Source organism: Brachybacterium sp. AOP29-B2-41, assembly GCF_052378395.1.
Classification (GTDB): domain Bacteria; phylum Actinomycetota; class Actinomycetes; order Actinomycetales; family Dermabacteraceae; genus Brachybacterium.
Genome location: NZ_JBQSXR010000009.1, coordinates 114,662 through 172,332 on the forward strand (window position 1 = coordinate 114,662; position 57,671 = coordinate 172,332).

Below are 57,671 nucleotides of genomic sequence, written 5' to 3' on the forward strand. Positions count from 1 at the left end.
GATCCGGACGCCGCCGTCGTCTACGTGACTCACGAGAACATGGACGTCTCGCTGGCCGGGCCCAGCCGTGGCGAGCCGACCGTCGTCTCCTCCCGGCCCGGGAATGCTGGTCATCGGGAACCCTTGGTGATCCGCGTCCTCGGGACCGTCGGCTCGTTCGAGACCGTCGACCGGAACATCAGCCGTTCCGGCAGCGTGGTGCCGCCGGTCTGCGACGCCAACAACCGCATGCTGAAACTCGCCTCGGGCAGCGGCAACATCACCTTCGAGGGCGTCGGCCCGGATGCCGTCATCAACGGCTGGGGCATCAACACCGGCGGAGCCTCGAACATCGTCATCCGCAATCTGCGGTTCGACAACAACTACGGCAAAGCGTTGGAGATCAATGGCGGCGGCTTCGAGCTGCGCGCCTCCAACCTGTGGATCGACCACAACACCTTCGGAGTCGGTCAGAACCGATACCTGTTCCTCGGACACGACCCAGACAACGCCAAGGGCGACGGATCGACCGACATCGGCAACAGCGCCCGCAACTACACGGTCTCCTCCAACCATTACGCCGGCAGCAGCAAGGCGATGCTGATCGGCGGCAACGCAGCCGAGATGGATCCTCACTACGGAACCCTCGAGCACAACTGGTTCCATGGCTCCGAGGAACGGACGCCACGGGTCCGAGGCGGCCGCATCCACGTGTTCAACAACCTCTATCAGGACATTCAAGGGCACCCGCATCACAACTCCCTGCTGGAGCGGAACACCGGCTACGGAGTGGGAGCCGGGCACAACGCGAACATCTGGGCCGAGGGCAACATCTTCGACAACGTGAACTTCCCCTTCCTGCGCAGCCGCCAGGGACATTCACGCGGATTCCAGCCGATCGACTACCGGCCGGGACCAGGAGAGTCCGAAGCCGCCAACGCCGGTCTCAACCAGTTCTTCGGAGACCAACCGGGATTCACGCTCACCCGTGAGGTCGTGACCGACGGGGACTTCCCGGAGACGATCGCGGGGTTCCGTCGGGCGTCCGACGTGATGACTGACGGGTCCGAGACGATCACTGCGGAATCTCTGGAGGAGCTGCGGCAGGCGCTGCTCGCGCTGCAGCCCAACACCATCATCGACAGGGGCAACACCTACTTCGACCCTGCACTCGACATCGGAGTGGTGGTGGCCGATGGATCGACCGAGACGAACCCGTCGATGACCCCGACAGGTGGAGACGTCCTCCCCGCTCAGCTGGACTGGACGTTCCGCCCCACGCCCCAGAACACGGTCGAGGCCACGGACTCCACCCCGGCAGTGGATGCGCTTCGTGGGTCGATCGAGGCGACGGCGGGACGTCAGCCAGCCGACGCGCCGAGTGACAGGCCCGTCGCCCCGGAGATCACGGGCCTCGCCGCCAACAGCGAGGTGCTGGGTGCAAACGGGATGATCGCTGTCCATGCGGGCACCTTCACCCTTGAATGGCAGGATGAGGATGCTCTCACCAGCGAGTACGACGTGCAGGTCAACCGTGGCGACGGTGAGTGGAACGCCCTCGCCACCATTCCCCGTGGCCCCCTCGGTCCCCAGCTCATCACGCAGGCGATCGACCAGTTCGCTCACGTGAAGGAGGGCGACGCGCAGTGGGTGAGGCTCAGCAACGGCCCACTCTTCGGGTTTCGGGTGCGGGCAGTGAACTCGGTGGGGGCCAGTCCATGGTCCGCGGTGCGGGAATTCGACACCGTAGCCTCCGCCGCGGCGAACGCCGTCATCACCCGCCTGGCAGGGAAGGAGAACGAGCTGACCATCTCGGTGACCGAGACCTACCTCGACGGCACCTCCGCGGAGCGGACGCAGTCCTTCACGATCGCGAACAATGCTGCCGCGACCTACCGGCTCGGGAGCAACCTGGTCTTCGTGGATGCCAAGGGGAACACCACGGTGCGCACCCTCGAGCTGTCCCGTGGCTGAGAAGGCAGGAGGGATTCAGCGACACCGACGAGACAGGCCGGGTGCGCACGAAAGCCACCACTCGGGGTTCGGGCACCGCGCACCGAGTGCGGGGGCCGAGTCTCACAGCCGCGCGAGGATCGCCTCCGCGAACGTCTCGGTCACCGCGGAGACCAGCGGCAGGTTGAACAGCGGCTCGAACAGCTCCGCCTCGAGCAGCACCAGGCCGTAGCGTGCGGAGACCACGACGTCGATGCGCCCGTACAGCGGGGTGGGCAGGCCCGTGACCTGGGCGACAGCAGCGAGCACCTGCTCTGCGAAGTCCCGCTCCTGCGGCGTCGCCTCGACGACGGCGGGGCGCTCCCGGTAGGTGCCCCCGAGCAGCCCGCCGCCCCGAGCCAGCAGCGCGCCCTTGGCGATCGCATGCGTGAAGCGCCCGTCCACCACGTAGAGCGCCTTTTCCCTGCCCTCGGACAGCTCGACCACCTCCGGCTGCAGCATCACGACGCCGCCGCCGACGAGGATCTCGCGGCCCAGGGCCAGAGCTGCCGGGTCCTCGGGCACGAACAGGCCCGTCTGCAGGGCGCCGGCACCGACCGTGGGTTTGAGGATGACATGCGGGGCCTCGTCGGCCGAGACTGCCCCGTCGGCCGCGGGGCAGGCGGCGGCGAGCGCCTGTACGAGGGACTCCTCCGTGTCGTGATGGCTGGTGGGCACCCCGGGGATGCCCGCCGCGGCAAGCTGCTCGAGATAGCGCTTGTCCATATTCCACCGCACCAGCTCCGGCTCGTTGAGCACGCGGGTGAGCCCCGCAGCACGGTCCAGCCAGGCCTCGAACTCCGCCGGGCGCAGCGAGTAGTCCCAGGGGCTGCGCAGGACCACCAGGTCGTAGCTCGCCCAGTCGACCGCACCGTCGTGCCACACCAGCTGCTCGGCGTGCACTCCCCGACGTCGCAGCGCCGCCACCAGCGGCACGGAATCCAGTTCAGGGTCCGCGGCGAGGAAGGTGTCGGGGTGGGTGATCACAATGCCGATACGGGTCATGGGCGCGACCCTAGTGAAGAGCGGCGCAACGGCCGCGGGATGTCCGGGCGAGGCCCGTGCCGTGCCCTCAGGCGACCGGCAGCACCACCCGCGCCTGGACCGGCAGGTGGTCGCTCGGGAACATCCCGTCCGGGCGGGTGTCGTTGATCCTCGCGTCCAGCACCTGCACGCCCTGGCTGAGCAGGATCCAGTCGATGCGGAAGGGAGACTCTTCGACCTCGCCGAAGAAGGGGAAGGTGCTCCAGCCCGGGCTCAGCTGCTGCTCGGCGGCGAGCCAGGAGTCCTGCAGGCCGAGGTCTCCCATCAGCACCTCGTAGGCGGGGGAGGACTCCGCGACGGAGTTGAAGTCGCCGGTGGTGATCGTGGGTAGGTCGAGCAGGTGGAACTGCCGCAGATGATCGGCGATCAGCTGGGCGCCCTTGACCTTCGCCTGGGTGATCACATGATCCAGATGGGTGTTCACGTGCGCCAGCTCCCGCCCGGTGGCGAGGTCTCGGAACCGGGCCCAGACCGCCGCGCGAGGGCCGGCGTTCCCCCAGGTGCGCGAGCCGATCTCGCGAGGCCGGTCCGAGAGCCAGAACTGGTTCCAGGCCAGCAGCTCGAGCCGCTCGGTGTCGTAGAAGATCGGGTTGATCAGTCCGTCGCTGCCACCGCGCGTTCCCACCCCCACGCTGCGATAGCTGGAACCCAGGCCCGCTTCGAGGGGCCCGTAGGTCCAGGCCTGCATCTCCTGCAGCCCCAGCAGGTGGGGCCGCTCGGCGGCCATCAGCGCCTCGATCGCGGGAGCGCGCCGCGGCCAGTGCCCGGGATCCTCGGGGGTCGAGGTATCCGTCTGGAAGAGGGCGTTGAAGCTCATCACGTGCAGGGCGGCTGCGGACTCGCTGCGGGCGGGAATGCTGCTGGCAGTGGCAGTGGCAGTGGCAGTGGCAGTGGCAGTGGCAGTGGCGGCGACGGGAGCGGACTGGTCAGGCGGGGTCATGCGAACTCCTGGAACGGGATGCGGGATGCGGGATGTGAGGCTCGGGAATGCACCGGAAAACCGGTCGGGGACGGGGCGCGGTGCTGGGGCGGCGCGCGTTCACCAGTAGCGCTCGAGCGCTTCCTCGACCGAGCCGAGGGCTTCGAGCGACCGCTCGTGGTGGCGCACCACCACGCCGCTGGCGAGGCAGTCGGTGAGGAACAGCTCGGAGATACGGCTGGTCAGCGCGCCGGTGCGTAGCGGGGTGCGGTCCTGGACGGCGAGCAGCACATGATCGGCCTGCTCGATCGCAGGGGAGGAGGACAGCCGCGTGATCAGCACCGTGTGGCAGCCACGTCGTTTCGCCTCGGTGAGCTGAGGAACGGTCTCGCTCGCGGTCCCGGTCTCGGAGACCACCACCAGCACGTCCCCGGGCCGGGCGGCGGCCAGACCGATCACCGCGGAAGGCGGATCCAGGAAGCTGCTCGCGGGGATTGCGAGGCTGCGCAGCTTGTGCTCGAGGGAGACAGCGATCATGTGCGCGGACCCGGCACCCATCGCGTAGACGTGGGAGGCCTCTCCGAGCGCCCGCACCACGCTCTCGAAGGTCTCCATGTCCAGCAGGCGTGCGGTCTCCTCCATCGAGCGGGCACCGAGCACCGCATGGCTGGTGACCAGCTCGGGCAGGGGAGTATCGGCGGTGATATCGCCCGAGATCCGCGGGATGTGCGAAGCACCGGTGCGTTCGGCGGCCAGCACCAGCTCGGTGCGGAGCCGGGTGAACTTCTCGATCCCCAGGGTCCGGCACAGCCGGGTGACCGAGGCGGCCGACGCCCCTGCCCGTTCCGCGTATTCCGTGATCGTCATCCTCCCCACCTCCGCCGGTGACTCCAGCGCGAGCCGGGCCAGCAGCTGCAGCTGCGGGGACAGGGTGGGCAGCGCGGTACGCAGCAGGGCGAGGACGGGAAGCTGCTCCTGGCCGGGATCGGCCTGCGGGAGTGCGCCGACCGGCTGGCTTGGTGCTGGTGCTGCGTCGGCCGCAGGGCGCGGCGACCCTGCCGCGTCATGGTCGAGGGGAGGCATCGGAGGGGGACCTTCCTGGTCGTTCGGGGCCCGGCCGGATCAACCCGACCGGGCCTGAGTCACCGGTGCCGGGCATCATGGCACGGTCGGTGCGGACAGCTCACGGGAACAGCGCACTCGGGTGGCTTCTGTGAGGAGCTCACTTCAGGGCGCCGGCGCTCAGCCCCTCCTGCACCTGGCGCTGGAAGATGATGTAGAGGATCAGCACCGGCAGCATCGAGATGATCAGGCCCGCGAACAGCTGGGCCATCGACGTCGGCGAGGTCTCGTAGTTCTCGCCGAGGGCGAGCGCCACCAGTCCCTGGCTGAGCACGAAGTTCGACCGGGATTCGTCCTGCTGCGGGTTCAGCACCTGCGGGAGCAGGAACTGGTTCCACTGGCCCAGGAAGTTGAACACCCCGATCGAGACCAGGCCGGGCCGGGCGAGCGGGAGCATGATCCGGAAGAACACTCCGAAGTGTCCGGCACCGTCGAGGAAGGCGGCCTCCGAGAGCTCCGTGGGGAGGCTGCGGAAGAAGCCGGTGAGGAAGAAGATCGAGAACGGCAGGGAGAACGCCGCGTACACCAGCACCAGGCCCAAGTTCGTCTGGAACAGGCCGAGTGACTGGACGATCCGCACCAGCGGCACGATCGCCAGGAACACCGGGAACGTCATCCCCGCGAGGTACAGCCAGTACAGGACCCGGCTGCCGGGGAAGGGGTAGCGGGCCATGACGTAGGCCGTCATCACCGCGAGCAGCATCGTCAGCAGCACTCCGCCGCACACCACGATCATGGTGTTGCCGAAGAAGGCGCCGATGTTCGACTCCTGCCAGGCTGCGAGGTAGACCTCCAGCCGCAGCTCCCCGGGCAGGCCGAATGGACTGTTGTAGATCTCCTCGTTCGTCTTCAGGGAGGAGATCACGATCCAGGCCAGCGGGATCAGCACGGCCAGGGCCCACAGCAGCAGGATCAGGTGCGGGGTGCCGGACAGCAGCCGGCCGCGCCGGGGCCGGCCCGGCCGCACCGTGGGGGCTGACGGTGCGTCGCCCGGCGGTCGGATGCCAGGCGGGGCAGAGGGCCCCGTGGTGGTGGACGGTGAGGTCGAGGACAGCGGGGTGGTCATCAGTACTCCAGCTCCTCGCGCTTGGTGAGCCGATAGGTGAGCAGGGCCAGCGCCACCGATCCGAGCATCATCACGGTGCCCATCGCGGAGGCGTAGCCGAACTGCGAGTTGAAGGAGAACGCCGTGCGGTACAGGTAGGTCGACATCACGTCGGCCCCGAAGTCCGCGGCCGTTCCGGTCATGGACATCACCGCGACCAGCGCATAGGAGTCCAGGGTGCCGATGCCCAGGTAGATCAGCGCGGTCTGGGCGTGGGACCAGATCAGCGGCAGGGTCACGTGGAAGAAGCTCCGCACCCGCCCCGCCCCGTCCAGCGCCGCCGCCTCGTACAGCTCCTGCGGCACCCCGCTCATCGCGGACAGGAAGAGCACCATGTAGAAGCCGACGGAGGACCACACCGCCGCCAGCGCGATGGCCAGCAGGATCGTGCGGGGGTTGCCCAGCGGTCCGTTCGGGACCACGGCCAGCACATCTGTGCCCACCGCCCGCAGCATCCCGTCCAGCAGCCCGCCCCGGGAGGAGTAGAGGTAGCTGAACATGATGCCGATGATCACCACCGGCACCACCTGCGGGAAGAAGAACAGCACCCGGTAGAGATCCGCACCCCGGGTGGCGCGGAGGTTGCCCGCACCGCCCCGGGTGATCAGCGCCGCGAACAGCATCGCGAGCCCCAGGGTGACCACGGGGATCACCACCAGCAGGGCGGCGTTGTGGGAGACCGCCCGCCACCAGCTGCTGTCCCGCGCCATCCGCAGGTAGTTGTCCAGGCCGACGTACTCCAGCGAGGGCGTGAACCCGGTCCAGTTCGTGAAGGAGATCTGGACCCCCTGCGCGAAGCTCGAGAGCACGAACACCGAGTACAGGGCGAGGCCCGGCGTGATGAAGGTGATGATCAGCCACCACCGTCCGCGCTGGTGCATCAGCGGGTCTGCTTGGCGATCGCGTCGTCCTTCGCCACCTCGTCGGCCTTGGCCTGGCAGCGGGTCAGGAAGCCGTCCACGTCGAGGTCACCGATCATCAGCGCCATCAGCGCCGCGCGGGTCTCCTCCGCCATCGAGGGGTACCAGGCGGAGTACTTCACGCGCTGCCAGGGCTCGACCTGGTTGGAGCGGTCGATCATCGCGGTGATGGTGCCGAAGGCCTCGCTGAGCTCCTGGCCCTCATGGGCGCCGGCGACCATGGTCACGCTGTTGCTGAGCTCGGCGTACTTCCGGGAGACCTCCTTGGACAGCAGGGCCCGCAGGAACTCGAAGGCGGCGGGCTGGTTCGCGGCGGCCGCCGGCACGAACCAGCCGGCGCCGGCGTTGTTCGGTGTCAGATCCGCCATCGCGGGATCGGGGGAGGGGAGTGCGGCGGCGGCCATGCGGAAGCCCTCGGGGATCGCGGACTTCATCTCGTTCTCGAGCCAGGCGCCGACGGGGATGAACGCGGCCTCGTGGTTCAGCCAGGCCGTCTGCGACTGGATGTGGGTCATCTGGGCGACGCCGGGGAGGATCAGCTCATCGGTGCGCAGCTGGAGCAGCGCCTCGGCGGCCTTGCGGATCGCGTCCTGCTGCCAGGCGCCCTCCTCGAGGTTGTCCACGTTTTTCCACACCTCCTGGCCACCGATCTTGGAGACCAGCGGCTGGAGCACGCCCTCGTCGAAGTAGCTGGGGTGCATGCCGGTGAAGGCCCAGGGGTAGATGCCGTCGGCCTTGATGTCGGTGGACAGGCTCATCAGCTCGTCCCAGGTGCGGGGCATCTCCCAGCCCTTCTCCTCGAACAGGGCCGTGTCGTGCCAGATGCCCCACGCGTACTGCACCGTGTTCAGCCCGACCAGCTGACCGTTGATCATGCCCTCCTCGCGGACACCCGGGTTCAGGGACTCCTCGACGGTGATCGCCGGGTCATCCCAACTGGGGGCGGCCAGCAGATCCTCGAGGCTCGCCAGCTGCTCGTTCGCGCTGAGGGAGGTGACGTCCAGGGCTCCGGCGCCGGAGTTCTGGAAGAGGTCCGGCGGAGTCTGGTTCACGAACTGCGGCTGCAGGGTGCTGAGGTCCTCGGTGCCCACGATGTCGGCGGTGAGCTCGGGGTGCGCCGCGAGCAGCAGCTCCTTGGTGAGATCCAGGTGGGGGAGCCCGTTGCCGCCGTCGAACACGAAGGCCTGGAACTCGCCGCCGGCGACGCCGAAGGGGTTCTCGGGGCTGGTCTCGGCGGTGGAGGCCGCGGGGTCCTCATCGGCGGGGGCGCCGGAGGTCGCGCAGGCGGAGAGGCCGACGGCGCCTAGTGCGCCGGCGAGGCCGAGGAACGCACGACGGGAGGAGCGGAGGTGGGGACGGGATGCAGAGTTCGAGCCGGGGAGCGCAGACATGGCAGGCCTTTCGACGTCCAGGAGAAGGTGACGCCGTCAGCCTGCGCGGCCGAGGTGGCCGGGCGATGTCTGAGGAATGAAAATATCCGCTCAGTTGTGGGTTTTTGTTGTTAACAATTTTCGGCAATGGGGCTGGAGCAGAAGGGCGTGATGATCACGAGCCCCTCCTCCGCCGCGCCGTCGAAGCAGTCTGGGCCCCGTCGGTGTGTCGACGGGGCCCCGACTGGAAGTGCGGTCCTGCGGTCGCCGCAGAGCTCAGGCGCCCGCGCCCACGCCGCTCAGCCGATAGGCCTCCTTGAGGATCTCCAGCGAGGCCATCGCCTCCTGCGGACCGATCCAGAAGGGCTCGGGGTCCTCGAGGTGCTCGTAGAAGTCCCGGATCAGCAGCTCGTGGGAGACGCCCCAGTAGGAGCGGCCGCCGGAGGTGACCGAGCGCTCGCCGATCGTGTCCACTCGCCCGTCGGCCCAGCGGATGGTGAGCCCGCCATCGGTGCCGCCGCGCAGCGTCACGTAGGCGTTCTCGCAGTCCAGCTCGACCTCGACGGGGCGGTGCTGGGGGGCGGTGAGGGTCGCGTAGAAGGACGTGGTCACGCCGCCCGGGTGATGCAGCAGCAGCTCCGCGGTGTCCTCGACCTCGATCACGTCCCCGTACTTGCGGGTCGCGACGTGCCCGTCGGTGCGCTCCACGCCGCCCAGCAGCCACTGCACCAGGTCCAGGGTGTGGATCGCCTGGTTGATCAGCAGGCCACCACCGGAGTTCGCCCAGGTGCCGCGCCAGGGCTTGGCACGGTAGTAGTCCGCGCTGCGGGTCCACACCACCGAGGCCCAGGCCCCGCGCACCGCGCCGAGCTCACCGGAGGCGAGCAGCTCGCGCAGGCGCTCGCTGGCGAGGTTGTAGCGGTTCTGGAAGCAGATGCCCACCTTCGGAGCATCGGGACCCGCGCTCTTCAGGGCGTCCACCAGGCGCTGTCCTTCTTCGAGGGTGTGCGCGAGGGGCTTCTCCTGCAGCACATGCACCCCGGCGGCCAGCGCGGTGAGGGTGGGGTTGATGTGCTCGTCGTGCGGGGTGGTCACGTGCACCGCGTCGGGCTTCAGGGCATCGATCAGCTCCTGGGTGCTGGTGAAGCCGGGGACCCCGGTGGCCTCGGTGGCGCGGGCGAGCGCCTGCGGGTCAGTGTCGGCGACACCCACCAGCTCGAGTCCCTCGATGTCCCGGATCGCCTCGAAGTGCACGACCGAGACGTCGCCGCACCCGATCAGTCCGATGCGCCTGGCGCTCATGTCTCCTCATTTCTGGCCGCACCGATGCGACCGACGTCGATGTCCGCACTTTACGTGGGGCGTCTGCGGGAGAGCGAGTAGATGCCATCGGATGCATTCGACGCTTCTGGGGAGAGTGCAGACGGGGAGGAGGCGGGCGAGCGGACGGGAAGGATGCAGGCGAGCGGGCGAGGGGAACGCAGAGTGCATCGACATGCAGATCGACTGAAAAGCTACCCGGAATCAGTTTGTCCGACAAAAAGTTTACGCGCTGTGACCTGCATAGTTTATCGATATGTTACCCGTCCGGTAGCCAAGCGGCATGCACTGTGCGAGTATCTATACGGCTCCACGTGCGATGTGAGCCGCGGACCGTCCCGGGAGGGACGAAGAGCTGCGGCCGCCGTCCCGTCCCCGGAGCAGGCGCCAGGCGCCGCCCGGGTCGACGACGAACGGCTCGTGCGAGGGGGCCGATTGCCGGTCGGCCCCGCAGGGCTCCGCCCTGATGTCAGCGCGCTCTGAGCAGCGTGCGCGGATGACCGGTTGCAGGAGACCAGTTGTCCGCAATGAAAGGAAGCCCAGTGCCGCCCGCGCCCTCAGGTGAGATCGTCCAGCTAGGAATCATCGGAGTATTGCTCCTCCTGATCCTGTTCTACGGCGCCACGATGTGGATGTCCGTCTCGATCTCCCGCAAGAAGGAGAACGCCGACGACTACATGACCGCCGGCAACAGGATCGGCTTCGGCATCTCCGCCGCCTCGATGACCGCCACCTGGATCTGGGCATCGTCGATGTACGCCTCGGTCACCGCCGGCTACACCTACGGCGTCTCCGGCCCCATCCACTACGGGCTCTGGGGGGCGCTGATGATCCTGTTCATCTACCCCTTCGGCAAGCGGATCCGCAAGGTCGCCCCGCGTGCCCACACGCTCGCCGAGGTGATGTACGCCCGCCACGGCCGCTCCTCGCAGCTGATGCTCGCCGGCTCCAACGTGCTGGGCTCCGTCATCTCCCTGACCTCGAACTTCATCGCCGGTGGCGCGATCATCGCGATGCTCTCCCCGCTCAGCTTCGGGGCGGGCATCCTGATCATCGCCGCCGGGGTGCTGATGTACACCCTGTGGTCCGGCTTCCGTGCTTCCGTGCTCACCGACTTCGCTCAGGTGATGGCGATGCTCGGCGCCGCCGTGATCATCATCCCGGCGGTGTTCTTCCTGGCCGGCGGCCCGTCGATGTTCGCCGAGGGGGTCGCGGCCGGCCACGTCACCCCGCAGCAGGAGAGCTTCTTCTCCTCCGACGCCTTCATGAACCAGGGCGCCCCGTACATCGCCGCCGTGCTCGCGTACGCGATCGGCAACCAGACCATCGCCCAGCGCCTGTTCGCGGTGCGCGAGGACCTCATCAAGCCCACCTTCATCACCGCCACGATCGGCTACGGCGCGACCGTGATCGGGATCGGCATGCTGGGCGTGATGGCCCTGTACCTGGGCGTCGAGCCCATGGGCGGCGACGTCAACAACCTGATGCCGCAGATGGTGGGCACCTACCTGCCCGTGGCACTGGTCGCGCTCGCGTTCATCATGATCATCGGCTCCCTGTCCTCGACCGCGGACTCCGACCTCGCCGCGCTCAGCTCGATCGTGATGACGGATATCTACGGCCAGTCCGTCGGCCGCAAGAACGTGAACCCCAAGCTGATGATCCTCATCGGCCGGATCACGATGATCGTCGCCACGGGCCTGGCCCTCTACTTCGCCACGGCGAGGTTCAACATCCTGGACCTGCTGGTGTTCGTCGGCGCCCTGTGGGGCTGCCTGGTGTTCCCGGTCATCGCCTCCTTCTACTGGAAGAAGGTCACCAACAAGGCGTTCACCCTCTCCGTGATCGCCGCCCTGGTGGTGTTCCTGCCGGTGCGCTTCGCGCTGATCCCGATCACCGGGGTCTGGGCGCTGGTGGTCGAGCTGCTCGCCATCATCGGCGTGGGCGTGGTGCTCGGCATCATGAGCTTCGGCTTCTTCGGGAAGCGCGTGGCCGTGATCGTCGGCGTCGTCTCCATCCTCGCAGTGCTGCCCTTCGGCTTCGGCTACCTGCGCGACTTCGAGACCCTCTCCGGCTCGCTGGTGGCCTACTCGGTCTCCTTCCTGGTCTGCTACCTGCTGAGCTTCCGGTCGACGCAGAACTTCGACTTCTCCTCGATCCGCAAGGTCACCGGCGATTTCGACGACGAGACCCTCACCGCCGATGAGGACATCGACCTCCCGGGCGCCACCGCTGCTGTGGGGCGTTCGACCGACAGCTGATCAGCCCGTCCACGGCAACTGCGCCACCCCTTCGTGGCGGCTGCGCCATCCATTCGCGGCAACCGGACCGGCCGCCGCTCCGTCCCCCGCGTGACCGTGCTCCGGCCGGTCCGCACCCTCTGAGAGGAGAACAGTCATGACCGCTCTGCTCACCATCTACGTGCTGATGTGGCCCGTGCTCGTGCTCGGCATCCTGATCACGATCGTCCGCGGCTTCGCCAAGGACGCCAAGGAAGCCCGCGACGAAGGCCGCATGATCGTCTGATCCGGGACTGTCTGACCCGGTCCCGGGCCATGCACCACGACGGCGCCCGTCGCCCCCGCACTGTCGGGGACGGCGGGCGCCGTCCTGCACGGACCAGCGCAGATCAACCCTTTGGCCGATCACAGGACTCGGCACGCTTTCTAGTGTTGATGACATGAACCGACTGCTCAGCACCTCATTCGTCTACATGATCCTCGGCGTCGCCTCCGGCCTCTTCTACCGCGAGTACACCAAGGCCACCGACGCTCTCGGGGTCGACACCCAGCTCAGCACCCTCCACACCCACTTCCTAGCGCTGGGGATGCTGGTCTTCCTGATCGTGCTGGCTCTGGACGCGGTCTTCTCCCTCACCGGCCGCCGCTCCTTCACGGTATTCTACTGGACCTACAACATCGGCCTGCTGCTCACCGTGGTGATGCAGGCCGTGCGCGGCATCCTCACCCTCGACGGCCAGGACCCCGCGACCACCACCGCCGCGATCCCCGGCATCGCGGGCCTCGGGCACATCATCCTCACCGTGGGACTGTTCGCCCTGTTCGTCTCCCTGCGCGCAGCCCTCAAGGACCGCACCGTGGCAGCGGAGCGGGAGTCCGTCACCGCCTGAGGGCGAGGGGCCCCGAGTCTCCTCGCGCGCACTCCGCTCCGGGTAGAGTCCGAGGAGCACGTCAGGCACCGCTCGGCCTGTCGAGACGGCAGGTTCGGGCCATGACATCGCCCTGAACTCGACGACGAGGAGACCTCATGATCACCCCCGCCTCCAATGCTCCCGACCGCAACCTCGCCCTTGAACTCGTCCGGGTGACCGAGGCGGCCGCCATCGCCGGAGCGCGCTGGGTCGGTGCGGGGGACAAGAACCGGGCCGACGGCGCAGCGGTCGACGCGATGCGCTCCTTCATGGACACCGTGCAGATGAACGGCACCGTCGTCATCGGCGAGGGGGAGAAGGACGAGGCCCCCATGCTCTTCAACGGTGAGTCCGTGGGCGACGGCACCGGCCCGGATGTCGACGTCGCGGTGGATCCGATCGACGGCACCCGACTGACCGCGCTGGGCTATAACAACGCGCTCGCGGTGTTCGCGGTCGCCGAGAAGGGGAGCATGTACGACCCCTCGGCCGTGTTCTACATGGAGAAGATGGTGGTGGGCCCGGAGGCCGCGGAGTTCGTGGACCTCCGGCTCCCGATCGAGCAGAACATCAAGCTGGTCGCCAAGGCGCTCGGCAAGCCGGTCAACCAGGTCACCGTGTGCGTCCTCGAGCGGCCGCGGCACGAACCGCTGGTCGAGCAGATCAGGGCGGCCGGGGCGCGCGTCAAGTTCATCATGGACGGCGACGTGGCAGGGGCCATCGCGGCGGCCCGCGGCGCCGGCGTCGACATGCTGCTGGGCACCGGAGGCACCCCGGAGGGCATCATCGCCGCCTGCGCGGTCAAGGCCACCGGCGGCATGATCCAGGGCCGGCTGGCCCCGATCGACGATGACGAGAAGCAGAAGGCGATCGACGCCGGGCACGATCTCGACCGCGTGCTGACCACAGATGACCTGGTCGCGACGGATAACTGCTACTTCGCGGCCACCGGCATCACCGATGGCGACCTGCTGCGCGGCGTGCGATACCGAGGAGACCGCATCGTCACCGAGTCGATCGTCATGCGCTCCACCTCCGGCACCGTGCGCATCGTGGAGGCCGAGCACCGCGCGGAGAAGTGGGACCGCTGGCTCACCGACTGAGCTCCGCGGTGGACTGAACTCGGTGCCGGAGCTCGGAGGCCGACCGTGCGGTGGCTACCTGTGAGTCGCCTTGCAGTTGAAGTCAATCTGACCATAACTATGCTTAATCTGGACACATGGCTCCCACCGCATCCGAGATCCACGTCGCCGTCGACCTCACCGTCCTGACCCTCCGGGACGGCGTGCTGAACGTGCTGCTGATCCAGCGCGAGGACGAGCCCCACCGAGGTGCCTGGGCGCTTCCCGGCGGATTCATCCAGCACGGCGAGGATCTCGATGCGGCCGCTTACCGGGTGCTGTCCGATGAGGCCTCGCTCGGCAGCGGCGCCGTCCATCTCGAGCAGGTGCGGACCTTCGGCACCCCCGGGCGTGACCCCCGCGGCCACGTCGTCTCGGTGTCCTTCATGGCGCTCGGCGCGGATCTCCCGGATCCCCGTCGCGGCGATGACGTGGCCGATGCCCGCTGGTGGGCGCTCGAGGACCTCGGCGAGGTCACGCTGGCCTTCGACCACGCCGCCGTGCTCGAATCCTCGATCGAACGGGCGCGCAGCAAGCTGGAGTACACCACCCTGGCCGTCACCTTCCTGCCCGAGGAGTTCACGGTCTCGCAGCTGCGCGGGGTCTACGAGAGCGTCTGGGGGACCACCCTGGATGCCGGCAACTTCCACCGCAAGGCCACCCGCACCGACGGCTTCCTCGTGGAGCTGGACCGGCATGCCGCACCCACCGGGGGGCGCCCGGCGCGCCTCTACTGCGCGGGTCAGGGCAGCTACCTGGTGCCGCCGCTGCTGCGCAACGGCGACTGAGGCCGCAGCTGCGGCGTCGTCCCCGTGATCGGGGTGTAATTGCGGCCTTCTGAGCGTCCGGCCTGCTGACCCTGGCCCGCTGACCCGCTGACCCGCTGACCCGCTGACCCGCTGACCGTGACCCGCTGACCCTCTGACCGTGGCCCTTTGGCTCTGGCCCTCTGACGCTCCAGCCCGAGCGGCGCGCTCCGAGCGCGCCCGCCTGGGCGGGCATCATGGCAGGATCAGCGGGTGACTGATGACGCCACCACCCCCCAGCCAGACCTCGCCGAGGACACCCTCGCCGCCGCCTACGGCGCCCAGCGCGAGCAGGTCCATGCCCTCGCCCGCGCGATCCACGCGGATCCGGAGACCGCCTTCGAGGAGCGCCGCGCCCACGACCGCTGCGCCGGACTCCTCGAGGAGGCCGGTTTCACCGTCGAGCGGGGCATCGCCGAGTTGCCCACGGCCTTCCGTGCCACCCTCGGCTCCGGCTCCCTGGTGGCCGCGCTGTGCGTCGAGTACGACGCGCTGCCGGGGATCGGCCACGGCTGCGGGCACAATCTTATCGCCGGCGCCTCGCTCGGTGCCGCGCTGGCACTCGCGGAGCTCGTCCCCACGCTGGACGTGACGCTGCAGGTGATCGGCACCCCCGCGGAGGAGCACGGAGGAGGCAAGCAGCTGCTCATCGAGCGCGGCATCTTCGACGGTGTGCACCTGTCACTGATGAGCCACCCCACTCCGCACACGGACACCTATGACGTGCTGGGCTCGACCAGCCAGGCCGTCGGCCGCTGGCGCGCCACCTACACCGGTCGCGGCGCTCACGCCGCCGCCAATCCCACCGACGGCATCAACGCCAATGACGCCGCGGTGGTCGCGCAGGTCGCGGCCGGTCTGCTGCGCCAGCGGATCAAGGACGGCCAGCGCCTGGCCCTGGTTCCGCAGCAGTCCGGGGTCACGAACATCGTCCCCGAGACCGCCGTGGTCGACTTCGAATGCCGGGCGCTGACGATGCCCGAGTTCGAAGCGCTGCGCGACCAGCTGTTCGCCTGCCTCGAGGCGGGTGCGGTCGCGACCGGCGCCAGCCTCGAGATCGAGCAGACCGAGCCCGTCTACGAGCCGCTGCGCCAGGATGAGGTGCTGGGGGCCGCCTGGAATGCGGCGATGGAGCGACTCGGCCGGCCGCTGAACGGCTCGCTCGGTGTCATGGCCGCCTCGACCGACATGGGCAACGTGACGCAGCGGGTGCCCGGCCTCCACCCCTTCGTCGGCATCAGCGGTGCCGGGGGAGCGCTGCACACCCGTGAATTCGCGGGTCATGCCGCCTCCGTGGAGGGCTACCGGCTGATGGACGACGCCGCAGTGGCGATGGCCTGGGTGATCCGCGACGTCGCCACCACCGCGGGCTCCCGCGCCGCGCTCCTCGAGCGGGCGGAGCAGCTCGCCGCGGCTCATGCGGCGCGTCCGGACGTGACCGGGACGCCCGCCTGAGGGAGCGGGAACCGGCCGTTCCCCGGGTCTGCGGGCTCGACTCGGACCCTTGATGCGAAGGTGTGACCAGCAGGAACGTTCGTTCCAGTCGGTGGTGTGAGCCTCCACAGCGAGGGAACTAGGTCCCGGAACAAGTATCGTCGGGCCGCCTATCGTGGAGCCCACGCCTCCCCTCGAGCATCTCGAGGGTCGAGGTCGGGAGGGCCCCGAGTCGGCAGGGGAGAGCAGACTTGGGGACAGGGCGGTGAGCTGAGCTCACCGCCCTGAACCCTTTCCGGAGGGCCTCCACGAGCGTCCGCGCGAACGTCCGCGCGAGCGCCCGCACCGGCGCCTGCCGCCCGCCTCTGCATCTCGCGCCACAGCCCGGCGTGCCGCTCAGGTCATCGCCCATGAGCCACTCCACAGTCCGCTCTGGTTGAATTTTCTACCAACTCGGGGGATGATGGATCCATCGACCCCTCGATCGAAAGGATCGCCATGATCTCCTCCCCCCTCACCGCCACCGGCACGGAGAGCGACGCAGTGGATGAGCGGCACCTTTCCGGTGATCTCGCGATGGACGCCGTCACCTTGCGCGTCGGTGACATCGAGCTGATGAGCTCCTACTACGAGAACGCCCTCGCGCTGAGCCCGATCGAGGAGCGAGCGCGGGTGGACGGCGAGGTCCACCGCATCCTCGGCCGCGGGGACGTCCCCTTCGTGCGGCTGGTGGCCACCCCCGGTCTGCCCGCCGTGGACCCCGGCCAGGCCGGACTGTTCCATACCGCCTTTCTCTTCGAGGACCAGACTGCGCTCGCCGGCACCGTGCTGCGTGCCGCCCAGGATCCCCACTCCCGCTTCGCAGGCACCGGCGACCACCTCGTCTCCGAGGCCTTCTACTTCGCCGACCCCGAGGGGAACGGCATCGAGCTGTACTGGGACCGCCCCCGCGACCAGTGGCAGTGGAACAACGGCGAAGTCGCCATGGACTCCCTGTTCATCGACCCGCAGAAGTATCTCGGTGAGCACCTCACCGAGGACGTCCAGGCCGATCCGGGGATCCGCCCGGGAATCGTCGGCCACGTGCACCTGCAGGTCGGTGACGTGGACGCCGCACGCCGGTTCTACATCGACACCCTCGGCTTCGAGGTCACCGCGGGCAACCATCCCGGCGCCCTGTTCGCCGCGGCCGGCGGATACCACCACCACGTCGCGATGAACACCTGGAACAGCCGCGGTGCCGGTCCGCGCGCCGCAGGCCTGGGGCTGGCCGACGTCGCCATCACCCTCCCGGCCCGGGTGGACCTCGACGCGCTGACCGCACGCCTCACCAGGGCGGGCATCGGATTCGCCGACGACGGCCGCTCCATCTCGGTCCAGGACCCCTGGGGGACTCCGGTCACCCTCAGCCTGCCCGGCACCAGCACCGAGGAGCTGCTCGCCCGCTGATCAGCGAGGACAGAGGAACGCCCGGACGCGCCCCAGTGGCGCATCCGGGCGTCCCTTCTTCTGTGCGGCTTCGTGCGGCTGGGTGCGGGTGAGCGTCGAGCTCACGCTGGCCTGGTCGCGCTAGTCGCAGGTGCCGTCCACCTCGCAGCTCGTCCCGCCCTGGATCGTCCCGCCCAGCAGGGAGGTGAGTGAGGTCAGCGCGACGGGGGCATCGGTCGTCTCCGCCGCAGGTGCCGCGAGTGCAGCCTCCGCCGTCGCCGCGGCGCCGTCCCTTGTCGCGTCGGCCCCGTCGGCCGTGCTGCCGGTGCCGTGCTGCATGATGCTCATGCCTGGGCCCGCTCGGCCCGGGCCTCGTCGGCGATCTGCCGCAGCGCCTGACGGAAGGACTCCGTGGGGAGTGCCCCGGGGGCGGTGTACTTGTCGTTGAACAGGAAGAACGGCACACCGCGCGCGCCCATCGACGCGGCCTCGCGCACCTCTGCCTCGACCTTGTCATCGTGCGTCTCGCCGGCATGCGCGGCGCGGGCGGCCTGCTCGTCCAGGCCCGCCTCGACGGCGCGGGCGATCACGGTCTCGGCCTCGAAGGGGTTCATGGTGCCGGTGAAGTAGCCGCGCTGGAGCTGCATGAAGAAGTCCGTCGCCGCGTCGATGCCGTGCGCCTCGCCGATGGCCTGCATGACGCGGTGCACGCCGCGGGTGTTCGCCATCGGCCGCCCGGTGACGTACTCGCGGCCCATCTCCTGGGCCATCTCCTGGATCTGCGCCTCCATCTCGCGCACCTTCGCCTCGTCCATGCCCTTGGCCTCGACCAGGTGGGCGATGTTGTCCTTCACGCTGTCGGTGGGCGAGGTCGGATCCAGCTCGAAGGAGTGGGCGCGCACGTGGACCTGGTCGCTGAGGCCCTCCGCCTCGATCGCATCGTGCAGGCGGGACTCGCCGATGTAGCACCACGGGCACACCACGTCGGTCCATACGTCGATCGTGATCAGCGGCTCGGTGGGCTCGCTCGGTGCGGTCCGGCTCTCAGGGCTCTGGGTCATCGGGATCCTCCGTCAGCGGTTCGGGGGTGGTGACACGGCCACCACTTTCCTTGAAAATTCTGCTGCGCGGGCCCTCGAAAGGGCGGGGCGAGACGGGGTGGGGTGGGCGCTTCCGCTCCTGGCGCAGACTGAGGAAGTCCTCATCATCGTCTCACCTGGGGTTCACCGAGCCCGTCCAGCATGGGCACTGCCACGGACGATGACAGACTGGAGCGCCTCCCGCCCCGGTCCGTGCCTCCGGGCATCGCTACCCGACGTTCTCAGGACCGCCATGACCACCGTGAACCACCGCGCCCCGCACCACAGCCCCGCAGTCGCTGTGACCTGCCGGGCTGCCCAGCGATGCCAGGAGGAGCAGAGCGCATGAACACGAACGCCACCCCCGACGTCCCCCTCCGGAACGCCAGGGACACCGAGCAGACGGCCGCAGAGCCCGCATGGATCGAGATCGGCTCCCCGAAACGTCGCACCGCACCGCCGACCTGGTCGGATGAGCTGGCGCGGGATGCCTGGGATGCGCCGGGCGCGGCGGATGAGACCGTGCACGCGGCCGCACCAGGAAGGTTCGAACTCCTGAAGCCGGCTGCTCCGGCCGACGATCCCGCCGGTGCCGACGTCGATGCCGACACCAGCGCGGCAGAGGCGACTCCGCACAGCCCCACCTCTCCGTCCCTGCGCGGGGTCCGGCTGCGACGAGCGCCCCGTGCCACGGCACGTCCGTTCCGACGTCCCGCAGCCCGCGACTCCGCGGGGGAGAGGTCGCCGCACCTCGCGGTCGAGGAGGTATCGCGCCCCGCAGCGGAGGACGCTATTCCCGCTGACCTCTGGGTCCAGGACCCAGCGGGTGAGCCGACGCCGTCCACCCACGAGATCCCGGTTCTCCCACCCGGCCCCGACCCCGAGCCGCGTGGGGAGCCGGTGGCAGTCAGTCCCGAGGACCCCGAATCTGCGGAGCGCTGGCAGGTCATCCGCGATGCTGCTGCACCGGAGCCGGAGCCGGAGCCGGAGCCGGAGCCGGAGCCGGAGCCGGAGCCGGAGCCGGAGCCGGAGTTCGAGTTCGTGCCCGAGCCCGAGTCCGATACTGAACCAATGCCCGAGCCCGAGCCCGAGCCAGCGCCAGTGCGTGTGTCGGAGCCGATTGCGGAGCCCGAGCCCGTGGCCGGGCCTGAGTCCCTGCCGGAGCCAGAGCCGGTGCGTGAACCTGCCGGGCAGTCGCCGAGCCTCGTCGAGACTCAGGCTCCGCCGCGGCCCGCGCTGACGCTGGATCCCGCGTCCACCGCGGATCCCGCGTCCACCGCGGATCCCGCGTCCACCACGGACCCCGCGCCCACCGCAGACCAGGCCCGGCGAGCCGGCACCCTCGGCGCCGCCCTCGACCTCGTGCTCCCCGATCTGCAGGCCCACCGCTCGACGCTGATCGTCGGCCTGGGCGCCCTGGTGCTGAGCATCTGGACTCTCGTCGCCCTGCCCTTCCCGCTCAAATACTCGATCGATGCCGCGCTCGCTGCGGCCGGCGCCGGCTCCACTGCCCCCACCGGCATCGGGGGCGACCCCGTCACCGCTCTGCTGCTCGCCGCCGGAGCGCTGGCTGCCCTGGTGGCCCTGCAGGCAGGATTCCGTGCCCTCGCGGTCGGCGCCCTGCACCGGATCGGCGGGCACGTCGCCACCGCACTGCGCGGTCGCCTGCTCGGTCATGTCCATCTGCTCGGCCCTGGGCGCGACGGCGAAGGCCTCGGCCGCACCGGCTCCCTGCTGATCGAGGACGTGGCACGACTGCGCGACCTGGTCGCGCACACCGGTCCGCGCCTGGCGGCAGGCCTGCTGGCACTGGCATCGCTGACCGTGATGATGCTGGTCGTGGAACCGATCGCCGCGGCGATCGTGCTGGTCACCGCGGGGCTCTACGCACTGGTGGCGCGGATTGCCCAGTCCGCGCAGCGACGGAAGGAGACGGCTGCCGAAGCCGATGGGGCACGCCTCGCCGAGACGGCCCACGAGCTGCTCGCCTCCACCCGCACCATCCAGTCCTATGGGCTCGAACAGCGGGCTCAGCGCAGCCTCGCCGAGCTCGGCGGTCGCTCCGCCCGCTCGCACGCTGTCGCCCGTCGCAGCAGCGCCGTCGGCGACTTCCTCGGCGAGCTGATCGCCGGGCTGGGCGTCGGCGCAGCGCTGCTCCTGGGCGGCTGGCGCATGAACGCCGGCACCATGACCCCCGGCGAGCTGACGATGGTGATCGCCGCTGTGCTGATCGCGGTGGTCCTGGCCCGCGAGATCGTCCACCACTCGACCGGGCTGCGAGCCATCGCTGCCGCCGGGGACCGGATCTGGGCGCTGCTCGAGCATCGTGCGGTGATCTCCGAGCCCGCTCGCCCCCAGGCCCTCGGCGCGCTGCGCGGAGAGGTGGTGTACTCGGCGCTCAGCACCGCTGGGCCGCGGGGCCCGCTGTTCGAGAACATCTCGCTGATCATCCCGGCCGGTCAGCGCGTGGCCCTGGTGGGGCGCGACGGCACCGAGGCCTCCGCGCTCCTGTCCTATCTGCTGCGGTTGGACCAGCCCGACAGCGGGCGGGTGCTGCTGGATCGCTACGACACCCGCACCCTCGCCCTGGCGGATCTGCGCAGCGCACTGTCCGTGGTGCAGCGCGGATCGGCGCTGTTCAGCGAGACCGTGCGGGAGAACATCCGGGTGGGCAGGCCTGACGCCACCGACGACGAGGTCGTCGAGGCGGCTCGCCGCAGTGGCGCCGATGAGTTCATCACCCTGCTGCCCGAGGGGTACGACACCCTCCTCGCCCGCCGGGGGGAGGCGCTGACTGATGGGCAGCGTCGTCGGATCGCGATCACCCGGGCGCTGCTGCGTGACGCCACGGTGGTGCTGCTCGACGGCGCCGATGCCGAGCTGGACCCGGCCGACCACGAATCGGTGCATCGCGCCCTGGACTCCCTCACCGCCGGACGCACCGCTCTGGTCAGCAGCGACCAGCCGCAGTCGGTTCTCGATGCCGACCGGGTGCTGTGCTTCGAGAGCGGCGTGCTCGCCGAGGACGGCGCCCCCGGGCAGCTCGCCGAGGACCCGGACTCCTGGCTGGCGGCGTGGATGCGCGCCACGGGCGACACTTCCCGCTGACTCCAGCTCCTTCCCTGCCTTCCATCGCCACGTCACCTCGACGTCACCTGCGCCTGCCACGGTGCACACAGGGCCTGGCCCGCTCGGGGTCAGCGAGGAGGGAGCGACGCTGATGGTGATCTCCGTGATCGGAGTGGGGTACCTCGGAGCGGTGCATGCGGCCGCCATGGCCGAGCTGGGCCACGAGGTGATCGGCCTGGACATCGACGCCGACCGCATCGCCGCCCTCCAGGCAGGGCGAGCGCCCTTCCACGAACCGGGCTTCGAGGAGATCCTGCGCCGGGGGCTGCGCAGTGGCAGGCTGCGCTTCACCACGGACTACGCGGAGCTCGAGCCCGCCGAGGTGCACTTCCTGGGCCTGGGCACCCCACAGCGCAAGGACGGCTTCGGCGCGGACCTCTCTCATCTTGAATCCGCCATCGACTCCCTGCGCGAGGTGCTCGCGGCTCGTGGAGGCGCACCGACGCTGGTGGTGGGCAAGTCCACCGTCCCCGCCGGCACCGCCCGTCGGCTCTCCGATCAGGTCGAGCAGGTCGAGGGCGTGCAGCTGCTGTGGAACCCCGAGTTCCTGCGCGAGGGCTTCGCGGTGCAGGACACCCTGGAGCCGGACCGGCTCGTCTACGGGCTGCGCGAGCCCGAGGGGCCGCAGGCCGAGGCGGTGATCGCGATGCTCGACGCGGTCTACGCCGCGCTGCTCGCGGCCGGGGTGCCCCGCCTGGTGATGGGGTATGAGACCGCCGAACTGGTCAAGGCCTCCGCCAACGCCTTCCTGGCCACCAAGATCTCCTTCATCAACGCGATCGCCGAGATGTGCGAGGCCGTAGGCGGGGATGTCGCCGACGTGGCTCGGGCGATCGGGATGGATGACCGTATCGGGGCGAAGTTCCTGCGCGCCGGGGTGGGGTTCGGCGGCGGCTGCCTGCCCAAGGACATCCGTGCCTTCATCGCCAGCGCCGAGGAGCACGGTGTGGGGGAGTCCCTCGGCTTCCTGCGCGAGGTGGACCTGATCAATGAGCGTCGCCGGGCCCGGACCGTCGAGCTCGCCGGCGAGATGCTCGGCGGGGTCGAGGGCCGACGGATCACCGTGCTCGGCGCAGCCTTCAAGCCCGACAGCGATGATGTGCGCGACTCCCCGGCCCTCGATGTCGCCGACCGGCTGATGCAGGCGGGAGCGCGCGTCACGGTCACCGATCCGCAGGCCCTCGCCAACGCCGCCCAGCGGGTGCCGGGCCTGACCGTGGAGGCGGAGCTGGCCGCCGCACTGCGTGGCGCGGAGCTGACGCTGCTGCTCACCGAATGGCGCGAATACCGCGACCTCGACCCGGTCTGGGCCGCTGACCTGGTGGCGGTGCCGCGCATGCTCGACGGCCGCACTGTGCTCGAGCCTCGGCGCTGGGCGGAGGCCGGCTGGGAGTTCCGCTCCCTCGGCCGCGCTGACTCGAGCGCACTCCAGCAGCCTGCTGCCTCGATACCGGCGGTCCCCGCTCTGCTCTGACCCGGCCTCACCCTGGCCTCTCCTCGGCCTCACCCCGGGCGACGGTACCGTGAGCCGCCGAGCACGGGCATTACCGGCTTCGACCTCATGGAAGCGCCGTCACCCCTGGTCACAGGCCGGTGAACGGGATGAGAGCCTCCTCATCGACGACTCATCGACTCCTCATGGCCGCTCGGCAACCTTCTGATCGTCACCGAACGAGCAGGAGAGTCCGATGGACACCACGATCGCGCTGTACTCCCACGATTCCGTGGGACTGGGCCATGCCCGCCGCAACCGCGCCCTCGCCTATGCGCTCGCCGAGCAGCTGCCGGCGCTGACCGGCGGCGGCGTCAGCGGTCTGCTGATCGCCGGCCATCCGGACGCCGGCCGCGACCCGCTGCCCGAGGGCTGGGACTGGCTGGTGCTGCCCGGGATGACCCGCACCCGCAGCGGGTACGGCCCGCGCCGCCTCGGCATGGAACCGGATGCCCTGCGGGACCTGCGCAGCGCCACCATCGACGCGGCGCTGACCGCTCTGAAGCCGGACCTGTTCATCGCCGACCGCCACCCCTTCGGCATCGACGGCGAACTCGAGCCCGTGCTCGCGAACCTCCGTGCCTGCGGCACCGCCACCGTGCTGGGCCTGCGGGAGGTGCTCGACTCTCCGCGGGTCGCCAGCGCCGAATGGGAGGCCCTCGGCGGCGCCGAACACGTGGCCTCCTACCTCGATGCGGTCTGGGTCTACGGCGACCACCACGTCTACGACCCGCGCCTGACCGGCGAGCTGCCGCCTGCACTCGCGCGACTGGCCACCCCCACCGGCTATCTCTCCCACGGCCGACCCGCCGCCCGCCCGGCGACCCCCGGCCGCACCTCGCCGAAGCCGCCCCCTCCGTACGTCCTCACCGTCCTCGGCGGCGGCTCCGACGGCGCGGAGCTCGCCCGCCTCGCCGCGAGTGCGCAGCTTCCGAAAGGGCATCAGCACCTGCTGATCACCGGGCCGCAGATGCCCGAGCAGGAGATCGCCGAGATCCGTGCGCTGGCCACAGCCACGAGCGAGGCCACCACCGTGATCCGCAGCGCCGCGGACGTCCCCGAGCTGATCGCCGAGGCCGTCTCGGTGGTGTGCATGGGCGGCTACAACACGATGGCCGAGGTCATGGCGACCGACACCCCCGCCCTCGTCGTGCCCCGCCACCGCCGCCGCCAGGAACAGCCGCGCCGCGCCCAGGCCCTCGCCGCCGTCGGCGCCGTCGAGACCTGCGACCCCGAGACCCTGACCAGCGAGGACATCTCCGCCTGGTGGCGCCGCTCGGTCACCGGCCGCACCGACCGCGGCCACATCGACCTCGGCGGGCTCGCCATCGTCGCCCACCTCGCCGCCCAGCTTCTGCCAACCCCGCTTCTGGCCGCCCAGCTCCTGCCCGCTTCCGTCCCCGCCCACCCGGAGGTGTCCCGCCATGTCGGTTGAGAATCCCCACCGCATCGCCTACGTCCTGAAGATGTACCCCCGCTTCTCGGAGACGTTCATCGTCTCGGAGATCCTGGCCCGCGAGGCCGCCGGCGAGGAGATCGTGATCTTCTCCCTGCGACCCCCGATCGACGCCCGCTTCCACCCCGAGCTCGCCCGGGTCCAGGCCCCCGTCATCCAGGTGGGCCGCTCCTCCAGCCCGCGCCGCCTCTGGGAGGTGTGGGGTGCGGCGATGGCCGATCCGGAGCTCGCACCGGGCATGGCCGCGCAGCTCGGAGAGCTGGTGCGCGCCGGGGTCGACGACGCCGAGCAGGCGCTCGCCGTCGCGATGCTCGCCCGCGAGCACGGCGTGAGCCACCTCCACGCCCACTTCGCCTCGATGGCGACCACAGTCGCGCGCCTGGCCGGCCTGCTCACGGACCTGCCCTTCTCCTTCACCGCCCACGCCAAGGACATCTTCCACCGCGACGTGGAGGACGAGGACCTCGCCCGCAAGCTGCGCGACGCGGACCACGCCGTCACCATCAGCGAGTACAACCGCCGCCACCTGCACGCCCGCTTCGGCGCCCGGGACACCGCCCGCCTGGAGCTGGTGCGCAACGGCCTCGAGCTCGAGCGCTTCCCCTACCGCGGCCGCACAGGCCTCGCCGAGGTGCCGCTCCTGCTCGGGGTGGGGCGCCTGGTCGAGAAGAAGGGCTTCGACCAGCTGATCGACGTCGTCCGCGCCCTGCGCGAGGAAGGCCGCGAGGTGCGCGCCGAGATCGTCGGCGACGGCCCGCTGCGCGACGAGCTCGCTGCGAAGATCGCCGAGCTCGGACTCCAGCAGCAGGTCCGGCTGCTGGGACCGCGCACCCAGGAGGAGGTGCGCCATCTGCTGGACGTGGCCGACCTGTTCGTGGCCCCCTTCGTGATCGGGGCCGACGGCAATGCCGACGGGCTGCCCACCGTGCTGCTCGAGGCCATGGCCACCGGCATCCCGTGCGTAGCGGCCTCCGTCACCGCCGTCGGCGAGGTGATCATCGACGGCCGCACCGGCTGGCTGGTCCCCACCGGGGACACGACCGCACTGGTTGACGCCGTCCGCGAGGCGCTGGATCCCGCCACCGACCGGCTCGCCCTCACCGACGCCGCCCGGGAGCTGGTCGCCGCGGAGTACGACTCCCGCTCCCAGGCCCGCCGACTGCGCGCCCTCGCCGAGCGCTCCGCGCATCGCAACATCCTCACCCAGCCGATCGAGCTGCCTGCGCTGCAGCGGGCCACGCAGGCGCTCTCGCCCGCCGCTGCCCCGTCGGCCGCCCAGCCGATCGCCCCCGCCGGAAGGACCCTGTCATGAGGATCGCCTACGCCCTGCTCGACCCCGGCATCGGAGTGTTCGGCACCAAGGGAGCCTCCGTGCACGTCCAGGAGGTCATCCGCGCATTCCGGGCCGACGGCCACGAGGTGACCGTCTTCTGCACCCGCGTGAACGACGACATCCCCGCCGACCTCGCCGACCTCGAGGTGCGCCGCCACCGCCTGCCCAAGGGCAGCGGCGCGGAGCGTGAACAGGCCGTCGCCGCCGCCTCCGCCGCGATCGCCGAGGAGATCGCCGCCGGCGGCTTCGACCTGGTCTATGAGCGCTACTCCCTGTTCTCCGACACCGCCGCCCGGCTCTCGACACCTGCAGGCCCGGCAGGCCCGGCAACCACCCCGATTCCCGCGATCACCGCGACCGCCCCGGTCACCCCGATTCCCTCGATCCTCGAGGTCAACGCGCCGCTGATCGCCGAGCAGCGCCAGCACCGGAGCCTGGCCGATGAGGCCGGGGCGCTCGCCGCGACCCGGCGCCAGCTGCGCGGCGCGACCCTCGTCTCCTGCGTGAGCGAGGCCGTGGCGCAGTGGACCCTGGACGAGGGCGCCGGCCCGGCCCGCGTGGTCGTCACCCCCAACGGCGTGAACACCCGCCGCATCACCCCCGGCAGCCGCCCCGTCGTCCCCGCGGCACCGGAGGCGCCGGTCACCGTCGGCTTCGTGGGCACCCTGAAGCCCTGGCATGGCACCGATGTGCTGCTGCGGGCCTTCGCCCGCACCCGGGAGAACCTGCGCCTGGACATCTGCGGCACCGGCCCGCAGCAGGAGGAGCTCGAGCAGCTCGCCGCCGAGCTCGGCATCGCAGGGAGGGTCCGCTTCCGCGGCGCCGTCGCCCCCGAGCTGGTGCCCGAGATCCTCCACGAGATGGATATCGCGACCGCCCCCTACCCGGCCGGGGAGCACTACTTCTCCCCGCTGAAGGTCTACGAGTACCTCGCAGCGGGACTGCCCACGGTCGCCTCCGCGATCGGCACCATCCCGGCGCTGCTCGGCCAGGGCGAGCTGGGCGTGCTGGTGGCGCCCGGGGACGTGGACGAGCTCGCCGCCGCCCTCGACGAGCTGGCCGCCGACCCTGCCCACCGCGCCCACCTCGCCAGGAGCTCCCGCGAGACGGCCGTGCGCGAGCACGACTGGAAGATCCGCTGCCGTGAGCTGCTGCGCCAGGTGGAGGCTGCGAGCCCGGCAGAGGCACGGAGTCCGGCCCTGGCTGCGAGCCCCGCTCAGGTTGCGAGCCTGGCCGAGGTGGGTGCCTGATGGCCATCGGCACCTCGCGCACCGGGATCGACCAGCGCGACCCCGCACCGCGCGACCCCGCCCCTCGCAGCGAACGCACGCCCCTGCTGCGCCGCCTCCTGGGCACCTCGGCGGTGCCGAAGAAGGAGCGCCTGGATCCCTCGGCCCTGCGCCGCACCCTCCAGGTGGTGCGCCCGCACCTGCCGCGCCACCTGCTGCTGTGCCTGGTCGGCATGATCGGGCTGTTGCTCGACGTCGCCTTCCGGGTGCTCGAGCCCTGGCCGCTGAAGTACGCGGTGGACGCCGTGACCTCGGCGCTCGGCGCTGACCTGCCCTCGGACGCCTCACCCTTCGGCCTGAACATCGAGCAGACGGTGATCGCCGCGGCGCTGGGCCTGGCCGTGATCATCGCTGGCCGTGCGGGCTCGAACTACCTCGCCACCGTCTCCTTCGCGAAGGTCGGCGCGCGCATCGCCACCGAGCTGCGCACCCGCGTCTTCGACCACATCCAGGCGCTGTCGCTGCGATACCACTCGCGCGCCTCCATCGGAGACACCTCACAGCGCCTCGTAGGGGACGTGGGGAGGCTGCAGGACGTCGCGGTCACCGCGGGGCTGCCGCTGATCGGCAACGTCATCACCCTCGCCGTGCTGCTGGTGGTGATGGTGATCCTGGATCCCTTCCTCTCCGGCATCGTGATCGCCACGGGCCTGATCTACCTGCTGCTGTCCCGCCGCTCCTCCCCGAAGATCGTGCGCGCCTCCCGCAGCACCCGCAAGGGCGAGGGCTCCCTGGTGGGCGCCGCCGCCGAGGCGCTCGGCGCGATCCGCGTGGTCCAGTCCTACGGCCTGGAGAAGACCGTCGCCCACGAGTTCGCCGGCGGCAACGAGAAGGCGATGAAGGCCGGGGTGAAGGCCAAGAAGTTGGCCGCCGGCCTCGAGCGCGCCACCGACGTGCTGGTGGGCATCGCACAGGGCACCGTGCTGGTCGTCGGCAGCCTGCAGGTGCTGCGCGGGGTGATGAGCCCCGGCGACATGGTGCTCTTCCTGACCTACCTGAAGATCGCGATGAAGCCGCTGCGCGACATGGCCAAGTACACCGGCCGGATCGCCCGCGCCTCCGCCTCCGGGGAGCGCATCGCCGACCTCATGGACGAGGAGATCGAGATCGCCGACCCCGAGCGCCCGGTGCCGATGCGCCACGTGCGCGGCACCGTCGAGTTCTCCTCGATCACCTCGCCCGACGGTCACGGCCGCCCCCTCTTCAAGGACCTGGACCTGAGGATCCCCGCCGGTCAGCACCTCGGGATCCTCGGCCCTTCCGGCGGCGGGAAGTCGACGCTGGTCTCCTACCTGCTGCGTCTGAACGAGCCGCAGGAGGGACGGATCCGGATCGGAGGCTACGACACCCGCTCGGTGAGCCTCTCCGATCTGCGCCGCCACGTGGCGATCCTCCCGCAGGAGTCGGTGCTGTTCACCGAGTCCGTGCGCGAGAACATCCGCTTCGGCAGGCGCGACGCCACGCCTGCCGAGATCGAGGAGGCCGCCCGCCGCGCCGGTGCGCACGACTTCATCGTGGGCCTGCCGGAGGGCTACGACACCGTGCTCGGCAACCGGGGCGACACCCTCTCCGGCGGTCAGCGCCAGCGCATCGCGATCGCCCGCGCCATGATCCGCCGTGCCCCGGTGGTGGTGCTGGATGAAGCGACGACCGGCCTCGACCCGGCCGCGAAGGCCCAGGTCAACGAGTCGCTGCGCGAGCTCGCCCGTTCCCGCACCACGATCTCCATCACCCATGACGCCACCACCGTGGCCGGGCTGGACCGGGTGCTCTGGCTCGAGGACGGCCGGATCCTCGAGGACGGCACCCCGGCGCAGCTCGCCGCCGATCCGGACTCCCACTACTCGCGCTGGATCGTCGAGCAGCGCGCCGCGGAACAGGCCCTCGACGCCCCACAGCCGAAGGGACAGGAGATCCGGTGATGACCATGACCGCCACTCCGCTGCAGCTTCTCAGCGACCACGCCCGCCTGCCCGGAGCCGCCGTGCTGCTGGAACCCGAGCAGCTGTCCACCCTGCTGGGGCGCGAGATCACCTTGGACCGGGTGCGCATCAAGCCCACCGCCTCGGTGCTCGTCTCCTACCGCGCCACCGTCCCCGCCGGGACGCGGGGGCAGGATCTCGCAGGCGTCGGCTGGGTGCAGCTGGTCGCCTCCCGCGACAAGCGTGGCAACATCCTGCACCGCGCCGAGCGCAGCGGGACGGAGATCCTCGAGCACACCACCACAGCCGACGGCCCGTACCTGCTCAGCGGCGGTCTCGACAGCGACCCGCGGCTGGGCCGCGAGATCCACCGCCTGCTGCACCGATGCGGAGACGAGACCGCCCTGCGGGTGCTGAGCTACAACCCCGGCCGCCACGCCGTGCTGCTCCTGCCCGACTCCGGCGAGGTGCTGCGCATCGCGGCCAGGCCGCTGGATGACCTGCTGCGGGTCGGTGAGTGCTGGCGGGAGCTGGGCCTGCCCACCGTCGCCCAGCGCCGCTGGCGCGGCCGCCCCTCGGTGCTGATCGGTGGGCAGTGGGGCCAGGGAGATCTTGCGGGGCTGTCCTGCCATCCCCACTCGATGCCGGCCGCCGCCCGGCTCGGCGAGATCATCGCCCGCCTGCATGCCGCCGACGTCTCCGGGCACAACCTGCCCGCAGCCCGCATCGGCGACCCGGTCCCCGCCACCGCAGAGGCCGTCGCCGAGCTGCTGCCGCACCGCGCACAGCAGGTCGAGCAGCTCACGCAGCGACTGCGCGCGACGCTCACGACCGACGGGCCCCTGGCCCTGATCCACGGCGACCTCTCCCCGGACCAGGTCCTGATCTCGGTCGACGAGACCGCCGTCCCTGGCGAAGGGCACCTGCCCCTGCGCGTGGTGGACCTGGACCGCTCCGGCCTCGGGCCGCGCAGCGCCGACCTCGGCTCCTGGATCGCCTCCTGCCTGCTCGCCGGTGTCGAGGAGCAGGCCACCGCCTTCCTCCGCGGGTACACCCGCCACCTCGCCCTGCCGCCGAGCGCCGAGCTCGCAGCCTGGACCGCCCGCGCCCTGCTCTCCTCCGCCCTGGACCCGCTGCGCCGTCACCGCGATGACTGGATGGAGCGGGTCGAGCGGCGCCTCGCGCTCGCCGAGATCGTCCTCGAACGGCCCGGCCGCCTGCCTCTGCCCGCCCCGGCCCCCGCGGCCCCGAGCACAGGGGAGCAGCAGCGCCTGGTCCCCACCACCGTCACCCATGACGGACGCGTGCTCACCGTGCACCGTGCGTGGGCCGACGACGGCCGCGGCCTGCCCCTCGAGCTCGAGGACAGCGCCCCTACCCGCTCTGGAGCCCGACTGCGCGCAGCCCGCCTCGACCCCGCCACCGGCCAGGTCACCGTGCTCGAGGACGGCACCGACCCGCGCCTGCCCGCACTGGCCCGCGTGCTCGGAGAGCATCCGAGCGGCACCGTCGTCTCGCACCGGCCCGGCAAACGCGCCGTGGTCCGCCTCGAGGGAGGCGAGGGCAGCGAGGGCGAGCACGCCGGGACCCGCTACGTGAAGATCGTCCGCCCCGGCCGTGCCGCACCGCTGCTGGAGGCCATCGACCGCTCCACCGCCTTCGAGGGCCCCTTCCGCACCGCCCGGGTGCTCGACGCCGACGACGACACCGTCACCTTCGCCGAGCTGCCCGGACACCTCCTGCACGACGGGCTCCCCACCGCTGACGGCACCTGGCGCCGCGCCTGGCGCGAGACCCTCGATGCCTGGACCACCGCCGTCGAAACCTCCCGCGACCGCGCGAGAACCGCGACCCTCCACGGACCAGCGGCGGAGGCCGAGGTGCTCGAGGCCTGGGGTGGACGTGCCGATGCCGTCGATCCCGCCGGGGCCGTCCTGCGCGGTCGCGCCCTGACGCTGGCCCGCAGGGAGCTGCTGCGCCTGGAAGACGTCGAGCGGCCTGCCCTGATCCACCGCGACCTGCACGACAAGCAGATCCTCTGGCAGGAGGGCGACCGTCCCGCCCTCCTGGACGTCGACACCGCGACCGCCGGTGATCCCGCCCTCGACGCCGCGAACCTCCGCGCGCACGCCACCTGGCGCGAGCTGCAGGGGATCTGGACCGAGGAGCAGGCCGCCGTGGTCCGCGACGAGATCGACCGGGCCGCCGCGCGCAGCGGCATCCCACCCGAGACCCTCGCCGCCTACGAGAGCGGCACCATCGCCCGGCTCGCCTGCGTCTACGCCTTCCGGCCACGGTGGCGCGGCGCTGCCCGCATCCTCGCCGCCTCCCTCGAGCCGGCCGGCCCCGGCCCTGCATCCCGGGCCTCCCTCCCCGCACCCGCGGCAGAGGACACCCCACTGGGCGGCGCCGTCGCCCACCTCGAAAGGAGCATGTCGTGAAGACCACCAAGATCTCCGTCATCGGAGTCGGGTACCTCGGTGCGGTGCACGCCGCCGCCATGGCCGACCTCGGCCACGACGTGGTCGGCCTCGACATCGACGCCGAGCGCATCGCCACCCTCCAGGCCGGGCGCGCCCCCTTCCACGAACCCGGCTTCGAGGACATCCTCGCCCGTGGCCTGGACGCCGATCTGCTCCGCTTCACCACCGACTACGCCAACATCGCCGACGCCGACGTGCACTTCCTCGGCCTCGGCACCCCGCAGCAGGCCGACGGCTTCGGCGCCGACCTGTCCTACCTCGAGGCCGCGGTCGACACGCTCGCCGAGGTGCTGCCCGTCCGCGGCGGTGCGCCGACGCTGGTGGTCGGCAAGTCCACCGTCCCCGCAGGCACCGCCCGCATGCTCGCCGGCCGCCTCGAGCAGATTGAGGGCGTGACCCTGATGTGGAACCCCGAGTTCCTGCGCGAGGGCTTCGCCGTGAAGGACACCCTGGACCCCGACCGGCTCGTCTACGGCGTGCACGACACCGAGGACCCCGTCGCCGCGCAGGCCGTCGCGATGCTCGACGCCGTCTACGCCCGGATCCTCGAACGCGAAGCACCCCGCCTGGTGATGGGGTACGAGGCCGCCGAGCTGGTCAAGGCCTCGGCCAACGCCTTCCTCGCCACCAAGATCTCCTTCATCAATGCCGTGGCGGAGATGTGCGAGGTCACCGGGGCAGACGTCACCGACGTGGCCCGCGCGATCGGCATGGACAACCGCATCGGCGCGAAGTTCCTGCGAGCCGGGGTCGGCTTTGGCGGCGGCTGCCTGCCCAAGGACATCCGCGCCTTCCTCGCCAGCGCCGAGGACAACGGCGTGGGGGAGGCCCTCGGCTTCCTCCGCGAGGTCGATGCCGTCAACGAGCGGCGCCGCGCCCGGGTGGTCACGCTCGCCGGTGAGATGCTCGGAGACCTCACCGGACGCCGGATCACCGTGCTCGGCGCAGCCTTCAAGCCCCTCAGCGACGATACCCGGGACTCCCCGGCGCTCGACGTCGCCTGCCGCCTGCGTGCCGCCGGGGCCATGGTCACGGTCACCGACCCCAAGGCGCTGCAGAACGCCGAACGCCGCCTCGGCGGACTGGTGGAGTTCGAGCCGGACACCTCCTCGGCACTGCGCGGAGCGGAGCTGACCGTGCTGCTCACCGAGTGGGACGAATACCGCGACCTCGACCCCGTACGTGCGGCCGGCCTGGTCGCGGCACCGCGGATGATCGATGGCCGCAACGTGCTCGACCCGCGGCAGTGGCGCGACGCCGGCTGGGAGATCAGCTCCCTGGGCCGGGCCAGTGCCCTGCCGGCGACCCCCATCACCGAGCGGGAGCCCGCCCTGGCCTGAGCATGAGCACAGCCGCTCCTGCCTACCAGCTATCTCCGGCCGTGCGGGCGCTGCTCAGGTACCGCTGCCTGGTCGGGTGCTGGAGGCCTGGTCAGGGGCTGGCCGGTGGTCGGGTAGTGGAGGTTTGGCCAGGGGGTGGCCGGTGGTCGGGTGCTGGGGGCTTGGTCGGGTAGTGGCGCCAGGGCGATGAGTACGGCGATATCGTCGTAGATGTCGCCCACACGCCAGTTCCCGACCATCATCCGGCGAGCGGCCGCCGGTTCTCGACCATCATCCGGCGAGCGGCCGCCGGTTCTCGACCATTATCCGGCGAGCGGCCGCCGGTGGTCGCGCCGGCGGATGATCGCCAGCAGCTGGGATGCCGTCTCCTCCCAATCGAGGAAGACCTGCTCCCAGGTGAGCCGGGTGACCATGTAGCGCCGAGCCTGGAGCCGCAGGTCACGAGCTCTGTCCCGATGGTACTGCTGGGGATCGTGATGGAAGCTCACGCTGTCGCATTCGATGATCCAGCTCGCGCCGAGCTTCAGATCGACGCGGCCGACTCCCGGGATCTGCACCTGGGGCGTGACCGGGATGTGCAGCGACTCCAGCCACCATCTCACCGCTGTTTCCGTCCCGGACTCGGCGAGCGGCGAGACCCTGCCAAGCTGGGCCCGCCGCGCAGCGGGAAGGAAGGCGAGGAGACGCTGCACCTCGTGCATCGTGATGCTTCGCCGATTCAGCGCGGACTCCACGAGGATCGCCGTGTCGCGAACGGACAGGCACCGTGCGGCGTGCGCAAGGGCCAGCGGCAGATCAGCGACCGGGTCGCGGTCCGGCCAGATCCTCATCTCGGAGCCGTGCTTCACAAGGCCCGAGCCGGGGGCGCCGGGTACGAGGCCTCGGGGCCGGTACACGTGATCTCCCGTGTGCAGGGGCACCCAGAGATCGTGCTGTTCCGCTGCGGTGACACAGGTGGGTCGCACTCCCTGTTCCAGCAGGGCGACGAGGGCTTCAGGGGCCTCGTCGGTCACGTACCAGGTGCCGACCCGCCTCATCTGCCCCTGTCGGAGCAGTCGCCGACGAGTGGCGTCGGTGATGCCGAGACCCGGGAGATCTGATCTGTGTGCGATACCGGGGATTCTCATACCTGCAGTACAGGTCAAAGCTGGTGCGGACGAGGGCCGAGAACCTCCGCTGTGGAGGGAGCACCGCCGTGGAGGAAGCATCCGTTGCCGGCGCAGCAGCGGCATCCCCGGCCTCTCACTGACCGCCCCGGTCATTTCTGGCCGGATAATGGTCGAGTGCTGGCGTCAGGGCGATCAGTACGGCGAAATAGGCATAGTCATCGCTCCTGCGCCGGTACCCGACCATGTGCCGGTGTCAGCATGTGCTCGTGCCGGTGTCACCATGCGCCGGTGTCACCATATGCCGGTGTCTGGGCCGAGGCCCGGCGCCCCTCCTTCAGCGCGCCGGCCAGGCCCAGGGCGATGCCGAGGAGCAGCCACCCGCCGAGCCACTGCAGATCCCCGGCGGGGTCGATCCAGCCTCCGCCGATCGCTCCGCGGAAGGCGTCCACGGCGTGGGTCATCGGCAGATACGGGTGGATCACCTGGAAGAACTGCGGCAGCGTCGAGACCGGATAGGTGCCCCCGGCACCGGAGATCTGCATTGCGATCAGCACCAGCGCCACGAACTTCCCGACCGGCCCGAACAGGGCGCCGAAGCCGTGGTTCAGCGCCACGAACACCACCGAGGTGAACGCCGCCAAGCCCATCATCAGGGGCAGGTCGTTCATCGAGACGCCCACCAGCAAGTACAGGGCTCCCACGGCGATGGCGGTCTGCACCAGGCCCAGCAGCTGTGCGGGCACCAGGCCACCGGCCAGCAGTCGTACCGGGCCCACGCCGCGAGCGGCGGCCTGGGAGGAGAACGGCGGCATCATCAGGAAGATGGCCATGCCGCCCACCCAGAGGCTGATCGCGAGGAACAGCGGCGCCAGGCCCTCGCCGAAGCGGGTGAGCTCATGGGCGCGCTCGAAGCTCATCTGCACAGGCTCTGCGGCTGTCTCCGAGAGCGCGTCGCTCTCGTCGTCGGTGTAGGCGGGGATGTCGTCCTGGGACTCGGCGAGCCCGTCTCGCAGCTCCTCCGAGCCGTCCGCGAGCTCGCCCGCCCCGTCGTCGAGGGCGACCGCGCCGTCGGCCAGCTCGGTCGCCCCGTCGTCGACCTGTGTCGCGCCGTCGTGGAGCTGCGTGGCACCATCCTCGAGCTGTCCGGCACCGCTGGCGAGCTGCTGCGCACCGTCTCCGGCCTCGGATGTCCCGTCGACCAGCTGCTGGGCGCCGTCGGCTAGCTGACCGGTGCCTCCGGAGAGCTGTTCGGCACCGGTGCGGGCGGTGCCCACCCCGTCCGTGTAGCGGGTGACCCCGCCGGAGAGGGTCTGTGCGCCGTCGCTCGCAGTGCCGCTCGCTTCGGCGAGCCGGTCGGCGCCCGAGGCGACCTCCTGGGCGCCGGTGTTCAGGCGGCGTGCGTCCTGCGCGCCCTGTTCGAGCGCGCCGTAGGCCTCGGGCAGGGCCGTCGCTGCGGTGCGGGCCTGCTGCGCGAGGTCTGTAGCGAGGTCGGAGGCGCTCGTCCCCTGCTCGGGGGAGGGAGCGGCCGAGACGGCGTCGTCGCGCAGGGTGCTGAGGTCCTGTTCGAGGGTCGAGGTGTCCTCGGCGAGGGTCCCCGTGGCCTCGGAGAGGGAGGAGGTGCCCCGGGCGAGGGTCGAGGTGGTCTCGGAGAGCCCCTCGGTGTAGGTGACCATCGATTCCGCGGAGCCGGTCATGTCCGAAGCGATGCCGGCGATGTCGGTCGACTGCTCGGCCGCGGTGCCCGTGGCCTCCTGGGCCGTGGCCGTGTCGACGGAGGCCTGCTCGGCGTCGTCGCGCACCTGATGGGAGGAGTCCGCCGTGCTTGTGAGGTCCTGGCAGAAGGAGGCGTCGGCGCCGGAGGCCTCGCAGCGTGCGGCGAGAACATCGACCTCCTCGGTGTAGTCCCGGACGCTCTGCTCGCTGGTGGCGGCGCTCTCGGAGGCGGTGGTGGTGGCCTCGTGCGCGCTTTGCACGTCCTCGTCCAGTGCGGTGGCGTCCTCACCGATGGTGGAGGCGGCGTCGCGCAGGGTGCGGGCGTCCTCGGTGCGGTCGGTCGTGGTCTGGTCGAGGTTCTGCGCGGTCTCGTCCAGGCTGGTCACGGTCTCGTCGAGGGTCGTGGCCGTCTCGGAGACGGTGCCGGCGGCGGTGACCGGGTCGGCGAGTCGTCCCGGCAGGTCCGTGGCGATGCCCTCGAGAGCGTCGATCGCGGTGACGAGGTCCTCGCTGGTGCGCTGCACGCTCTCGGGGGTCACGCCGAGCTCGTCGGCGCGCTGCTGCGCGGCGGTGACGGTCTCGTCGAGCTGGCGGGTGCCCTCGGCGACCTGCCCGGCGCCGTCGGCGAGGGTGCCCGCGCCGGTCGCGAGCTCCGAGGTGCCGGTGGCGAGCTGCTGGGCCCCGCTGCGCAGCGGCTGTCCGTTCTCGTCGAGGGTCACCAGGCCCGTGCGGAGCTCGCGGGCGCCGGCGTCGAGGGTCGCGGTCCCGTCGCGCAGGGTGACCGCGCCGGTGCTCAGCTGGTCGAGGCCCACGACCAGGTCTAGGCTCCCGGAGTGCAGGGCGTGCGTGCCGTCAGCCAGCTCCGCACCGCCATCCACCAGCTGTGCTGTGCCGTCAGCCAGCTCGGTGCTGCCGTCGACCAGGTCTCCGGTGCCGTCGTGCAGGGTGGTGGCACCGTCGGTGAGCTCGCCGGCGCCGTCGACGGCATCGCCCAAGCCGTCGTGGATGGTCGTGAAGCCCACGTAGATCTGGCCCAGGTACTGCTCGAGCACGCTCGAGCGCAGCGAATCGGTCAGCGCTGTCCCCACGGACTTCGTGAAGTTGCCGCCCACGTAGTTCACCGAGTCGTTGGTGGTCACCGTGAGCAGAGCCGGAGCCGCGTGTTCGGCATCGCCGCCGAGGGAGGCGATGTTCGCCGAAAAGTCCGAGGGGATCTCGACGGTCGCGCCGTAGGTGCCGTCCGCCAGGCCACGATGAGCTTCACCGGGAGAGACCTCCACGAAGCGGTACACGGTCTCCTTGTCGAGGTCCAGGAGCGTGTCGGTGAACTCCGCGCCGACGTTCAGCTCGCTCTCCTCGCCGTCCGGGGAGGTGGCCGTGGCGCCCTCGTCCTCGTTCACCACGGCGGCGGTGATCTGGTCGAGGCTGTTGCTCGGATCGAGGAACGACCAGGTCATGTTGCCCGAGTAGATCAATGGGACCAGGGCAAGGCCGGTCACGAACAGTGCCGCGATCGGCTTCTTCCACTCACCGGGCAGCAGGGCCAGGGCTCCGCGGCCGACGGCGGAGAGCCCGCGACCGGTCGCTCCGAGGGCGCGGGCGAGCGCACCGCCCAGGACGCCGACGGCCGAGGACACAGCGCGGCGGGCAGTTGTGAGGACGGTGGACAGGGCAGAGAGGAGTGCACGGAGGAGTCGCATCACGCCGCACACGATACATTTGTGTATCGAGAAGTGTTACTGTTCGGCAATAAGTGTGGTGCGGCAAACGCCCGCAGACACCGACAGGGTCAGCCCGGCAGCTCGACCACCCACGGATGCCGCGGCGATGCGGCCGGGTCCCATCGCTCGAGAACGTCGGCCGCAGCACGGCAGCCGCGCAGCCCCAGCGAGTTCCCGATCCGGCCCATGACCTCGGGCACGCTCTCGCCGCGTGCCAGACGATCCCGCAGCGTCACCGCGCCATCGCGCTTTGCGAGCCGGGCCCCGGCGAAGTTCACCGCGAGCGGGACGTGCGCATAACCCGGCTCCGGCAGGCCCAGCAGCTGGGCGAGATGCGCTTGGCGTGGAGCCGAGCTGAGCAGATCATCAGCCCGCACCACCTGGTCCACTCTCGCTGCGGCATCATCGACCACCACGGCCAGGTTGTAGGCGACCACGCCGTCGCCGCGCCGCAGCACCAGATCATCGACCGTGCCCGTCACCTCTCCCGCCCAGAGATCGTGGATCTGCCACGACTCCACCTCGGTGCGCAGTCGGAGGGCCGGTGCGCGCCGCAGCTCCCACATCCGCTGTCGTCCCTGCTCGCGCGCGGCGAGGGTGAGGTCACGGCAGGTCCCGGGGTAGGCGCCGGGCGGAGCGTGCGGGGCGCTGGGAGCCTCGAGGATCTCCCGGCGGGTGCAGTAGCACTCGAAGACCTGGCCCTGCGCCTCGAGGCGGCTGATGGCCTCGTCGTACGCCGCCCCCCGCTCGGACTGGCGGACTACTTCCCCGTCCCAGTCCATCCCCAGTGCGGCGAGATCCTCGAGCTGTCGCTGCTCGGAGCCCTCCTTGACCCGGTCCAGGTCCTCGACGCGCAGATGGAAGGCGCGGCCGGTGCGGCGGGCGAGTGCCCAGGCGAGGATCGCGGTGCGCAGGTTCCCCAGGTGCAGGTCACCGCTGGGGGAGGGGGCGTAGCGGCCCGCGCCGGGCGGGTTCGGGGCGGCAGACATGCCGGCCAGTCTAGGAAGCGGGACGCACGAGCAGCACATCGCCCACCCGCCTGCCGGGCACGGGGCGCGCAGCTGCCGCGGGGCGGAAGCCGAGACGGGCCGCGAGGGTGCGCGAGGTGAGGTTGCGGGAGGCGGTCACCGCGATCACTTCGCGACCGCCCGGTCCGCGGTGCGGATCGGTGAGCACGGCGCGCATCGCCTCGCTGGCCACGCCTCGGCCGGTCATTCCGGGATCCAGTCGCCAGTAGGCGCTCAGCAGCTCGGAGTCGTCGGCTCGCAGAGCGGTGATACCCACGACGCCGAGCAGGCCTGCCGGCAGTTCCTCGGCCCCGCCATCGGCACCCTGTGGGCCGCCGCGCGGCGACTCGCACCGGGCGTCGGGCTCCGCCGCAGCCCGTGCCCGCACCGTGAAGTACCCCAGCCCGTCCCGCTCCCACGCGCTGCACCACTGCGCGAGCACCTGCCGCATCTGGGCGAGCTGCGTGAGCGGGGCGGTGGTGTCCTCGGCGAAGGCGCGGGGATCGGAGTGCAGCGTGAACAGCTCCTCGAGATCCTCCGCGCGCACCGGTGCCAGGCGCAGGCGGGTGGTGACGATCCCGGAGATGACGACAGCGCGGCGGTCACCGTCCGGGGACGGGACCGCCGCGCTGTGGTTCACGGACTGCTCCGTGAGGCGCTCACTCGTGAAGCACCGAGGCGCGGACTCAGGAGTCGCCGCGGTGGTTGCCACGCTTCTCGTCGTCGGCTGAGGAGGCGTCCGGATCGGAATCGACCTTGACCTCCTTGGGCTCCACGTCGGAGGAGCGGTCCTCACCCTTCAGGGCCGAGGCGACGTCACCGGCATCGGCCGAGCCGACGGTGTCGGAGACGGTCGAGGAGTCGGACTCATTCGCGGCGGACGCCGGGTAGTGCGCACGGGCGAAGTCGGCGGGCGGGGCCCACGGATCCTCGACCGGACGGGTCTTCTGCCACACGACGTAGCCGGCGGCGGCACCCGCGGCGGTCAGGCCCAGGATGAGCAGCACCTTGCCGGCACGGCTCTTCTTGGGCTGCGGCGTCGGCTCGAGGACGGCCGAGCGGATGCTGCCCTGGCCCTTGTCGAGCTCCTTGCGGGCGGCGTCGACGGCGGCCTTCAGGACGGTGCCGGTGGTCTCGGCGGTCTTGCGAGCGCGCGGGATGTAGTCGTCCTGCACGTCGTGACGGATCTTGTCCGCACGCGGGCCGAGGTTCTGCGAGAACTTCTCCGACTGGTCGCGGAGCTTGTCCGACTGCTCGCGCAGCTTCTGCTGGGCCTCGGGTGCGTAGTGGTCGTACAGCTCGGTCGCACGGGTGCGAGCCTCGCGAGCGCCCTCGGACACCACGGGACCCACCTGTGCGGCGAGCTTCTGCAGCTCCTCGACGGCCTTCTGGGCGTTCTGGCTGGTCGCACTCGCGGCATCAGCCGTCTTCGCGGCGTGCTTCTTAGCCTTCTTGGCTTCCCGCTTGGTGGTCAGCGCCATGGGGTTCCCCTTTCGGTCGAATCCGTCGGGTCGGGCCGACGGTGGTCCCTGGGCCCGGACAGTCGGAAGACCGTCACGAACCCGTGTGGCACAACTCTAACGCGAGCGAGTCTGCACGCTCACAGCAGATGTGAAGAACCAGAGGTGCGCGGTGCCCGTCCAGTCGGTCGGTCAGGCGTCCCATGTGGGAGGATGTCGCCATGTTTGCAACTCTTCACACCAACCATGGCGACATCCGCATGGAGCTGTTCCCGAACCATGCCCCCAAGACCGTCGAGAACTTCGTGGGCCTCGCTGAGGGCACCCGCGAGTTCTCCGACCCGGAGACCGGCGAGAAGGTCACCCGTCCGTTCTACGACGGCGTCATCTTCCACCGCATCATCTCCGGCTTCATGCTGCAGGGCGGCGACCCGCTGGGCACCGGCACCGGCGGCCCCGGCTACAACTTCGATGACGAGATCTCGGAGAAGAACTTCAACGAGCCCTACGTGCTCGCGATGGCCAACGCCGGCAAGCGCCGCAACGCGCTGACCGGCAAGCCCTCCGGCACCAACGGTTCGCAGTTCTTCATCACCGTCGGCCCCACCCCGCACCTGCAGGGCAAGCACACCGTCTTCGGACAGGTCGCCGACGAGGACTCCAAGAAGGTCGTCGACGCGATCGAGGGCGTCAAGACCGATATGCGCGATCGTCCCCTCGAGGACGTCGTCATCACCTCGGTGACCATCGAGAAGTGATCTGATGGGCGCTCTGAAGCGCTCGCTCCTCCTGGACGCCGTCGGCGTCGTCGCAGTCCTGGCCCTTGCCGGATGCGGCGGCGACGGCGGCGTCTCTGATCCGGCGGGGGAGGGCAGCGGCGGGCAGTGGGACGCGACGCTGGGCGGCCACGCCGTCGAGCTCGAGGACGCCGACGTGGTCTGCGAGGCGGCCGAGGACAGCATGCATCTGCGGATCGGGGACATCGACCCCAGGAATCCCGCTCGCGCCACCGGCATCCACGCGATCGTCGGCACCTCGGACACGCCGGAAGGGGAGCCCGAGGTGCGGCTCGTGAACTTCTCGCTGCCCGATGGCCGGACTCTGCTGTATTCCCCGGCCGATGCCGAGCGCCCCGGCGTGCCGGGCAGCGGCGTGGAGGTCGAGGGTGAGATCTACACGATCCAGGGTGCCGGCACCCTGCACGACCCCGAGCGCCAGGACAACACTGCGGCGTTCACCATCTCTGTGACCTGCGCCTGAGCCGTCGCTGTGAGACCCCGGCACTCGGCGCCCGGCACCCGGCGCCTTGGCAGCCGGCCGCCAGCTCAGCCGAAGGTCAGCGTCGCGGTGAGCGTCTCCTCGACCTGCTCGAACTCCTCATTCAGCACCTGGCCGAACCGAGGCATGATCTCCAGGGTCGCCGCCTCCAGCGCTACCGGGATGGTGAAGGTCGCGATGAAGTCTCCCAGCGACCCGAACATCGTGGACTGGTCCTGCGCAGGGCGCAGATCCGTGCCGTCGGGCAGCACGAGGCGCACCTCGGTGAGGTCTTTGACGTTCGAGGAGCTGTCGCGCTGCCAGCTCAGTGGGATCACCAGGTGGATCTCGTCCTCGGAAGCCCAGCCGAGGTTTCCTCCGTAGTCGAGGCCGGCGTTGACGTAGGGGGTCAGATACGCCTCGTCGACGGTTCCGCGCAGCGTCATGAAGTCCTGGCCGAAGCCGTCCGGGACCTGGGTGTCCAGGGTGACGGACCCGCTGATCTGCACCTCGAGCCCCCGCTCGTACATTCGGGGTGCAGGGGTGGACACGATGGTGCCATCGATCAGGGAGATCTCCTGGCTGCCGCCTTTGATCGTGGCGCGGATCGCGGCGGCCGACGGGGCAGGTGACGCGTCCACGATCGCCAGCACGATGCCGCTGCGCTCCGTATCCCCCCTGCTCACCCGGTCCATCCGGATGGAGTCGTTCCCCTCATGGGTGACGCGCAGCTCCGTGGACGTCCCTGTCGGTTCGGGCTTCCACGAGGAATCGGTCGACTCCCAGGAGGCCAGCAGGAACTTCTTCAGCTCCCCGGGCAGCAGCGTGGTGGCCGGAGGTGCGTCGCCGTACGGATCCGCGCCGTCGGCCGTCGGCGGCTCCTCACCGGTCAGTGCGGTGTACTGCTCGGCCGTGAGGCTGTCGAGCAGGGCGGTGGCTGTCACGGTGACCTGCGCAAAGGGGTGAAGCAGCGTCGCGGAGTCCTTCAGGCGGGTCATCAGTCCGCCAGCGGTGACCTCGTTCATCACCTCGACCGCAGTGAGGTCCAGGGTGGCTAAGGTTGCGGGGTCCGCGGCGAGCTCAGCGCCCGCTTCGCCCTCGACATCCTCTACGCCCTCGGCCGCGGCCGACGGCGCCTCGTCCTCCTCTCCGAAGGGGAGCAGCTTCTCTCCGGAGGGGAGCAGCCCGCAGCCGGCCAGCAGCAGCGCGGGCCCTGCGAGCAGTACGCCGCGACGTGCCAGGGCGTCGGGGCGAGGGGTGGTGAGGGGCAGGCGTCGGGGCGTCATGGGGCGCTTTCTTCAGTGGTGGGGTCCCAGCCCAGAGTACCTTTTTCGCGTCGGCGGAGGTTCCTCGTCGGCGGAGCGTCCTTCCCTGATGCACGCGCCTCCTCGGCGCGGAGCTCAGGCGATGACTGCTCCGAGCGCGGCGCCGATGCCGTAGGTGACCACGATCGCGAGCAGGCCACCGGCAATGGTGCGGAGCGTGGCGCGGCCGGCAGTGGCCTGGCCGAGGCGGGCGCTGACCACGCCGAGCACCGCGAGCGAGATGACCACCGCGAGCATCGTCACCGGCAGCCGCAGCACGGCGGGGGAGGCGAGGATCGCCAGCAGCGGGATCAGGCCGCCGATCGCGAAGGAGACCAGGGAGGTGATTGCGGCGCCCCAGGGCGAGACCACCGCGCCATCCTCGACATTGTGTCGGAAGCGGGTGTGCGCACCGAGCGCATCGTGCCGTTCCAGGGACTCCGCGACGGAGCCCACCACGTCCCGGGGGATCCCCGTCTCGGTGAGGGCCTGGACCAGATGGCGGTGCTCCCGCTCCGGCTGGGCGGCGAGATCGGCGCGGGTGCGAGCGATCAGCGCGCGATCGGTGTCGCGCTGCGTGGAGACGGAGACGTACTCGCCCATCGCCATCGACAGTGCGCCGGCGATCAGGGCCGCGAGCCCGGCGACCAGCAGCCAGCGGGTGTCGGTGGTGGCGCCGGCGACACCCACCGCGAGCCCGGCGACGGAGACGATGCCGTCGTTCGCACCGAGCACCCCGGCGCGCAGCCGGTTCACGTGCTCGGAGCGAGCGGTCCGCTGCTGCTCGTGGTCGGACGGGGTGCGGGCGGTGCCGGTGGGAGCATCGGCACGGCGGGTGCCGAGGACGCCAGCAGAGGTGTCAGGACGGTCGGCGGTGACCGCTCCCGCGCGTGGCTGTGGCTGTGGCTGGGGTCGCGGTGGAGTGTGCGAAGGGGTGGTGGGCGAAGGCGAGTCGACGAGGGTCATAACCGCACTCTAGTTGTTTGGACTCAGTCCAGACAAGGAAGGTGAGGCTACGCTGACCTGCAGGAATGTAAGGCTTAGCTAAGTCAGACAGGCAAGCCCGTCGACCCGTAAATCGCCGACGGGGCCCGCAGGTCTCCCTGCAGGCCCCGTCGGCCACGATGCTGTCGCCACGACCGGCCTCAGCACCCGGGCGCGGCGCGCGGCTGCGGTCCCCGGTCGTGACGCCAGCCCTGTCCTCGGTCCCGCTGTCCGCTCTGCAGCGCGGCGGCCGGGCGCGTGGGCCACCACATGCGATCACCGATCAGGGCGAACAGGGCCGGCACCAGCACGGTGCGCACCAGCAGGGTGTCCAGCAGCACGCCGAGGCCCACGATCAGGCCCAGCTGACCGAGCACCACCAGGGGAAGCACCCCGAGTGCCGCGAACACGGCGGCGAGCACCACGCCCGCGCTGGTGATGACCACCCCGGTGGAGCCGACGGCCCGCACCATGCCCTGCGTGGTGCCATGCGTCGCAGCCTCCAGCCGGGCGCGGTGGACCAGGAAGATCGTGTAGTCCACGCCCAGCGCCACCAGGAACAGGAAGGCCAGCAGCGGCACGGTCACATCCAGCGCCGGGATGTCCAGCAGCAACCGGCCGGCCCACAGGCCCAGCCCGATCGCTGCGACGGCGCTGGCGACGTTCACGGTCAGCAGCACCAGGGGGGCGACGACCGCACGCAGCAGCACGATCAGCACCAGCAGCACGACGGCGAGGATCATTGGGGCCACCACCAGCAGGTCACGGGTGGAATCGGCGCGCACGTCCATGGCGCTCGCCGTGGTCCCGCCCACCAGGGCGTCGGCCCCGGCCAGGGAGTGCAGCGCATCGCGCAGGCCGGCTGCCTCCTCGACCGCCGCAGGGGACTCCGGCTGCGCGGTGCCGACGGCGGAGAGCACTGCCCAGCCGTCCGGTGTGGTGCCGGTGAGCGAGACGCGGTCGATGCCGGGCACGGACTCGGCAGCAGAGATCGCCGCCTCCACAGAGCCACCCATGGCCTCGCGCACCACGATCTGGTGCGGGGCGCTCTCGCCCGCGCCGTAGTGCTCCGCCATCGCGGCGAAGCCGGTGGAGGATTCGTTCGCGGAGGCGAACTGCTCATCCTGCGAGAGGCCCACCCGGGTGCCGATCAGGCCGGTGGCCAGCACTGCCAGCAGTACCACGGAGACCACGGCGGCGACCGCAGGAAGACGGGTGACGGTGCGGGCGACCTTCGCGAACGGCCCGTGCTCGGCATCGTCACGACGGACGGCCGTGCGTCGTGCGCTCTGAGTGCCCTCTGCGCCCTCGGGCTTCGGGACGAAGGGCCAGAACACCTTTCGGCCCACGACCGCCAGCAGCGCGGTGAGCGGGAAGAGCACGGCGACCAGGGCGATGAGCAGGCCCGCCGCTGCGGCGATGCCCAGCCCGCGGGTGGCGGGCATGACGGCGGCCAGCAGGGTCATCAGCGCCAGCACCACGGTGATGTTCGAGGCGATGATCGCCGGGGCTGTGCGGACCCAGGCGGTGGCGAGGGCGGCGCGGTGATCGGTATGGCTGTGCAGCTCCTCGCGGTAGCGGGAGATCAGCAGCAGGGCGTAGTTGGTGCCCGCGCCGAACACGAGCACGCTGATCACGCCGGTGTCGAAGGCGAGGGAGAACTGCTCGCCGAGGGTGCTGGTCACGGCGCCGGCGGCACCGTCGGCCAGCGCCACCACCGCGAGCGGCACCAGCCACAGCACAGGAGAGCGGTAGGTGAGCAGGAGCAGCACGGCGACCACGGCGATGGTCACCGCGAGCAGCGTGAAGTTCGCACCGGCGAAGGCGCCGCGGATGTCGGAGCCGACGGCGGGGCCGCCGGTGACCGACACGGTCAGCTCAGCGGGGACGGAGTCGTCGGCCGCGGCGCGGAGGTCCCCGATCATCGCGTCGATCGTCTCCTTGTCGGCCTGGGAGTCGACGGTCGTCATGACCAGGTCCGCCTCACCGTCCTCGGCCGGCATGGGCCCGATCGCCTCGCGTCCGGAGACCTCGGCGAGGTCGGTGCGCAGGGTCTCGACGGCGGCGGCGTCCTCGGTGGTCAGGGCCGTGCCGTCAGCCCGGGTGACCACGGCGAACACCGGCTGGTAGCGGCTGCCCTCCATGGTCTCGGCGATCGCCGCGGCGCGCGAGGACTCGGAGCTCTCCGGCAGCGCGTCCATCCCCGCGGCCGGACCGGCGCCGCGCATCCCGCCCATCACGGCCAGCAGCAGCACCACGAAGACGGCGAGCACCGCCCAGGCGGAACGACGACCGGTCAGCAGGGAGGAGATCCGGGCGGCGACGCGGCCACCGCGGCCGGCGGGTGCGCCGGATACAGCTGCGGAGTCGGCTGCGGCCGCCGGAACGGTCGGGGCAGGGTCGCCGACCCGATGCCGGTGCGGGAATGAGGTGGGAGCGGGCACTGAGGTTCCTTCGAGAAAAGACCGCTGGTGGCGGCCATGTGATGGTCCCGGGTGGGTTGCTCTCCACGCTATGGAGCATGCCGCGCGGGGGGATCAACCATTCGATGGATCCCCGGCTCCACCCGGCAGCGGCCGTTACGCTCGCGCTATGACGCAGCGACACCTCGCCGGAGCCCGGATCCTCGCCCAGGGCCTGGTCGGATCTCTTCGCTGGGAGGGTCCCGTGGAGGTGGCCCGCGACTTCGGCGCCCACCAGGGCCAGGACCTCGCCGGGGTGATCGCTTCCCTCGCCCTGCGCACCGACGGCGACCTCGCCGGGGTGCTCGCCGCCTTCGACCGGGGCGAGATCGTGCGCGGCTATCCGATGCGCGGCACCGTCTTCGCCGTCGCCGCCGATTCCCTGGCCTGGCTCACCGAGCTCTGCGCGGCCGGCCCTCTGCGAGCGGCGATCTCCCGCCGCGGGCAGCTCGAGCTCGAGGAGCACCACCTCGAACGGGCCCAGGCGGCGCTCGAGGAGATCGCCGAGGAGCATTCCACGCCGGGCATCGGTCGCGGGGTGCTGCGCAGGGAGCTGCTGGAAGCGTGGGAGGCTGCTGGGATCAGCACCGGCCAGGGGCGCGGCTATCACCTGCTCAGCGAGCTGATCTCCTTCGGGATCGCGGCCTATGGGCCCTGGCGGGAGGGGGAGACGGCTGTGGTGCTCGCGAGGTCCTGGCTGCCTGCGGGCACCGACCTGGAGGGAGCCTTCAACGGCGAGGAGGCAGCTGCCGTCGCCGAGCTCGCCCGGCGCTACTTCCTCACCCACGGGCCCGCGGGGGAGCGGGACTTCGCGTGGTGGTCGAAGCTGCCGCTGGGGAAGATCCGCGCAGCGATGCCGTTGCTCGGCGAGCATCTCGAGAGCGGGTACGCGGACCGGGACGGGCGCCTGCACGCCACATCCGACGGCGCCCGCGGGGGCGACGGCGAGACGCTGTGGTGGCGTCCGGGCCTGGCCGAGGAGTACGCCGCTGCGGAGAAGGAGACCATGCGGGAGCTGCTGCTGCCCGGCTTCGACGAGCTCGTGCTCGGCTACCGCGACCGCCTCTTCCTCATGGACCAGGAGCGTCACCACGCCCTGGTGCCCGGCAACAACGGGGTGTTCAAGCGAGCTGCCGTGCGCCGCGGCGAGGTGGTGGGCGTCTGGTCCCGCAAGGGAGCGGCCGGGAAGCGGAAGCTCGTCCTGGACGAGCAGCGACCCCTCAGCGACCCACAGCGCGGCCGCTTCGAGAAGCTCTTCGCCGCCTTCCCCTACACGACTGCCTGACCGCCGGGCTGGCCGAGACGGGATCGTGAGCGGTTCACTCGGCCGCACTCCAGGTGGGCGTGATGGAATGGCCCCCATGGAACGACCCAGCTACGGCTACAGCGCCGAGGACACTCCGGACCCGCAGGCCCAGCCGGTCTGTCCCCGCCACCCCGACCGGGTGAGCTACGTGCGCTGCAAGCGCTGCGAGCGCCCGGCCTGCCCGGACTGCCAGCGACCCACCCCGGTGGGCGTGCTCTGCGTGGACTGCGAGCGCGAGCTGTCCCGCCAGCAGGCCTCGACCCGCCCCCGCAACGCGATGGGCGGAGGCATGGGGAACCGGCCCCCGTACGTCACCTACACGCTGATCGGCCTGAACGTGCTGGTCTACCTCGGGCAGATGCTCGCCCCGCAGATCGTGGAGCAGCTGGGGATCTTCGCCCCCTTCCGCGCGGTCTTCATGCCGTGGACCTTCTTCACCGCGGGCTTCCTGCACGGCGGCATCCTGCACCTGGCGCTGAACATGTACGCGCTGTGGATCGTGGGACAGTACCTCGAGCGGACCCTCGGCCTCGTCCGCTTCTCCGCGGTCTACCTGGTCTCGGTGCTCGGCGGGCACACCGCCGTCTACCTGCTCGCCGACCCGCTCGGGCAGGCCTGGTACACCGGCACCCTCGGGGCCAGCGGCGGCGTGTTCGGCCTGTTCGCGGCGATGTTCATCGTCAACCGCCGGATGGGCCGGCAATCGGCGCAGATCCTGGTGCTGATCGCCCTGAACCTCGTCATCACCTTCACCATCCCCAACATCTCCTGGCAGGGGCACCTGGGCGGTCTGGTGCTCGGCGCCGCGGTCACCGCAGGAATGTTCGCGCTGCGCCCCAAGGCGACGCCCGGAGCGGACCGCCAGGCTCTGGCCCGCCATTCCGCGCTGGTGCACTCGGCAGTGGTCGCTGCCGCGACGGTGCTGTGCGTGGTGCTGATCGTCGTGAAGACGCTGACGGTGATGTCGCTCTGAGGTGAAGCGCCCGGCAGGGGCACGGAGCTGAGGACGACGACGGGCTGGAGCGGCGAAGGAGCTGCTCCGGCCGTTTCGCATGTGCGCTCGGACCCGTTGACCCGCTGACCCGTCAGCCCCATCAGCCCCATCAGCCCCATCAGCTCCGTCGGCCCGTCATCCCCGTCAGGCCCGTCGGTCGGTCGGCCCGTCATCCCCGTCGGCCCCGGCAACCTGCCGACTCCGGCGGCGCCGGTGCTTCGATCCGGACAGCATCGCTCGATCGAGACGCAGTATCACGGATCAAGCCGTCGCGAGACTCCGTCGATGAACTACAGCAGTGTGGTTTTCCCCAGATGTGGACGGAGTTGGGGATAACTCTTCGGACGACTGGGGATTACTGGAGCTGGCTGTGGATAACCGTGCTTCGGGTGTGGACGGACGGTGGGGACAGCGCAGGATCGTCCAGACTTTCCCACATGGTGGCCGTCGCCGCCAAGAGCCTGCAGCCTGCAGAAACGTCTCTTGAGGCGAAGAGAGTGTGTCATCCCATATTTCCTGCTGACTCCGTGACCTGCAGGAATGGTGGGAAATCTGCGCTGTGCGGGAGCTCCTCGAACGCGAGGGTGAAGGGCGTTCCCGAGTCCCTCGGCGCGACGCGACACGCCCGGCACGTCTCGCGTACCTGCGGAACTACATGTCTGTCATTCGTCCACGCCTGTGGAAAACGTTGTGGATAACCCTTTGGGGAGGACGCAGCGGAGGCCTTTTCCCACAGTCGCTCGGGCCTGTCACGGAGTTGTGCACACTCCAGGCACGGGTTTGCTCCCCAGTCTCCGCCTGCCTTGACAGGCCGTCGGGTTCAGTGCTCGGCGCCGCCCGTGAGGCGGTCGTCGACATCCGTACGCAGTGCGACCCCGACCATCCGTGTGAGTGCCCGCGCCGTGCTGGGAGCGTCGAGCACATCGACTGCCGGGACATGGATGAAGCCGCCTCGGGTCTCTGCAAGCTCCGGGTCGGTCGCGAGCAGATGCTGGAGCGCGTAGAAGACGTCATTGCACACGTAGGTGCCGGCCGTCTGCGAGACCGATCCCGGGATGCCGGCGGTCGCGAGGGCCGCGACAAGCGCCTTGATCGGCAGTGTGGAGAAGTACCCGACCGGTCCTCCTGCCACCACCGGCTCGTCCACCGGGCTCGCTCCGGCGTTGTCCGGGATCCGGGCATCGCGCACGTTGACCGCGACCCGTTCCGGGGTGATGCCGCTGCGCCCCGCGGCGAGGCCGACGGCGATCGCCAGCGACGGGCGATGCTCGCGCACCGCCGCGGCGAGCAGCTCGCCCGCGCGGCCGAACTCGACCGGGAGCTCGAGGGTCTCCACCGTGAGGCCGCTCGAGCGCAGCTGCGGTGCGGCCAGGCGCACCGCTTCCCAGGACTCGTTCACCGCCGCACCGCCGAAGGGGGCGAAACCGGTCAGCAGCGCATCGATGGTCATGGGGACAGCCTAGGGAGCCTACGGAGTACGGAGTACGGGGTACGGGGTACGGGGTACGGGGTGCGGGTGCGAGTGCGGAGGCTGCTGACGAAAAGTCGGAGGCCAGCTCGCTGCGGGGCCCCTATCCTGTGCCGATGACGGACTTCCCGGACTTCCCCGATCTCACGGCCCTCCATCCGCCCTTCGGCCTCGTGCTGCGCGCCGGCGATCTCACCCTGCGCCCGCTCGCCGATGCGGACCTGCCGGAATACGCCGCACTGCTGCGTCGGCCGATCTTCGAGGATCCGAACTCGCTGGCGATGTTCTGGTGGTACCAGGAGCAGCCCGAGGTGCGTGTGCGGAACGCGCTGAGCTTCCAGTGGCGGCTGCGCAGCGGCATCTCGCCCGAGGGCTGGACCCTGCCGCTCGGGATCTGGGCCGGTGGCCGACTGATCGGCTGCCAGGACGTCTCGGCGGTGCGCTTCGCCGAGCGGCGCACCGTCACCTCCGGCTCCTGGCTCACGCTCGATGCCCACGGCAATGGCTACGGCACGCTGATGCGCCAGGCGATGCTGGTCCTCGCCTTCGACCACCTCGGGGCGACGCGCGCGGAGTCCTCCGCCGCGGTCGGGAACGACGCCTCCTTCGGCGTCTCCCGCGCCTGCGGGTACGTCGACAACGGCACCCAGATGTCCACCCTCCCCGGCCGGGTCGTGCTCGAGCAGCGGTTCCTGGTGACTCCCGAGTCCTTCCGTCGACCGAGCGTGCCGGTTCAGGTCGAGGGCGTGGGCGAGCCGCTGCGGGCGATGCTCGGGGCGTGAGGTCGCGGCGGCCATCCTCGGGGACGGCGACCGCGACTCACGAAGCTCACATCGAGTCCTGCCACGCCTGGTAGAGCGCGGCGAAGCGGCCGCCCGCGGCGACCAGCTCGGTCGGGGAGCCGTCCTCGACGACCTCACCGCCGTGCACCACCAGCACCCGGTCCGCGATCATCACGGTGGTCAGGCGGTGGGCGATGATCAGCGAGGTGCGATGCCCGAGCAGCTTCGTCAGCCCCTCCTGCACCATCCGCTCCGAGGGGATGTCCAGCGAGCTGGTGGCCTCATCGAGGATCAGCACCCGCGGATCGGCGAGGAAGGCGCGGGCGAAGGAGATCAGCTGCCGCTGCCCGGCGCTGACGCGGCCACCGCGCTTGTTCACGTCGGTGTCGTAGCCGTAGGGGAGGGACTCGATGAAGGAGTCCGCGCCGATCGCCCGGGCGGCCGCCTCGATCTCCTCCCGGCTCGCGCCGGGCTTGCCGAGCGCGATGTTGTCCGCGACGGTGCCGGAGAACAGGTACGCCTCTTGGGTGACCATCACGATGTTACGGGTCAGATCCGCCATGGAGATGTCCCGCAGGTCCACCCCGTCCAGGCGCACGCTGCCGTCGGTCGCGTCGTAGAAGCGGGAGATGAGCTTCGCGACGGTGGACTTGCCGGCGCCGGTCTGGCCCACCAGGGCGACCGTCTGCCCAGCGGGGATGTGCAGGTCCATCGGCTGCAGGACCAGCGGGCCATCCTCGCTGTACCGGAAGGAGACGTCCTCGAAGTCCACCTGGCCGCTCGCGGCGAGCAGCGGGGTGGGGGTCTCGGACTCCTTCACGTGGGGCTGCACCGCGAGGAGGTTCGCGATCTTCTCGAGCGCGGCCACCGCAGACTGGAAGGCGTTGTAGAAGTTCGCGATCTCGTCCACCGGCTGGAAGAAGCGCCGTGAGTACAGCACCAGCGCCACCAGCACACCCACCTGCAGATCGTCGGACATCACCCGGAATCCACCCACCACCAGCACCGCGGCGATGGTCACATTGGCGAGCACGCGCAGGGCGGGCTGGTAGATGCCGAACACGTTGATCGAGCGCATCGAGGCGTCACGGTAGTCCTGGGCGAGGGTGTCGAACTCAGCCTGGTTGCGCTCCTCCTTGCGGAAGGCCTTGACGGCGCGAATCCCGGCCATCGCCTCGACGAAGTGCACGATCAGCCGCGCCGAATGGGTGCGGATCGCCCGGTACTCGATGCGGGAGCGCTTCTGGAACCAGATCGTCAGCAGCACGCAGGGGATCAGCATCAGCAGCATCACTAGGCCGGTCACCGGGTCCATGGTCACGATCAGCACGATCGTGAACACCATCGACAACGAGGCGCCCACCATGACGTTCACGCCGGAGTCGAGCAGCTCGCGCAGCGCCTCCATGTCGGAGGTCTGGCGGGAGACGATCCGGCCCGAGGTGTAGGACTCGTGGAACTCGAGGTCCTGCTTCTGGGTGAAGCGGAAGACCTTCCGGCGCAGCGCGAGCAGCATCTTCTGGCCGACGACGACGGACTGGCGCACGTACCCGTAGGTGAGCACGCCGCCCACGATCGCGGCGCCGACGGCCAGCGCCGCGGCCTGGAACGCGGGGCCGGAGTCCCCGGCCACCAGGGATGGCAGGCCGTGGTCGATGCCCCAGGCGATGATCGCTGGGCCGGCCACCACGGCGAGCTGCGCGAAGACGACCATGATGGCCATCCCCACGAACTGGCCCTTGACGGGGGAGATCAGCTCGCCGAGCAGGGCGAAGGAGCGCTTCCGCGAAGCGGTGTTCTCGGCGTCGTTGAAGGTCTGGTGCTCGGGGTCGTTCTGGTCCGGGCGCTGGTTCTTCATTGCGGGGGCGCTCATCGGCCCTCCTCCTGGATCGCGCGGAGCTCGAGCTCGCCGGTGAGGGTCTCGATGTCCTGGTCGCGGCGGCGTTCCTCGGCCTGGTTGGCGATCACCCAGCGGTAGCGGGCGGAAGTGGCCATCAGCTCGTGATGGGTGCCGACGGCGACCACCCGGCCGCCGTCGAGCAGGGCGACCCTGTCCGCAAGGGCCACGGTCGAGCTGCGGTGGGCGACGATCAGCGTGGTGGTTCCGCTGAGCACCTCTCGCAGGCGCTCGGTGACGGTCTCCTCCGTCTTGGTGTCCAGAGCGGAGAGCGGATCATCCAGCAGCAGCACGGCGGGGCGGGCGGCGATCGCACGGGCCAGGGCCAGGCGCTGGCGCTGGCCGCCGGAGAGGCTCATGCCCTCTTCGCCGATGCGGGTGTCCACGCCCTCGGGCAGCTCGTACGCATAGGTGGCATCCGCGGTGCGCAGAGCGAGGTGGAGCAGGTCCTCGGCCTGTTCTGCGGTGAGCGACTGATCTGCGCCGAGCAGCACGTTCTCGCGCACCGAGTCGGAGAACAGGGTGGCGTCCTCGAAGGCGACTGCGGTGAGGGTGCGCAGGCTGATCAGGTCCAGCTCGCGGATGTCGATGCCGTCGATCGTGATCGCGCCGGCGGTCACGTCGTACAGGCGCGGCACCAGCTGCAGCAGGGTGGATTTGCCGCTGCCGGTCACGCCCACCAGTGCCATGGTCTCGCCCGGGCGGATCTCGAGGTCCACTCCGTTGATCACGTCGGGCATGTGGTCCGGGGCGTCCTCGTAACGGAAGTGGACGCCCTCGAAGCGCACCGCGCCGGTGGCGGCGGCGGGATCGAGGCGCTGCGGAGAGGCAGGGGAGGTGATGGCCTCGGCGGAGTCCATCACCTCGTAGTGGCGGTCCAGGGCGGTGGTCGCGTTGACTGCCTGGCCCAGCAGCATGCCGAGCATCCGCACCGGACCCACCACCAGGGTGGCGGTCGCGAAATAGGAGGCCAGCTGGCCGGTGGAGATCGACCCCGAGGCCGTCAGGTGCAGGCCCACCAGCAGGGCCACGCCGAGGGCGAGCTCCGGCAGCATGAACATGAACATGTCGAAGCGGGCGATAGCGGTCGCCTTGCGCACCTCGGTGCGGCGCAGCTCCTCGGCCTGCTCGGTGAAGCCCTCGAGGGCCGTCGGCCCGCGGCCGAAGGCCTTGAGCACCCGGATGCCCTGCACGGACTGCTCGATGGTGGTGGCGAGGTCACCGTTCTGATCCTGCGAGAGGCGGGAGAGGACGGAGTAGGAGCGGTTGAAGCGATAGGCGATCACCGTCACCGGCACCGCGGCGCAGAAGAAGATCAGCGCGAGGATCGCGGAGGAGCGCACCAGCAGGCCCATGCCCACCACGACGGTGACCATGCTGGTCACGGCCATGATCATGCCGAAGGCGATCCAGCGGCGGATCTGGTTGATGTCGCTCAGCATGCGCGAGAGCAGCTGGCCGGAGCCCCACCCGTCATGGAAGGTGACCGGCAGGTTCTGGACCTTGCGGTAGAAGTCCACCCGGATCTGCTTCTCGACGGTGGTCGAGGGGGCGACCGCGAAGGTGCGGCGCATCCAGATCAGGGAGGCTTCGACGATGCCGAGGGCCAGCACGATCGCGCCACCGGTCCAGATGACGACGGAGGTCGCGTCGGAGTCGAGCCGATTGACGATGTACTCGAGGACCTGAGGGATCATGAGCGCCACGATTGACGCGGTCATGGCGCTGAGCAGGCCGAGATAGAGGCGGAAGCGGATCGGACGGACCGTCTGCCAGAGACGGCGCATGGTGCCGAGCATGGGGGGAGAGAACCTCGGGGGGATCGGGCGGCCCGACGTTCGGACCGGAGGCTTAGCTTAGTCAACTATCTCAACGATGGAAACCTGTTAAGCGCATTCCTCTGAAGCGCGACCGGAGCCGTGACCGATTCCGTTCCCGCATCGCGAGCCTCCCCTCAGCTCTCCCAGCCCTCATGCTGAGTCGGGCATCAGCTCTCCCGCCCGCGCCCGGAGTTGCCCAGAAGCTCTCCCGCCCGCGCCCGGAGCCGGGCATCCCCTCAGCTCTCCCCGCCCGCGCCCGGAGCCGGGCATCCCCTCTCAGCTGTCGCCACGAGGGTGGTCGGACGACAGCTCAGAGGGGATGGATGCACGAGCGGTGAGCCATCCCCTCTGAACTGTCGCTCGCGGGGCGGCGCAACGACAGTTGGGAGGGGATCGGCGGGGCGGGGGAAGCTTGGGCTTGGGCTTGGGCTTGGGCTTGGGCTTGGGCTTGGGCTTGGGCTTGGGCTTGGACTCGAGCTCAGGCGTCGGCGTCGGGCTCGGCGGGGAGCCATCCGCTGTACGCGGCGTCGGAGAGCAGTGCGGCGGCGCCGGCGGCTGCGGCGGTGACGGTGAGCACCGCCGGCCACGGGCCGATCTTCTTGGCCAGCGGGTGGGAGAGCCCGAAGCCGACCACGTAGGTCGCGCCGAGCACGGCGGTGGTGGCGGGGCCGCGACGGGCCAGCCAGCTGCGGCCCGCGTAGAGCCCGGCGGCGGCGAGCACCACGCCGCCGAGCGGCCGGATGCCGGTCTCGCGGGCGGTCAGCCAGCCTCCGACCAGCCCGAGGGCGACGACGGGGGCGGTGTTCACGGACTCGGCGGGCTTGATCGCGATGCTCATGGGACGAGCCTACGACGGAGGGGTGCGTGGCCGCGGAGGCGCTGCTTCGGGGTGGGGTGAGGCGGTCGCCTACTTCCGTCGAGACGACAGCGCGAACCCGCCCACACCGGCAACGATCGTGGGGGCCGCGAGCAAGGTGATCCCCGTCGACCGCGCGCTCCGGAACGACTCGCAGGACTGCCCGATCAGGAGCTCATTGCCGCTCCCCGTGGGGCCGCTGACCGCTCCGGCCTCTTCGCCGTCCACGGTATCGATGACGTCGTAGATGACGTGGGAGTTCAATCCTTCGGCCACAGATCCACACTTGATCTCCGCGATCACCGCCGTGAAATGCTCCGAATCGATGCGTTCCTCCAGCATGACCCGTGTCGTGCCTCCCGTGACGAACAGGGCCAGCGCCCACCCGAACAGGACGAACGACACGACGAGCAGGAGTATGCGACCGGCGATGATCATGTCCGAATCGTAGGTTACGGGCAGGCCGACGGTTCACCGTCCGGTGTGTCCGGCCCGTCATCGACGGGGTAGCGGCCCCATATCACCGCACCACGGCGATGCCGTGTGCGGGCACCACGCCGGGTGCCGCCGGGCCGACGCCGTCGAGCATGTCCGCGCCGCTGACCACCTCGAGCACCTCGCCTGGCGCGGGTCGGTCCTCGTCCCCGAGATTCAGCACCAGGGTGAGTGGCGAGGGCGGCACCCCGTCAGCGCTGTCCCCCTCCCCGGGCGTGAGCACGATCTGCACCCAGGTGTTCTCGAGCGAGTCCTCCTCCACGCGCACCGACGCGGTCACGAGCCATGGCTCCCGGCGGCGCAGCGAGAACAGCCGGCGATGCACCTCCAGGATGCGCTCCGCGGCGTCGGGCTTCAGCAGAGTGAGGTGGTGGGGCCCGCCCGGGGCGCTGTCCGCGGCGGCGGCCGCGGCGACCACCTCCTCAGGGCTGCCGGGGAACCAGGGCCGGATCGCGTCATCCCCTCCCACCCGCTCCTCCTTGATGCCGGTGGCGCCGAACTCATCCCCGGCGTAGATCGTCGGGATCCCGGGCAGCAGCGCCAGCAGCGCGAAGGCTGCGGCGAGGTCTCGCCCGTCGGTGAGCTGGGAGGCGATGCGGGTGGTGTCGTGGTTGCCCACGAAGGTCTGCGGATGCGCCCCGCCCTCGGCCTCCAGGAACTCCTGGTGGCGACCCAGGGCGTGGGCGAGCTCGAACAGGTTGTGATCGCGCAGCCCGGACCAGATCGCCTTCCACAGCTCGTACTGGGTGATCGAATCCGCAGTGGACGCGGCGGCGAAGGCCGGATAGTCGCCGTGGATGACCTCGCCGAGGATCCACGCTTCGGGATGCGCGGCCCGCACCCGTTCGAGGATCGGCGCCCAGGCCTCGGCCCCTGCCGCGTACATCGCGTCCAGCCGCCAGCCGTCGGCCCCGCGATCGAGCCAGAGGCCCATGATCTCCACGACGCGGTCCTGGATGACGGCGTCGGCCAGATCGATCTCGATGAGGTCCGCATTCCCCTCGAAGCCGTAGGGGCTGGTGCCGGACCAGCGGATCCGGGCGCCGTCCTCGGTGCCCGGGCCGGCGGCGATCGCCTGCCGCGCCACCGGGTGACTGTCCGAGACGTGGTTGAACACCCCATCGAGGACCACCCGGACGCCCCGGGCGTGGCAGGCGGTGATCAGGGCGTCGAAATCGTCCTCGTCGCCGAGCCGCGGGTCGAGGCGGCGATGCTCGAGGGTGTCGTAGCCGTGGGAGACGGAGTCGAAGATCGGGTTCAGCAGCAGCACGTTCGCACCGAGGCCCACCAGGTGGTCGAGCCAGCCGTCCAGGCGGCGCAGACGGTGCACCACGTTCTCCCCGTCGGCCCCGCCGTAGCCCTCGCCGCCGAGGTCTGTGCGCACGCGCGGTGCGCCGCAGAAGCCCAGCGGGTAGACCTGCCAGCAGATGGCATCGCGGATCCAGGACGGAGCGGGCACGGTAGTCATGGCGCCATCGTAAGCGGGCCGTCATGGGCGGGAGAGTGTTCAATGGATCCAGCACGTTGCCGGTACCGACCCAGGAGCGATCACCGATGATCCGCATGCGCACTGACTTCTTCTCCGAATCCCTCGGCATGGGCACCTCGATGGTGGTGCTGATGCCGCAGGCCGCAGCCGGTATCGGGATGGAAGGGGCCGACGGTGACGGCTCCGCGGCGGGCGCTGAGCGCGGTGTGCCGGTGCTCTACCTGCTGCACGGGCTGAGCGACGACTGCACGATCTGGGAGCGCCGCACCTCGATCGAGCGCTACGCGACCGAGAAGGGCATCGCCGTGGTGAT

The 57,671-nt window shown here is 70.5% G+C and carries 45 protein-coding genes (2 of these 45 running past the window's edge); 22 read left to right on the forward strand and 23 right to left on the reverse strand.

All coding sequences use genetic code 11. The features are described from left to right. Positions 1-1,953, forward strand: partial view of a pectate lyase family protein gene (locus tag ACT3T9_RS10530; RefSeq protein ID WP_444599193.1) — the 3' portion only. It extends 531 nt beyond the left edge of the window; the window shows 1,953 of its 2,484 coding nt (coding positions 532-2,484); its start codon lies beyond the left edge, outside the window; the stop codon is at positions 1,951-1,953. 102 nt (positions 1,954-2,055) lie between these two features. Here ACT3T9_RS10530 and ACT3T9_RS10535 read toward each other — a convergent pair whose 3' ends face one another. The 7 genes from ACT3T9_RS10535 to ACT3T9_RS10565 all read right to left on the reverse strand — a co-directional run bounded on the left by ACT3T9_RS10535 (position 2,056) and on the right by ACT3T9_RS10565 (position 9,753). Continuing rightward, positions 2,056-2,976 carry an ATP-grasp domain-containing protein gene (locus ACT3T9_RS10535; protein WP_444599194.1) on the reverse strand — a complete coding sequence of 307 codons (921 nt, stop codon included), beginning with the start codon at positions 2,974-2,976 and terminating at the stop codon, positions 2,056-2,058. 67 nt (positions 2,977-3,043) lie between these two features. Then, complete coding sequence (locus tag ACT3T9_RS10540) at positions 3,044-3,955, reverse strand: endonuclease/exonuclease/phosphatase family protein (protein ID WP_444606574.1); 912 nt, start codon at positions 3,953-3,955, stop codon at positions 3,044-3,046. A 99-nt stretch (positions 3,956-4,054) separates the two neighbouring features. Next, positions 4,055-5,017: a MurR/RpiR family transcriptional regulator gene (locus ACT3T9_RS10545; RefSeq protein WP_444599196.1), complete on the reverse strand. Its 963-nt coding sequence runs from the start codon at positions 5,015-5,017 to the stop codon at positions 4,055-4,057. Between the two features lie 139 nt (positions 5,018-5,156). Continuing rightward, positions 5,157-6,122: a carbohydrate ABC transporter permease gene (locus tag ACT3T9_RS10550; RefSeq protein WP_444599197.1), complete on the reverse strand. Its 966-nt coding sequence runs from the start codon at positions 6,120-6,122 to the stop codon at positions 5,157-5,159. Continuing rightward, a complete protein-coding gene (locus tag ACT3T9_RS10555; RefSeq protein ID WP_444599198.1) occupies positions 6,122-7,042 on the reverse strand; it encodes a carbohydrate ABC transporter permease in 921 nt (306 codons plus the stop codon). Before ACT3T9_RS10555 ends, ACT3T9_RS10550 begins: the two co-directional genes overlap by 1 nt. Further along, positions 7,042-8,472: an N-acetylglucosamine/diacetylchitobiose ABC transporter substrate-binding protein gene (gene ngcE / locus ACT3T9_RS10560; protein ID WP_444599199.1), complete on the reverse strand. Its 1,431-nt coding sequence runs from the start codon at positions 8,470-8,472 to the stop codon at positions 7,042-7,044. Before ngcE ends, ACT3T9_RS10555 begins: the two co-directional genes overlap by 1 nt. Before the next feature lie 255 nt (positions 8,473-8,727). Then, positions 8,728-9,753: a Gfo/Idh/MocA family protein gene (locus ACT3T9_RS10565; protein WP_345076131.1), complete on the reverse strand. Its 1,026-nt coding sequence runs from the start codon at positions 9,751-9,753 to the stop codon at positions 8,728-8,730. A 545-nt stretch (positions 9,754-10,298) separates the two neighbouring features. Here ACT3T9_RS10565 and ACT3T9_RS10570 point away from each other — a divergent pair. The 7 genes from ACT3T9_RS10570 to ACT3T9_RS10600 all read left to right on the forward strand — a co-directional run bounded on the left by ACT3T9_RS10570 (position 10,299) and on the right by ACT3T9_RS10600 (position 17,732). Next, positions 10,299-12,032, forward strand: coding sequence for a sodium:solute symporter family protein (locus ACT3T9_RS10570; RefSeq protein WP_444606575.1), 1,734 nt, complete (start codon positions 10,299-10,301; stop codon positions 12,030-12,032). A 136-nt stretch (positions 12,033-12,168) separates the two neighbouring features. Further along, entirely contained in the window at positions 12,169-12,297 is a 129-nt protein-coding gene (locus ACT3T9_RS10575; protein ID WP_345076133.1) for a putative transporter small subunit, read from the forward strand. Between the two features lie 154 nt (positions 12,298-12,451). After that, a complete protein-coding gene (locus ACT3T9_RS10580) occupies positions 12,452-12,901 on the forward strand; it encodes a DUF2871 domain-containing protein (protein ID WP_441444644.1) in 450 nt (149 codons plus the stop codon). Between the two features lie 137 nt (positions 12,902-13,038). Then, on the forward strand, positions 13,039-14,025 hold the full coding sequence (gene glpX / locus ACT3T9_RS10585) for a class II fructose-bisphosphatase (RefSeq protein WP_441444643.1): 987 nt from the start codon (positions 13,039-13,041) through the stop codon (positions 14,023-14,025). A 116-nt stretch (positions 14,026-14,141) separates the two neighbouring features. Then, a complete protein-coding gene (locus ACT3T9_RS10590) occupies positions 14,142-14,831 on the forward strand; it encodes an NUDIX hydrolase (RefSeq protein ID WP_441444642.1) in 690 nt (229 codons plus the stop codon). Positions 14,832-15,062: 231 nt separating this feature from the next. Then, positions 15,063-16,304 (forward strand): amidohydrolase, encoded by a 1,242-nt coding sequence (locus ACT3T9_RS10595; protein ID WP_441444641.1) that lies wholly within the window; start codon positions 15,063-15,065, stop codon positions 16,302-16,304. 477 nt (positions 16,305-16,781) lie between these two features. Further along, positions 16,782-17,732 carry a VOC family protein gene (locus tag ACT3T9_RS10600; RefSeq protein ID WP_444600884.1) on the forward strand — a complete coding sequence of 317 codons (951 nt, stop codon included), beginning with the start codon at positions 16,782-16,784 and terminating at the stop codon, positions 17,730-17,732. A gap of 120 nt (positions 17,733-17,852) precedes the next feature. Here ACT3T9_RS10600 and ACT3T9_RS10605 read toward each other — a convergent pair whose 3' ends face one another. After that, positions 17,853-18,059 (reverse strand): hypothetical protein, encoded by a 207-nt coding sequence (locus ACT3T9_RS10605; RefSeq protein ID WP_444600885.1) that lies wholly within the window; start codon positions 18,057-18,059, stop codon positions 17,853-17,855. After that, positions 18,056-18,772, reverse strand: a complete 717-nt coding sequence (locus ACT3T9_RS10610; RefSeq protein ID WP_442332610.1) for a DsbA family oxidoreductase — start codon at positions 18,770-18,772, stop codon at positions 18,056-18,058. Before ACT3T9_RS10610 ends, ACT3T9_RS10605 begins: the two co-directional genes overlap by 4 nt. Before the next feature lie 363 nt (positions 18,773-19,135). On the opposite strand from ACT3T9_RS10610, the gene ACT3T9_RS10615 reads away from it, so the two are divergent. From ACT3T9_RS10615 to ACT3T9_RS10650, 8 genes are all read left to right on the forward strand, one after another. Then, positions 19,136-21,898 (forward strand): ABC transporter transmembrane domain-containing protein, encoded by a 2,763-nt coding sequence (locus ACT3T9_RS10615; protein ID WP_444606576.1) that lies wholly within the window; start codon positions 19,136-19,138, stop codon positions 21,896-21,898. 112 nt (positions 21,899-22,010) lie between these two features. After that, complete coding sequence (locus tag ACT3T9_RS10620) at positions 22,011-23,393, forward strand: UDP-glucose dehydrogenase family protein (RefSeq protein ID WP_444606577.1); 1,383 nt, start codon at positions 22,011-22,013, stop codon at positions 23,391-23,393. A gap of 214 nt (positions 23,394-23,607) precedes the next feature. Beyond that, a complete protein-coding gene (locus ACT3T9_RS10625) occupies positions 23,608-24,846 on the forward strand; it encodes a glycosyltransferase family protein (protein ID WP_441444635.1) in 1,239 nt (412 codons plus the stop codon). Further along, positions 24,836-26,179 carry a glycosyltransferase family 4 protein gene (locus tag ACT3T9_RS10630; protein WP_444606578.1) on the forward strand — a complete coding sequence of 448 codons (1,344 nt, stop codon included), beginning with the start codon at positions 24,836-24,838 and terminating at the stop codon, positions 26,177-26,179. Before ACT3T9_RS10625 ends, ACT3T9_RS10630 begins: the two co-directional genes overlap by 11 nt. Then, on the forward strand, positions 26,176-27,450 hold the full coding sequence (locus tag ACT3T9_RS10635) for a glycosyltransferase family 4 protein (RefSeq protein ID WP_444606579.1): 1,275 nt from the start codon (positions 26,176-26,178) through the stop codon (positions 27,448-27,450). The genes ACT3T9_RS10630 and ACT3T9_RS10635 overlap by 4 nt, the downstream gene beginning before the upstream one ends. Beyond that, the gene (locus ACT3T9_RS10640) at positions 27,450-29,411 is read left to right on the forward strand and encodes an ABC transporter ATP-binding protein (RefSeq protein ID WP_444606580.1); all 1,962 of its coding nucleotides are present in this window, start codon (positions 27,450-27,452) and stop codon (positions 29,409-29,411) included. Before ACT3T9_RS10635 ends, ACT3T9_RS10640 begins: the two co-directional genes overlap by 1 nt. Then, positions 29,411-31,852, forward strand: coding sequence for a phosphotransferase (locus tag ACT3T9_RS10645; RefSeq protein ID WP_441444631.1), 2,442 nt, complete (start codon positions 29,411-29,413; stop codon positions 31,850-31,852). Before ACT3T9_RS10640 ends, ACT3T9_RS10645 begins: the two co-directional genes overlap by 1 nt. Continuing rightward, positions 31,849-33,234, forward strand: coding sequence for a UDP-glucose dehydrogenase family protein (locus ACT3T9_RS10650; RefSeq protein ID WP_441444630.1), 1,386 nt, complete (start codon positions 31,849-31,851; stop codon positions 33,232-33,234). The genes ACT3T9_RS10645 and ACT3T9_RS10650 overlap by 4 nt, the downstream gene beginning before the upstream one ends. A gap of 302 nt (positions 33,235-33,536) precedes the next feature. On the opposite strand, the gene ACT3T9_RS10655 is transcribed toward ACT3T9_RS10650, so the two are convergent. The 5 genes from ACT3T9_RS10655 to ACT3T9_RS10675 form a co-directional block, all read right to left on the reverse strand. After that, positions 33,537-34,361 carry an endonuclease domain-containing protein gene (locus tag ACT3T9_RS10655; RefSeq protein ID WP_444606581.1) on the reverse strand — a complete coding sequence of 275 codons (825 nt, stop codon included), beginning with the start codon at positions 34,359-34,361 and terminating at the stop codon, positions 33,537-33,539. 257 nt (positions 34,362-34,618) lie between these two features. Next, on the reverse strand, positions 34,619-37,756 hold the full coding sequence (locus ACT3T9_RS10660; protein ID WP_441444663.1) for a YhgE/Pip family protein: 3,138 nt from the start codon (positions 37,754-37,756) through the stop codon (positions 34,619-34,621). A gap of 89 nt (positions 37,757-37,845) precedes the next feature. Next, complete coding sequence (gene gluQRS, locus ACT3T9_RS10665) at positions 37,846-38,766, reverse strand: tRNA glutamyl-Q(34) synthetase GluQRS (protein ID WP_441444628.1); 921 nt, start codon at positions 38,764-38,766, stop codon at positions 37,846-37,848. A gap of 10 nt (positions 38,767-38,776) precedes the next feature. Beyond that, complete coding sequence (locus ACT3T9_RS10670) at positions 38,777-39,424, reverse strand: GNAT family N-acetyltransferase (protein WP_441444627.1); 648 nt, start codon at positions 39,422-39,424, stop codon at positions 38,777-38,779. Positions 39,425-39,470: 46 nt separating this feature from the next. Beyond that, entirely contained in the window at positions 39,471-40,265 is a 795-nt protein-coding gene (locus ACT3T9_RS10675; RefSeq protein WP_444606582.1) for a hypothetical protein, read from the reverse strand. 200 nt (positions 40,266-40,465) lie between these two features. Here ACT3T9_RS10675 and ACT3T9_RS10680 point away from each other — a divergent pair, with 200 nt between their 5' ends. Both ACT3T9_RS10680 and ACT3T9_RS10685 read left to right on the forward strand, forming a co-directional pair. After that, a complete protein-coding gene (locus tag ACT3T9_RS10680) occupies positions 40,466-41,002 on the forward strand; it encodes a peptidylprolyl isomerase (protein ID WP_444606583.1) in 537 nt (178 codons plus the stop codon). Positions 41,003-41,006: 4 nt separating this feature from the next. Continuing rightward, the gene (locus tag ACT3T9_RS10685; RefSeq protein ID WP_444606584.1) at positions 41,007-41,504 is read left to right on the forward strand and encodes a lipoprotein LpqH; all 498 of its coding nucleotides are present in this window, start codon (positions 41,007-41,009) and stop codon (positions 41,502-41,504) included. A 65-nt stretch (positions 41,505-41,569) separates the two neighbouring features. Here the strand turns inward: ACT3T9_RS10685 and ACT3T9_RS10690 are convergent, their stop codons facing one another. The 3 genes from ACT3T9_RS10690 to ACT3T9_RS10700 all read right to left on the reverse strand — a co-directional run bounded on the left by ACT3T9_RS10690 (position 41,570) and on the right by ACT3T9_RS10700 (position 46,233). Next, positions 41,570-42,787: a hypothetical protein gene (locus ACT3T9_RS10690; protein WP_444606585.1), complete on the reverse strand. Its 1,218-nt coding sequence runs from the start codon at positions 42,785-42,787 to the stop codon at positions 41,570-41,572. Between the two features lie 114 nt (positions 42,788-42,901). Beyond that, complete coding sequence (locus ACT3T9_RS10695; RefSeq protein WP_444606586.1) at positions 42,902-43,771, reverse strand: VIT1/CCC1 transporter family protein; 870 nt, start codon at positions 43,769-43,771, stop codon at positions 42,902-42,904. Between the two features lie 179 nt (positions 43,772-43,950). Then, positions 43,951-46,233 carry an MMPL family transporter gene (locus tag ACT3T9_RS10700; protein ID WP_444606587.1) on the reverse strand — a complete coding sequence of 761 codons (2,283 nt, stop codon included), beginning with the start codon at positions 46,231-46,233 and terminating at the stop codon, positions 43,951-43,953. A gap of 148 nt (positions 46,234-46,381) precedes the next feature. On the opposite strand from ACT3T9_RS10700, the gene ACT3T9_RS10705 reads away from it, so the two are divergent. Further along, positions 46,382-47,536 (forward strand): DNA glycosylase AlkZ-like family protein, encoded by a 1,155-nt coding sequence (locus tag ACT3T9_RS10705; RefSeq protein ID WP_444606588.1) that lies wholly within the window; start codon positions 46,382-46,384, stop codon positions 47,534-47,536. Between the two features lie 76 nt (positions 47,537-47,612). Next, positions 47,613-48,530 carry a rhomboid family intramembrane serine protease gene (locus tag ACT3T9_RS10710; RefSeq protein WP_444606589.1) on the forward strand — a complete coding sequence of 306 codons (918 nt, stop codon included), beginning with the start codon at positions 47,613-47,615 and terminating at the stop codon, positions 48,528-48,530. 841 nt (positions 48,531-49,371) lie between these two features. Here the strand turns inward: ACT3T9_RS10710 and ACT3T9_RS10715 are convergent. Further along, the gene (locus tag ACT3T9_RS10715; RefSeq protein ID WP_345076161.1) at positions 49,372-50,001 is read right to left on the reverse strand and encodes a pyroglutamyl-peptidase I; all 630 of its coding nucleotides are present in this window, start codon (positions 49,999-50,001) and stop codon (positions 49,372-49,374) included. A gap of 134 nt (positions 50,002-50,135) precedes the next feature. Here ACT3T9_RS10715 and ACT3T9_RS10720 point away from each other — a divergent pair, with 134 nt between their 5' ends. Next, complete coding sequence (locus ACT3T9_RS10720; protein ID WP_444606590.1) at positions 50,136-50,801, forward strand: GNAT family N-acetyltransferase; 666 nt, start codon at positions 50,136-50,138, stop codon at positions 50,799-50,801. A 46-nt stretch (positions 50,802-50,847) separates the two neighbouring features. Here the strand turns inward: ACT3T9_RS10720 and ACT3T9_RS10725 are convergent, their stop codons facing one another. From ACT3T9_RS10725 to ACT3T9_RS10745, 5 genes are all read right to left on the reverse strand, one after another. Further along, a complete protein-coding gene (locus tag ACT3T9_RS10725; RefSeq protein WP_425548330.1) occupies positions 50,848-52,674 on the reverse strand; it encodes an ABC transporter ATP-binding protein in 1,827 nt (608 codons plus the stop codon). Beyond that, entirely contained in the window at positions 52,671-54,497 is a 1,827-nt protein-coding gene (locus ACT3T9_RS10730; RefSeq protein WP_444606591.1) for an ABC transporter ATP-binding protein, read from the reverse strand. Before ACT3T9_RS10730 ends, ACT3T9_RS10725 begins: the two co-directional genes overlap by 4 nt. 499 nt (positions 54,498-54,996) lie before the next feature. Continuing rightward, positions 54,997-55,356 carry a hypothetical protein gene (locus ACT3T9_RS10735; protein ID WP_442332123.1) on the reverse strand — a complete coding sequence of 120 codons (360 nt, stop codon included), beginning with the start codon at positions 55,354-55,356 and terminating at the stop codon, positions 54,997-54,999. A gap of 69 nt (positions 55,357-55,425) precedes the next feature. Continuing rightward, positions 55,426-55,812, reverse strand: coding sequence for a hypothetical protein (locus ACT3T9_RS10740; RefSeq protein WP_345076165.1), 387 nt, complete (start codon positions 55,810-55,812; stop codon positions 55,426-55,428). 82 nt (positions 55,813-55,894) lie between these two features. After that, positions 55,895-57,337 (reverse strand): alpha-amylase family glycosyl hydrolase, encoded by a 1,443-nt coding sequence (locus ACT3T9_RS10745; protein ID WP_345076166.1) that lies wholly within the window; start codon positions 57,335-57,337, stop codon positions 55,895-55,897. 86 nt (positions 57,338-57,423) lie between these two features. Between ACT3T9_RS10745 and ACT3T9_RS10750 the strand changes: the two genes are divergently transcribed. Then, on the forward strand, positions 57,424-57,671 hold the beginning of the coding sequence (locus ACT3T9_RS10750; RefSeq protein WP_444502376.1) for an alpha/beta hydrolase. 538 nt of this gene lie beyond the right edge of the window; only the first 248 of its 786 coding nucleotides appear in the window; its start codon is at positions 57,424-57,426; the stop codon falls past the right edge of the window.

Excerpts from the sequence above, each read along its gene's own strand:
- ACT3T9_RS10535 (WP_444599194.1), bottom strand. The coding sequence starts at position 2,976 with ATGACCCGTATCGGCATTGTGATCACCCACCCCGACACCTTCCTCGCC.
- ACT3T9_RS10540 (WP_444606574.1), bottom strand. The coding sequence starts at position 3,955 with ATGACCCCGCCTGACCAGTCCGCTCCCGTCGCCGCCACTGCCACTGCC.
- ACT3T9_RS10545 (WP_444599196.1), bottom strand. The coding sequence starts at position 5,017 with ATGCCTCCCCTCGACCATGACGCGGCAGGGTCGCCGCGCCCTGCGGCC.
- ACT3T9_RS10550 (WP_444599197.1), bottom strand. The coding sequence starts at position 6,122 with ATGACCACCCCGCTGTCCTCGACCTCACCGTCCACCACCACGGGGCCC.
- ACT3T9_RS10555 (WP_444599198.1), bottom strand. The coding sequence starts at position 7,042 with ATGCACCAGCGCGGACGGTGGTGGCTGATCATCACCTTCATCACGCCG.
- ngcE (WP_444599199.1), bottom strand. The coding sequence starts at position 8,472 with ATGTCTGCGCTCCCCGGCTCGAACTCTGCATCCCGTCCCCACCTCCGC.
- ACT3T9_RS10565 (WP_345076131.1), bottom strand. The coding sequence starts at position 9,753 with ATGAGCGCCAGGCGCATCGGACTGATCGGGTGCGGCGACGTCTCGGTC.
- ACT3T9_RS10570 (WP_444606575.1), top strand. The coding sequence starts at position 10,299 with ATGAAAGGAAGCCCAGTGCCGCCCGCGCCCTCAGGTGAGATCGTCCAG.
- ACT3T9_RS10575 (WP_345076133.1), top strand. The coding sequence starts at position 12,169 with ATGACCGCTCTGCTCACCATCTACGTGCTGATGTGGCCCGTGCTCGTG.
- ACT3T9_RS10580 (WP_441444644.1), top strand. The coding sequence starts at position 12,452 with ATGAACCGACTGCTCAGCACCTCATTCGTCTACATGATCCTCGGCGTC.
- glpX (WP_441444643.1), top strand. The coding sequence starts at position 13,039 with ATGATCACCCCCGCCTCCAATGCTCCCGACCGCAACCTCGCCCTTGAA.
- ACT3T9_RS10590 (WP_441444642.1), top strand. The coding sequence starts at position 14,142 with ATGGCTCCCACCGCATCCGAGATCCACGTCGCCGTCGACCTCACCGTC.
- ACT3T9_RS10600 (WP_444600884.1), top strand. The coding sequence starts at position 16,782 with ATGATCTCCTCCCCCCTCACCGCCACCGGCACGGAGAGCGACGCAGTG.
- ACT3T9_RS10605 (WP_444600885.1), bottom strand. The coding sequence starts at position 18,059 with ATGAGCATCATGCAGCACGGCACCGGCAGCACGGCCGACGGGGCCGAC.
- ACT3T9_RS10610 (WP_442332610.1), bottom strand. The coding sequence starts at position 18,772 with ATGACCCAGAGCCCTGAGAGCCGGACCGCACCGAGCGAGCCCACCGAG.
- ACT3T9_RS10615 (WP_444606576.1), top strand. The coding sequence starts at position 19,136 with ATGAACACGAACGCCACCCCCGACGTCCCCCTCCGGAACGCCAGGGAC.
- ACT3T9_RS10620 (WP_444606577.1), top strand. The coding sequence starts at position 22,011 with ATGGTGATCTCCGTGATCGGAGTGGGGTACCTCGGAGCGGTGCATGCG.
- ACT3T9_RS10625 (WP_441444635.1), top strand. The coding sequence starts at position 23,608 with ATGGACACCACGATCGCGCTGTACTCCCACGATTCCGTGGGACTGGGC.
- ACT3T9_RS10630 (WP_444606578.1), top strand. The coding sequence starts at position 24,836 with ATGTCGGTTGAGAATCCCCACCGCATCGCCTACGTCCTGAAGATGTAC.
- ACT3T9_RS10635 (WP_444606579.1), top strand. The coding sequence starts at position 26,176 with ATGAGGATCGCCTACGCCCTGCTCGACCCCGGCATCGGAGTGTTCGGC.
- ACT3T9_RS10640 (WP_444606580.1), top strand. The coding sequence starts at position 27,450 with ATGGCCATCGGCACCTCGCGCACCGGGATCGACCAGCGCGACCCCGCA.
- ACT3T9_RS10645 (WP_441444631.1), top strand. The coding sequence starts at position 29,411 with ATGACCATGACCGCCACTCCGCTGCAGCTTCTCAGCGACCACGCCCGC.
- ACT3T9_RS10655 (WP_444606581.1), bottom strand. The coding sequence starts at position 34,361 with ATGAGAATCCCCGGTATCGCACACAGATCAGATCTCCCGGGTCTCGGC.
- ACT3T9_RS10660 (WP_441444663.1), bottom strand. The coding sequence starts at position 37,756 with ATGCGACTCCTCCGTGCACTCCTCTCTGCCCTGTCCACCGTCCTCACA.
- gluQRS (WP_441444628.1), bottom strand. The coding sequence starts at position 38,766 with ATGTCTGCCGCCCCGAACCCGCCCGGCGCGGGCCGCTACGCCCCCTCC.
- ACT3T9_RS10675 (WP_444606582.1), bottom strand. The coding sequence starts at position 40,265 with ATGGCGCTGACCACCAAGCGGGAAGCCAAGAAGGCTAAGAAGCACGCC.
- ACT3T9_RS10680 (WP_444606583.1), top strand. The coding sequence starts at position 40,466 with ATGTTTGCAACTCTTCACACCAACCATGGCGACATCCGCATGGAGCTG.
- ACT3T9_RS10685 (WP_444606584.1), top strand. The coding sequence starts at position 41,007 with ATGGGCGCTCTGAAGCGCTCGCTCCTCCTGGACGCCGTCGGCGTCGTC.
- ACT3T9_RS10690 (WP_444606585.1), bottom strand. The coding sequence starts at position 42,787 with ATGACGCCCCGACGCCTGCCCCTCACCACCCCTCGCCCCGACGCCCTG.
- ACT3T9_RS10695 (WP_444606586.1), bottom strand. The coding sequence starts at position 43,771 with ATGACCCTCGTCGACTCGCCTTCGCCCACCACCCCTTCGCACACTCCA.
- ACT3T9_RS10705 (WP_444606588.1), top strand. The coding sequence starts at position 46,382 with ATGACGCAGCGACACCTCGCCGGAGCCCGGATCCTCGCCCAGGGCCTG.
- ACT3T9_RS10710 (WP_444606589.1), top strand. The coding sequence starts at position 47,613 with ATGGAACGACCCAGCTACGGCTACAGCGCCGAGGACACTCCGGACCCG.
- ACT3T9_RS10715 (WP_345076161.1), bottom strand. The coding sequence starts at position 50,001 with ATGACCATCGATGCGCTGCTGACCGGTTTCGCCCCCTTCGGCGGTGCG.
- ACT3T9_RS10720 (WP_444606590.1), top strand. The coding sequence starts at position 50,136 with ATGACGGACTTCCCGGACTTCCCCGATCTCACGGCCCTCCATCCGCCC.
- ACT3T9_RS10725 (WP_425548330.1), bottom strand. The coding sequence starts at position 52,674 with ATGAGCGCCCCCGCAATGAAGAACCAGCGCCCGGACCAGAACGACCCC.
- ACT3T9_RS10730 (WP_444606591.1), bottom strand. The coding sequence starts at position 54,497 with ATGCTCGGCACCATGCGCCGTCTCTGGCAGACGGTCCGTCCGATCCGC.
- ACT3T9_RS10735 (WP_442332123.1), bottom strand. The coding sequence starts at position 55,356 with ATGAGCATCGCGATCAAGCCCGCCGAGTCCGTGAACACCGCCCCCGTC.
- ACT3T9_RS10740 (WP_345076165.1), bottom strand. The coding sequence starts at position 55,812 with ATGATCATCGCCGGTCGCATACTCCTGCTCGTCGTGTCGTTCGTCCTG.
- ACT3T9_RS10745 (WP_345076166.1), bottom strand. The coding sequence starts at position 57,337 with ATGACTACCGTGCCCGCTCCGTCCTGGATCCGCGATGCCATCTGCTGG.